Origin of the sequence: Streptomyces caniscabiei, from assembly GCF_014930365.1 — a bacterium.
GTDB lineage: Bacteria > Actinomycetota > Actinomycetes > Streptomycetales > Streptomycetaceae > Streptomyces > Streptomyces caniscabiei.
Window position 1 is genome coordinate 172575 of record NZ_JABXWI010000006.1, and the last position, 55328, is coordinate 227902.

Genomic DNA, 55328 nt, shown 5'->3' on the forward strand with positions numbered 1-55328 from the left:
CTGCACGCTAGGTAAAGGGCTAGTAATCGCGCTAGGTGGTGTCCTATGGGGAGAGCTAGCCGTCACGCCATGTAGCGCGCTAGCTACCCCGCTCCCCGCCCCCTGTTCGGACGTTTCCCCTCGGGTGTGCAACTCCGCCACGCCGGTGCGCGCGACGGGGGCCGGATCGGCGAGCGCGGCGGTGAACGCGGTGACCAGGCGTGTGGGAGCGTGCTCGCCGAAGCGGGCCTGTCACACGTTCTGATGCAGGCCGGCCGTGACGGTGACGAACCAGGCTCCCGGATCATCCAGCGTTCCCAGGCGCTCGACGTACGTCGCATTGTCGGGCGATATGAGGCCGCTCTCGCCGTACGGTGACCAACCGATCTGCCGCAGCGGTTCGTACGGGTCGCAGGGGGCGCTCGCTGTCGAGGCGGAGTCGGTGACGGCGGCGATGAGTTCGACGGGCGTGCGGGCGCCGAAGCTCGCGTACCAGGCGGGACGGTCCGGTTCCGCAGCGTGGCTCAACGTCCACCACTGTCCGTCGGGATCGGGTTCCAGGCGCAGGAGGGCCTTCTGGTCGGGGCTGGCGAGCAGGACGCGCGGCAGGAGGGGGTCGTTGCCATGACTTCAGCGGCAGGCACGGTAGAGAGGGATGGTGATCCAGGCCGGATCAGCGGCCGGCGAGGTGCCGCGGTGTGATGAAGTCGACCTCGACGGTCTCGGGAGCCGGGGGCATGCTCACTTCCGTGCCGCAGTCCGCCGGAGAGGTGCGGGGAGCGGTATGGGGGCCAGAGGCGAACGGGCCTTGCGGGCAGCGGAGTTGATCTCCCGGAGCGTCTTGCCGTGAGTGGCCCAGTCGTCGAGGTAGCTCCATGATTCGGCGTGATGCTCGGCGAGGGGGTCGTCGAAGTCGGCGGTGCCGGGCCTGGCGGTGGTGGGGAGGGCGTCTTGGGTGGCCAGCCACCGCTCGTGCAGTTCGTCGAGCCGGTCGAGGGCGTCGCGCAGGACGCCCAACTGGTAGACCCAGCGGCTCTGCACCGTGTTCTGCGGCAGTTGGGCCAGCTTTGTTTCGGCGGTGGCCAGCAGGTGACGGGCGCCGTAGCGGAGCGGCTCGAACGCTGTGAGGGTGTCGGCGTCGCGCTGGCTCGCGCGCATGCCGTAGGCGTGGTCGTCGTGGGGCCAGCCGTCGAGGTCGGTGTGCTCGTCGGTGTAGGCGTCCCAGGCGTCGAGGATCTTCTTGCTGTCGTTCAGATAGTCGTCGAGGTGCCGGAGGGAGTCGCGGTGTGCGTGGTGGTCGCTGGAGATGAGGTGGAGTCCTGTCGGTTCAGCGGCGAGCGGTCGGCTGGGCTGCGCCGACGTTCGCCGGGGCCGGGGCCGTCGCGGGTTTCGTCTACTGACGGCGGGTGGAGCGTGCCCGTGCGCGGAGGGAGTCGATACGGGTGGTGTGCGCGTCGACCACCTGCTGCGGGCGCAGCGCACTGGGCGTCTGCACGGCGCTGTAGTGGCCGGTGCGGTCATACATGCCGCGCTGGAGCGGGCTACGGTCGGTCAGTGCGGTGAGGAACGATCCGACCAGACGGGCGGGGGTGCGCTCGTCGAGGTAGGCGTGCCAGATGCTCGGGCCGCGGAACTTTCCGCGGTCGGGCTCACGGGTCTCGACGTGCCAGGACGGCCCGGCGCTGAATTCGCGCAACGAGCGCAGTTCGACGTGACACATGGAGTCCGGTGAATGCGCCGTGCCCTTCGAGGCGCGGTGCCAGCCCGCCACGGTCACCGGCTGCCACGGGTCCGCCTCCTGCGGCGGCGGAGCGATGAGGGCGTCCGTGAAGCCGGCGAGGACCTCGGCGGGCACGAGTTCGCCGAATTCGGCGTACCAGCCGGGCTCGGTGTCGGTGGGCTCCGCCCGCAGCCGCCACCATGCGGAGGTGGCGGACTGCGGGTCGAACTGGAGGCGGTGGCGCAGGTCGGGGCTGTGCAGGACGATCTCGGCACTCAGGGGGTCGGAGACGGCGCTCCATCCGGCGGCGGCCAGACCGTGGGTGACGTGGCGGGCGTCTCCGGGGCCGGCGAGGTGGCGGGGGCTGGTGTCGAACGGGATGCGCCCGGCGTGCTTGTTAGCGTACGCGGCGAGCTGCCGTTCGCTCAGCGGCACCGGCAGTACCCCGGCTCGCTCGTGCCGGCGCTGCCGTACAGGTCGCGGAGGTCGTCCAGGACGTAGTGGAGGGTGTGCTGGTCGGTCTGCTCCCACGCGGCCGTGCGCAACTCGGTGATCAGAAGGTCGATCTGCGCGGTGCGCGGGACGTCCGTGTGGTTGTGAAGGGCACGGGCGAGGGCGCGCAGCGTGTCGGCGAGTTGGACGGGCAGGCCCGTGTACTCGTCGAGGAGAGGCTCGACGAGGGCGAGGGCCTCCACGGGGTCGGGGTTCTCGCGCAGGTAGTCGGTGAGGTCCGACAGCGTTTCGGTCAGTGTGTGGATGGTGTCCGGGGTGAGTGCGGGCATCGGGCTCCTTGGGACGGGGCGTCGGGTCAGCGGCGGGTCCGGGCGCCGTCGGCCGGGGTGTAGGGACGGGCGGTAGTGCGTGGCCGGGTGCTTCGGGCGCTGCCCTGGGCCCAGGTGGCGGCGCGGGCGGCCGTGATCCGGGCCTGCTGCCACGCACCGAGCTGGGAGGGCTTGACGGAGACTGACCAGGTGCGGATCTGCGCGCTGTGCGGTACGCGTCCGCGCGGGCGCATCACGGGATCGGGGCTGGCGAGTTCGGTCGAGAAGGCTTGCATCAGGTGCATCGGGGTGTTGGGCGTGAAGTTGGCCGTCCACCCGTTGCCCTGCTTGTCCTTCGCTCCGGTCCACCACATCGCCGTGCCGTCGGGGCTGTGGTGGTATTGCATCCACGCGGTGCCGTCAGGGCTGGTCGCGGTGTAGTGCTCGCCCTCGAAACGCGTGTGCCAGTTCTGCTCCTCCAACGGTGCCCAGACGTTGGGCGCGTGGGCGGAGTGGGGGCGGGTGAGGGCGTCGGTCAGACCGGCGACGATCTCCACCGGGGTCTGCCGGCCCAGGTGCGCCGTCCACTCGCCCTTGGGGCCGTCCGCTCTGCCGTGAATGGTCCACCCGCCGGGAAGGACGTAGGGGTCGTAGGCGACACGGACGGTGCGGTCGGGGCTCCCCATGAGCAGGGGGCCGTTCGTCTTGGACTTGTCCCGCCATCCCGAGGCGCGCAGGAACGCCGCGACGTGGCGGACGTCGCCGCCGCCGGCGAGGGCCCGGGGCTGGACGAGGTAGTGCTGCTCGGCCTGTTCGCCCGGCCCCCAGCCCTGCCATTGCTTCTTCTTCACCGGTGCCGCCGGATGACGAGCGGTGCGGGTGCCGGGGGCTTCGCCGCACGGGTGGCGGGCTGGGTGCCGGCGTGCTTGAGGGTGTCCTTGTGCTCGTCCAGGTCGAGGGCGATGTCGTACAGCTCGTTCGAGGCGCGGCCCAGAGCGAGCCACACCTCTGCGGGGAGGAATCCCCGCTCGGCCTGGTCCTTGGCGAACACGCTGCCGGTGGCGACGAGTTGGGTGACACCGCCGAGGACTCCGGTCTCTGGGTCGAGAACGCGGGCGATGACCTGCGCGGCCTGGGCGGGGGGTAGTTGAGAGAGGTGATCGGAGAGCTGACCGAGCCGGCGGGTGATCTCGTCGGCCAGTTTCATCGGATGGGGGGCGGGGTGGGACATGCTCCTCCGGGTCAGGGGGACGGTCAGTGGTGGTGGCGGTGGCCGACGCGCAGTGTCTCGGCGAGGACGGTTTCCGGGCGGGTGCTGGCCAGCAGGGAGACGCGGTCCGGGCCGAGCGGTGTGCAGGCGCGCAGGTAGCGGCGGAACAGCGCGGTCGCGAGTCGGGGTTTGAGCCGGTGGCTGATCGGCGGGGGTGTGCGGGCTGCTACGGGTTTCTCCGGGATTGAGTGGTGCGGTGGGCGGCCCCGGAGTGCCGGGGCCGCCCGGGCGGTCTTACGGGGTGCGCCGGGCCGGTGCGGGGTGCGAGGGAGAGCTGCCCGGTGGCGGATGCTGCGTGGAGGGACGGGCGGCACGGGTGCGGGCCTTGTGCACGGCTTGCCGGTAGGCGGCTTCGTCGAAGACGCCGGGCGTGCAGTTGACCTCGTATCCGGCCAGGAGCAGGGCGGGGATGGCGCGGGTCGCCAGGCGCTTCTGCTCGGCGGCATCGAGGTGTTCGGGCACGGTGTGCCAGATGTAGAGCGGCACGCCTGTGGGGTATTCGTGGCGTTCGAGGCCGAGCTGTTCCAGCAGGTCGTGGAGCTGGGCGGGGGCGCCGGTGGGGGTGTCGGCGTGGATGGTGGTCGTCAGGGCCTTGATGTAGATCTCGACGTCCGTGCCGTATTCGTCGGCCAGGTTGGCCATGTCTGTCTCTCCGGGGTCACCGGTGGCGGGAGGCCGAGGGCTGGGCGGTGCTCGGCGGCGGTGTGGGGGCCGCCGGTTGCGAAACCCGGGCGGCGTGGTTGCGGGCGCGGAGGATCACGTGCGCGGCCTGGCTCAGGGAGCTGGCGGTGTCCCCGAGCCGTGCGAGGGGTTCGGGTTCCTCGCCGGGGGAAGTCCCCAGGAGGTCACTGGTGGCGATCCAGGCCCGGACGACCACTTCCCTGGTGAGGGGCAGCAGCCCGTTGACCGGGGCGGCGATCTCGGTCAGCACCTCGGCCGCCTCACTGCTGGTCTTGGCCGCAGAGGCCCGCTCCGCGAGATGGGCGAGGTAGCGCAGGGCCCCGTCACGTTCGCCGTCCGGTGTGGCCAGCATGTTCAGGGCGGGGTCGAGGTGGACGCTGTGACCGGCGGCGAGCAGGGCGTGCGAGGCGGTGGCCGCCTTCAGCCGCTGCTGCTCGACGGGTAGGCCGTGGGGAAGCCGGTGGTAATCACCGCGCGGTCCGGCAGCGGAGAGGAAGCCGCCGGTTCGCTGGAGGATGTCCGCCGCCTTCTCGGTGCCGCCGATGGCGACGACCAGGCTGCTGCGGGGATCCTTGGTGATGGTGATGTACTCCAGCACCCAGAACTCGGGCTCCGTCTGCTTCATCGAGCCCTGGTGGACGGCGCACGACTGCCGGCCGGAGAGGCTGGCATGGAGGCTGGGGCGGAGGTGGGCGCGGTCCGGCCTGCGGGGTGCTGGAGGGCGGTGCCGACGCCGAGCGCGTCCAGCTGCGGGCCGATCTCGCGCAGGGCGCGCGCCTGCGCCCTGGTGTCGTCACCGCTGAGGCGGTAGATGCCGCTCTGCGGGTCCTGGACGAAGCCGTGGGCGACGAGGATCACGCCGGCACGGTCGTCGACGGGTGCGGTGGCGACGCTGCCGTCGGGCTGCCAGGTCAGGACGACCCGGTCCGGCTGGGAGGGCTGGATGCCGCCCAGGGCGTTGTGCCGGACCTGGGCGAGCGCGCTGTCGTAGCGGGCGAGCAGGTCGCCGGCGACCTGCTCGGCGCCCAGGAACGGATCGTCGGCCAGGGCGATGCCGTTGGGCTCGGGGACGGCGCGGTACGCCTCGTCGGGCAGGGCGCGAGGGGCGATGGCGGCGATGAGGAAGCCGTCGCGTGCGTCGTGCCGGTCCAGCAGGACGAGCTGGGCGCCGTCGGGGCGGCTCAGGACGGCTGCCTGATGAAGCGGGCGCTCGGCGAGGGACGCGGCGACCAGGTCCAGGTCCCAGATGCGGTCGGCCAGTTCGGCGAGGTCGTCCTTGGCCTCCGGCGGGAGGTGAGTGCTGGTCCAGGTGTCGGGGAGTTCGCCGATGAGGACGTCGGCGTACGAGGCGAGGCGCTCGGAGGTGTCGTGGTTGTGCATGGTGTCCTTGGGCGAGGTGGGGGTCAGCGGCGCAGTCCGTCGGCTACCGGTGGCGGAGGGGCCGGGAGCGTGCGCGGCGGGGGGCGGGCAGGCGCACACGGCGGAGCGTTCGCGTTCGGTGGTGGGAACCTCCCCGGTGCAGGTGCTGCGGCCGGGGTGCGGGGTGCGCCGGTCGGCGAGGGCGGTGCGGGCGTGGGCGAGGTCGGTGCGGATGATGTGGAGGTGCTCGTGGGCGAGGTAGCGCAGTCGCCGGGCGGTGTAGGGGTCGGCAGCCTGGCCGACCGTCGTGGAAGTCGGCGGTGGCGGTGAGCACTTCCTCCGGTGCGGCGAGGATGCCGTCGTGGGCGGCGGTCAGCTCGGTCAGCGCGTCGGCCGCCTCGTCCGTGGTGGTGGCGTTACGAAGGCGCTCGGCGAGGTGGGCGACGGAGAAGCCCAGCGGCAGGTAACTGGTCGGCTGGGCGTCAGTGTCGAAGTCCGGGGCGCAGTCGACGTGGTATCCGGCTGTCCGGAGGCGGGCGACGGCGTCGGTGGCGAGACGGGACTCGTCGTCTTCGGTGAGGCCGGTGGGGGCGCGGTGGTAGGTCTCGTGGAGGCGGACGACGGCTATGAAACCCGCGCGCTGGAGGATGCTGTGTGCCTCGGAGTCCCGGCCGCGTGCGAGGAGTTCGTCGGAGTGCGGGTCGCGGCGGATGTCCAGGAATCGGTCGGTACGGGGCGAGGAGACGTTTCTTCTACGACGATCGGTGGGCGGTGTGCCGGGCGGCGGGCGGTACGGCGGCGGCCCGAGGCTGGACCAGACGCGCGGCGGCGCTGTCCAGGTCCTGCTGGATGGCATGGAGGCGGCGGGCGATCAGCTCCAGGCGGTGCGCCGTGTCGGTGCCGACCGCGCCGGGCTGGCGGGTGATCCGGTGCGCGGTGTGCTCGACGAGTCCGCGGACCGTGGCCAGCGGACCGACCTGCTCGTCGGCGAGCTGGGTGAGGACGCTCGCGAGCTGGGCCGACGCTGTGGGCGCCGTGCGGATTGCGGGCCGCGCCGTGGGGCCGGAGCGGAGGGGGATCAGGTGGAAGTCCTGCTCGATGCGGCGTGCCTCGTCCGCAAGGCGCCGCAGGATGTCGGCGGGCGGAGCGTGCCATGCCCCGTCGAGGTGGATCAGGTTGGCGATCACATCGATGCGTCCGGACCGGGCCTGAACGGCAATCCACCGGCAGCCGTCCTCCTTGCCGGGAATCTCGATGCCGGCAACGCGGGCGAGCCGGTGGGCGATTTCAGCCCACTCGGGTCCGGTCAGCTCCCGGTCGTCCGAATGAAGCCGGACGTCGATGCGGAGGATCGGCCTTCGGTCGTCGTCCGGGCTGACCGCGAACGGATGCTCCAGGTACGGATCTTCGAGGTGCTCGGCCCACTGGACGGAAGTCCAGGTCCTCTGCTCGTCGTCCGGGGCGAAGTAATCCAGTCCCGGCCAGTGAGCGACGACCGTGTACTCCGGCAGGCCCTCATTCGGCGAGATGGGCCGCCCCAGCGCCTCGGCGAGCGGGTCGTGCGGCGTGTGGGTGCGCTCGTTGAGGTGGGGGATCATCGGCCGCTCCGGATGTCGGCGATGTGCACGAGTTGGTTGAGGGCGGTGGTGGTGTACCAGCCGCAGTCGATCTGCTCGTCACGGCCCGCACACCGCGGCAGGAGCGCGTCTTCCATGGCCCGCAGGTAGATCAGGCAGTCCGGGCAGCGGCGCGAGAGGTGCACGAGGTAGCGGGGGTGGCCGGTGACGTAGGTCTGGGCTCCGCCGGTCGCATCACGCAGCCGCCAGCCGTCCTCGTCGGTCGGGGTGTGCCAGGACGGGGCGACGACGCGCATCGCGTCGCCCCACAGTTCCCCGCTGGCCACCCCTTTCAGGACGACGACGGTGTCGCCAGCTTGGAAGTGCTGGTGCGTGATGTCCCGGGCGGGGGTGAGCGGGTCGGGCGTCGGCGCGAACGCCGAAGTGGGCGGGGGCTGGGACATGAGTTCCTTCCACGCAATCGGTGGCGGCGGTGGGAGGAACAATGGTCCGGAGGAACGCCGGTTTGGCTAACCGGCGTTTCCCGGCTATGTTCCCCTGCCGTCAGCGGAACGGGTTCTCCGTACCGCGGTCGTTCTCGCTTGCAGCGTTGAGGAGTTCGAGCAGGTCAGTGCCTTCGGCGTCGCGCTGGTCGATCCACCATCCGGCGGCGGTGATGGAGCGTGCCTTCTCCTCCAACTCCGCCCAGTCCGCCTCGTCCCAGGTCCCTTCCACGACCAGCTCGGTGTGTGCGGCCGTCATCAGCTGGTGGCGGGAGCGCTCGCCCCACTCCAGGGCCTTGGCCCAGCCTTCCAGCGGCGGCATGTCGAACTGCTTCGCCCACGCGACGGCAGCCTCCTGCTCGGCGGCGCGCTTGGCCGCGAGCCACTCTTCCTTGGATTCGGTGTCGGCGTCGCGGGCGGCCTTCCAGCAGTCGGTGCAGTCACGCTCGGCGAGCCAGCGGGCGAATCCGGCGCGCCGGTCGGCAGGTCGGTCGGACAGGTTGTGTGCCACTTCGTGTCCACAGCTGTGGACAATTTTCCAGGTCGTGCGGACAGCCATATTCGGGGTGATCTCCTTGCGGTGGCGGGCAGTTCAGGGGCTAAGGGCGGGTCTGTGCGGTCGAGCAGACAGATGGTGGTGGCCTGCGTCGTCGCGGAGGGTCGTGCATCAGATGCACGGTTCATGCGGCGGACGGAGGTGGTCTGGAGTGCTTGGCGGTGGTCTCGGGGACGCTTCCGCCTTCTGCGTCGTCTCAGCGTGTCCTGCGGATGGCGTCTGTGGCCGCTGTGGCGATGGCGGCGGGAGCGCTGGAGGGCTGTGGCAGGTGCAGCAAGGTGGTCCCCGGCAAGTGGTGGGACTTCGCGGTGAGGGTGAGCTGGAGTACGGCGCAGCCGGCGGTCGTGAGCTGCTTGACGCGGGTGACGGCAGAAGCGGTTTCGTCGCTGCGGTAGCGGGCGTCGGTGACGATCACGAGGAGGCGGCCGGCGCCGGGGCGGCTGAGTTCGAGGCCGTGGTCGAGTGCGTCGATGGCGTCGCCGAGGTTGTGGTGGCCGCCGGTGGCGTCGAACGTCGTCACGCGCTCTGGTGCTCGGTGGGTGGGCCGGATCAGTGCGGTCAGGTGCCTGTCGTAGGCGATGGTGGCGGTGAGGGAGTCGGGGTCGGTCAGGGCTGCTGCGCGTGCCACGATCCAGGCAGCGGACGCGACGGGCGCGCAGGCGGCACGCATGGAGCCGGAGACGTCGACGGCGATACCCACACGCAGCGGTGGGGTGGGGGTGTTCCGGCGGCGGGTGTGGGTGAACGGTTGTGCGGTGGGGACCGACCCGGCCGCGCGCTGAGCGTCGCGGGCGAGGGCCGCGCGCATGTTGAGGCGGCCGGGCGGGGTGGGGCTGGTGGCCTGTTCCTCGGTCCGCTCGCGGTAGGCGGCGGCACGCAGGGCGCGGCTCAGGCGCGCGGCGGCACGCTGCTCGGCGGCGCTGGGCCTGCGGGTGCCGGTGACCGGGTTGCCGGAGGGCGCCGGTGTGCCGTCGGGGGTGACGGTGGTGCCACGGGCGTTGAAGACCGACTTGGCGGTGGCGGCGGCTTTGCGTCGCCGGCCGGCCCGCTGGGCGCGGTCCTGAGCCTGCGCCTTGGACTGCGCGGCCATGGCGTTGGCCGCTGCGGCCTGTGCCGCGAGGTCGGCGGCGTCGGTGGCTGCCGCGTGGTCCATGACGACCCCCACGGCGCCGGACAGCAGATCGGTGAGGTTCTCCGGCACGGGCAGCGCGGGGGCCGCGGTGTCCAGAGCGTCGCACCATTCTTGACCGTGCGCGAGCATGGTCGTGGCGTCGTGGTCGGCGCACCGGTGGGCTGCGGTCCAGATGCGGGTGAGGGTGGCCAGAAGATTTGCGCCCAGCACCTTTTCGCACAGATCGGCGACGGCCCGGGTCTCGCCGGCGTCCAGGATGCCGACGTCACGGCGGCCCAGGACCAGGGCCGCCACACCGGCGGCGTGCTCGATGCCCTGGAGGGTGGGGTGGGCGATGTCGGGCATGACCAGGGTTCGGGCACTGGTGCGCAGGTACGTGCGGTCCGTGGGCCGCGTGATCAGGTGTGCGCCTTCGACGCGGCTCTCCTCCAGCAGGAGCGCGGCCTCGACGACACGGGGGCTCGCTCCGGCAGGCGCCGTCCAGACGGAGTGGGCCGCGTGCGCGGCCTCGTGGACGAACACTCCCCAGGCGGCGGGATACCGCTCCTCGTCGCCCACGATCCGCGGATGGATCTCGTGGGGCTTGAGCGGGGCGAACAGGCCGGCGTCGAACTCGACCTCGCCCAGAGTGGGGAAGAACGCGGCCGGTGCGCCGCTGCGCGTGCCGGGGCGGCAGGTGACGAGGAGGTCCTGGCGGCCGGAGAGGTCGACCAGCCGGTCGCCGAGTTCGGCTCCCACCCGCAGCCACGCGGCCGGGGAGGAACGGGGCTTTGCGGGCGGGGCGCCGTCGTCGTCCCAGCGCGCGAGGGCGGCGTCGTCGTCCCGGGTGGTGGCGGGGGACTGGACGTGGTGGTGGGCGCTCATCGCGAGCGGCCCCGGTGTGCGGAGCCGGTGCTGACCGGGGGCTGCCGGGCGGCCGAGGCGGGGAGCTGCTTGCCGAGGGTGAGGGGCGCGATCTTCTTGACGCCGACAGCCTTCATGACGGCGTCGGCGACGGCGTCGCGATCCTCCACAGGAGCGATGCCGACCAGGTTCGCGAGCGCGGCCTTGGTGCCGAGGACGGCCTCGGTCTTCTGGTAGCTGAGCAGTTCCCGCAGTTGCGGGGCCCAGCCCAGCTCGCCGAGTTCGACCTGACGGGCGAGGTTCCGGGCGACCCGGACCACCCGGGCATCGATCCTCAAGGCCAGGGCGAGGTCATAGTCCGTGCCGATCTGGATCTGCACGCTGAACCGGGACGCGAGCGCCTCCGTCAGCACCGCGCCGTGTACGCCCGGATTGTGGCCCGCCACCACGTAGAAGCCCGGCTCGGCCTTGATGGTCTCGCCCTTGTGGGCCTTGACCTGGATCTGCCTGCGCCCGTCCATCGCGGGATACAGCGCCGCCAGGACTTTCGGCGAGATCAGGGTGGCATCGTCGATCAGCAGGGCACGGCCCTCGGTCATCGCGGTGACCAGCGGACCGTACTGGAAAACGTAACCCCCGCCGTCGGCCTGCGTGTACTCGCCGATCAAGTCGCCGACCGTGGTGTCGCCGTCGCCGGCGACGGTGAGCAGGTCCGGGAACGCCGCCTCCACCAGCGATGTCTTGCCGGTGCCCGGAGGGCCGTAGAGCAGCACCGGCACGTCGGCGTCGCGCAAGCGATTCAACGCCTCGACGTCGGGCAGATCGGCCAGCTCACGGGGGTGGTAGAGCTGACCCCCCGCGCGGCGGATCGGGCCGGTCTGCTTCGGAGTGGCTGCTGCGGTAATGGTCGTGCGGGCGGTGGTCGTCTGGGTGCGGGGAGCGTGGGTGCCCGGTGGGCTGATCACAGCGGTCTGCGCGGCTGCGGCGGTCTTCGCGTTCGCGCGGAACTCCGGTTGTCCGGTTCCGCCTTGGTCGGCCTCGCCGCGTCGCACCAGAGTGAGGGCGGCGTTGCGGACGGCGCCGTGGGAATGGCCCAGCTGCCTGGCCATGTCCCCGATGGTGAGTGCGTCCGCCGGACGGTCGGCCAGCAGCCGGGCCACCTTGGCCCGCAGTTCGCCACCCTTGGTGCGCGCTGGACTGGTAGGCGTTCCGGGTGTGGTCAAAAATGAGGCCCCTTCAACAGGTGCGGGTGCGGGCGGGGTTGGCGATGCGCTGGAGAGGCCGGCCGTTCTCGGAGCGGATCACGGACTGTGCTGACATCGGCGACCGGGCCGACCGGGGGCGTAGCGTCGGCGCTCACCGGCCGACCGAGGGCTCGGTCCAGGTGCAGGAGATGGCTGGCGACGAGCAGCTCGCCGGCTGCCGAGCAGGCCCGTGCGTCCGCTCCGTACCGGGTTCCGTCGCTCGGCAGGCGCAGCCTGGCGTCTCTTCGAAGCCGTCCTGGAGCAGGATCCGCCGGGCGGCGGCGTTGTAGCCGGTGGTGGTGATCTCGCCGGTGATGGTGTGCCGGATCGGCGTGAACGGCTCTGCTGGTGCTTCGGGCAAGGCGGATCTCCTATCGGTGGCGGGCTGGCGGGCTGGCGTGCTGGTGCGGGGCGGCGGAGTGGGGGGGTGTGGTGTCCATGGCGGGGCGCGGGCGGATGCGCAGCACGGGGGTGCGGTGCGGAGGCAGGACGGCGACGGTCGCGCCGAGGTCCTCGGCAGCCTCTTCGACTTCGCGGGTGAGGAACTCGATCTGCCGGCCCAGCGCCGCAAGGCGGGCGGCGATCTGGCGGCCTTGCACGCTCTCCAGCGCGCCGGCGAACTGGCCACTCGTTTCGAGGAGTTCCCGGAGACGGACCATCGGCCCCGAGATGTAGCCGCGCTGGACGGCGCCGAGGAGAGCTTCGGAGGCGTCCCCCGCGGCCTGGCCTTCGACCACGTCGCGGATGAGTTCCTGCAGCGACACCTCCGGGGCGGGCGCCGGGCGGTTGAACCGGGAGACGTCCGCGCGCAGCACACCGGGCGGGACCGGGGCAGGCAGTGCTTTCCCTGCCTCGCATTCGTGGGCGTAGTGCCCGATCACCTGCCAGCCCGGTGCGTCCGGGTCACCTCGTAGCGCGACCAGCGTCGAGTCGTCGTTCTCGACGAGGTGGGCGAGGGGGATCGGCTGCCCGTCGGCGGCGTACCACGACTCGGTCCGCTCTAGCTCGCCTCGCTGCTGAGCGGCCTGGGCCATCTCCGTCCACATCTGCTGTTCCTCGTCGGTCAGCGGGGCCTTGTGGCGGTGGTGCTTGTGCTGGTCGGCAAGGTTGCTGGCGATGGAGCTGTGTTCGGCCCAGGCGGTGAGGTGTGGCCACAGGGCCGAATGCCGCGCGAGTTCGGCCGGGGAGCCGGGGATATCCGGCTGGTCGAGGGCCCGGCGGATCTCGGCGGCGGAGGCGGCCAGGGCGTCCAGCACGGCCCGCCACCCGGCCAGGTGCCGGGCCGGTGGCAGTTCGTCGAGCGCACGCCGGGCGGCATCGAGCAGAGCATCGGCGTGCGGGGCGAGATGGGTGGTGTACGCCTCCACCGCAGCCCTGTTGCGTCGGACTCGCGCGGCTGCCGCAGCGTCTGCGTGGACGGTGCGACCGTAGCGGTCGCATGTCATGTCGAGCGCGGCCTCGCTTTCGCGGTCGATGACCGCCATCCGCAGCCGGAAGTTGCGTGCACTGTCCGTGAGTTCCGGTGTCACCGGGACGGAGCCCTCTGGGGTCGGATTGCTCGCGGGCGTCATCGGGACCGTCCGCTGCCCGAGGCCGTCAGGTGGACGGTCGGTGCGTAGGTGGGCTTCGGTGGGATCGGTCGGGCCGAGGGCGGGGAAGTGGTGGGCGGTGTGGCGCGCTGCGTCGTTCGGCCGGCTGCTGCTTGGGCGAGACGGCTGCGGCGCTCCTGGAGCCCGTTCGGCCGGTCCGGGCGTGGTGGGTCGGCGGAGAGGGACGGGTCGGGGTGAATGTCGGCCTGCACGCTGTAGCCGAGGCTGCGCAGGTCGTGGACGGCTTGGCGGGTACGGCGCAGCCCATCGCGTTCCGGCTCGGTGAGCCGGTACAGGCCCGGCGAAAAGGGGACGGGCTCGAACTGCTCGCGGACGAGGAACCACTCGGCCAGGTGAGGGGTGAAGCTCGGTGCGGCGGTGGCGACGAAACCGTGTTCGGGATGGGCACGGAAGCGGAAGTGGTCGGACAGAGAAGGATTCCTTCTTTCTGCTGGTCAGCGGCGAGGGGACGGCGGACGGGTCGTGGTACGCCGGGCTGGTCTCAAGGGGGCGGTCCGCCGGGGGAGGGCTGGGCGAACGTCGGGGCTGGGCATGCTGTCGCTTCCGTCGTCCCGTTTGGTGAAGGCCGGCCTAGTCCAAGGCGGTGTTGGCCCACTGGTGCTGCTCGCCGTGGGCGATGGCGGCCAGGGCGGCGGCGCGGCTGTAGGCGAGCTGGATCTCGGCAAGAGGGTTCGGCAGCGTCCCGTGGTCTGCGGGTGTCGTTCAGCGGCGGTTCGGCTGCCGTGACTGGGCGGCGGGAGCTGGCTGGGTCCGTGGGCTGGTCGTGCGCGGTGTGGACGGCCCAGGCGGTGCCGGGGTGGAGGTCGGGCGCAGGGCAGCGGCGGTGTGGTGCAGGCGTGCGCGGGCCGCGACGTACTTCTCGGCCGTCATGATCCGCAGGACGTCGGGGTCGTTGCGCAGAGGCGAGTGGGTGAGATCCTCCACGGCCTCGCGCTGGAAGCCGGTCGTGGCGTAGGTCAGGGCTCCGGCGACGGCCCGGGCGAGCTGGACCAGGGTGACGCGTTCGGGCGGGTAGACCGTCTGCGGTGTGGTGAACCGTTCCTGCGCGTGTTCGATGGTGTGCTGCAGATGGTGGGCCAGCACGCCGATGTCGTCGGTGAGCGTGACCAGGTCGACGGCGTCGGGGCTGGTGGGGAATGAGGCGGCCAGTTCCTCCAGGCGCCTGGCTAGATGGTCGAATGTGGCCGGAGTGACGGAGGAAGACATCAGATCACCCCGGCCGCAGCGCTCGTCTTGTAGGTTCCGCTTTTCCGTGAGCATCCGCCGTCCAGCCACCTGGGGCGTTGACTGTGGTGAGCATTCTTGGCCGTGGGGCTGGTCGCCCGATCATGAGCACTCGCCTCTGCGATCGATGCTTGGGTGGCGGCGGTGGATAACGGGCATTGCCCTTTGCGGGCAGGCTCGTGGCCGTGGGTGGGGAGGGATTGGGCTGCTCCTTCGAGGGTCGGCTTCGCTGGCCGTGCGCGTGCCGGGGCCGCTGAGACTTGCGGCTGGAGGGGAGCTTCAAGTGTCGTGACGATCGCCGGTTGGGGTAACCGGCGATCGTCGGCTATGTTGCGCCGTGATCGAGGCCCAGGCTTCTCGTAGGCGGATGGTTCAATCCCGCCTGGCGGTCATGAATGGGAGAATCGTTCCATGCCGGATCTCTTGCCTTCAGACGACTCGGACGCCGGGACCTCCGCTCTCGACACCAGCGTCATCCCGCTCGGTGAGCGCGCCCTACGGGGCGTTCTTGAGCACGTAGTCGCTGTCGGCGACGAGGCCGAGGCGACCTACCTCGAGGTCAAGAGCTCACTCGACATGAACAGCAAGGCGACCGCGGCCAAGATCGCAAAGTTCCTCCTGGGCGCAGCGAACCGGCGTCCGGGGGAGGCGGCCCGACACTTCCACGGCTACGCGGTCCTGGTCATCGGCGTACAGAAGAACAGCGCTCCCGGAGTACCGCGCGGAACCGAGGCCCACGAGCTCGAGGACCGGCTCCGCCCCTACCTCGGGCCCCTGTTCCCGGCGTTCGAGTTCGGTCGGATTGGCATCGACTCCGACCACGAGGTCCTGTTCGTCATCGCCCAGCCGCCGGAGGATGGCCAGACGATCTTCCCGTGTCACAAGAGCTATCAGGGTGAGGACCGCCGCGACAACATCGAGGACGGCGCGATCTACGTGCGAGGCGCCAGCAACACGCGGCCCGCACGCTCCGGAGAGGTCCTCGCCCTCGTCGAGCGCGTCCGCCGGGGCGGGAAGCCACCGATTGACCTCGAGGTGCAACTGCTCGGCCCCATCTGCAGGGTCGACCGCGTGGACGAGATCCTGGAGAGCCTGCGCCGCTACGAAGAAGAGCAGTTCACCAAGCAGCCGACACCGGCTGAAGACATTATCGCCTCGACGCCGTTCAAATTGCCGTCGAGCGTCTTCGGCAGCCCGAAGCCGCTGTCGACGGAGGACCGGGAACAGGCGCTCGCCGCATGGCAGAGCAAGAAGGCCGAGCACATCGCCAAGGGTCGGGAGCACCTCCTAGGCGTCGGGATGCCGGGTGCCGGTGTCCAGGTGGTCAGTCGCGATCGTTTCGTGGCCAAGCCGCACCTGATGCTGACGTTCCATAACTGCGAGGTGCTGGATTACCTAGACCCGGACGACGCAGACTTCGAGAAAGCCGTCGAACCAGTGCTGGGGCCGCACGAGCCGTTCCTGCCGAGCTTCGACCACTCGGCTATCCAACCCCTCCCACGGGGCTATCCCGTGACCTGGAGCACCCATGGCGAGGACGCCGTAGTTGTGCTCACTCCGGAGTCGTTCCGTCCGAACGTGCCTTGGACGAGCGACCAAGACGACTACGTCATCATCGCGAAGGATCGTCATGCCAGTTCGGTGGAGGTCTCGTGGGAACTTACCGAGGACGGCAACGACGCGGTGACCAGCGGTGAGTTCCGGGTGCCCACCGAGCCCCTCGTCGACGCGGCCGACCTGTTCAAGTCGGTCTTCCTCAGTACGGACGAAGACCTCTGATAATGATCTTGAGGTGGGGCGTGGTGACCTGACTGATGTGGCGTGGGAACGCGTAACGCCCCTGCTGCCAGGTGTTGATGGTCATAGGCGGCCGTGGTGTGATCATCAGCATGTGATCAACGGGGTGTCGTGGCGTTAGGCCCTGAGGCGTCCCTGTGCGGCTGCCGGGTGGATAGGGTTCCGGGTCCGAGTGCTGCCGCGAGCCTGGAGGACCCTGTGCGGTTCATCGTTCAATCCGACCGACGTTTCCCCTCCGACGCCGGCCCCCGCGCCGCCATCCTCCTCCCTGACAACTGGGACGACTTTGGCTTCAGAACCAGCTACGACCTGTGGTTCCGCCGTACCGATGACACCAAGCCGATCGAGATTGGCCGTGTCAAGATCGCTCTGGTCGAGCAGGAACCCGGCCCGAGCCCTCTGCCACTTGGCGACTTCGCCGACGGGCTGCCGGCCGGCCTTGGCGAATGGATTTCGCTCGGCCAGGACGTCCAGTACTACGAAAGGATCGCCGAGCTCAAACAGCAGGGGCGAGAGATCCTCCGAGGCTTGGGCGACATCACCGCGCTGGAGAGCCCCGAACTCGCAGAAGAGAAACTGAACGCGCTGGCAACGTCGAGTCCGGTCGTCGGCAACTCCTTTATGCGAAACCTCTCCACAAAAACAGTTCTCCGCCAGTACCGTCGCATCACCGCCGGAGGGCCCAGGCTCGCCCGCTATAAGTTCAACTACCACTCTCCCCAAGCGGACACCGAGATCTCGGCACGCCCCCCGCTGGAGTTCGAAGTCCGGCCCAACTCCGTTCCCTACAGCAACATCCACGTGCTCATCGGGCGCAACGGGGTCGGGAAGACCACACTCCTGCGCTCCTTGGCCACAGCCGCAGTGCGCCCCTTCGACCTTCCCGAAACCGCCGGCAAAATCACTTACATCGAGGAAACCGGCTTCGCGAACGTTCTGCTCGTCACCTTCAGCGCGTTCGACCCCTTTGCCAGCATCACCCCGTCCCATACCAGGACCAGCTACACGCACGTCGGCCTCACCACGCATGTACCTGACGGTGAAACCAGCGACAGCCACCCCACCCGTTTGAAGGGACGGGAGGAACTGGCCGAGGAATTCCTCGATAGCATCAGGTCAATCGCGACCTCCGGACACCAGGACCGGTGGATTAAATCCCTGCTCACCCTTGCCAGCGATCCCCAGTTTGACGCCGCCGTCCTCATCGGCGGCGACTTCATCGGTGATCGCATCAGCCCTAGGCTGATCGAAGGCATCACACATGGAGACGAGCCTGCGAACGGCGCAGGACGCTCGTGGCGCGACATCTTCATGAGTCTTAGTTCCGGACACGCCATCGTGCTGCTCACCCTCACTCGGCTTGTGGACCTCGTTGGGGAGCAGACGCTCGTGCTGTTCGATGAGCCCGAGGCGCATCTCCATCCCCCGCTGCTGTCTTCTTTCGTCCGCGCGCTGTCCGAGCTTCTGGCGGAGCGCAACGGTGTCGCCATCATTGCGACGCACTCGCCTGTCGTGCTCCAGGAAGTCCCGAGGTCCTGCGTCTACAAGATCAGTCGCTCTCGCGGGCGCGCGCGGCGTCCCAGGATCGAAACCTATGGGGAGAACGTCGGAGTACTCACCCACGAGATCTTCGGTCTCGAAGTGATGAAGTCCGGATTCTACGCCGAGATCGAGAAGGCGGTCGCCCGGTTCGACACCTATGAGGGCGTTCTCGGTCACTTTGGGAATCAGCTGGGCGACGAGGCCAAGGGCTTGGTGCACATCCTGTTCGCGGACAAGAGGGCGGAGGAGCGCTGATGTGGCCCTCGGATCCGGTGACACTCAGCGCCAGAGTCAGCTGGGAGATCTGCACTGGCGGGTCCCGCGACACGCAGAAGAATGACGGCCTGGGGACCAAGCTCCGCGCGGCCGCGAAAATCGCGGAGAAAGCCGCCGACATCTATAGGGCCGCCGCCCTGTCACGTACCCTGCACACCCTCAAGTCACAGGACTTCCAAGTCGCAGGCATACCCGGCACTACGGTGTCCGACATCGTCTACGACAGCGGCATGGTCAGTGGCGCCGGCCGCGAAATCTACGACGAGGTTATGGACGGCCGCGACGAAGACCTGTGCCCGATGTGCCGACACACCGAAGTATCCGAGCTCGATCACGTCCTGCCCAAGAAGGCATTCCCTGCCCTGTGTGTCGCCCCCGACAACCTCGTAGGGACCTGTGACTACTGCAACTCCAAGAAGAGCGACATCACCACGGAAGTCGCCAGAAAAGTACTGCTGCACCCAAACTTTGAGAACGTTTCCATGGAGCGCTGGCTGAAGGCCGAGGTTACCCCCGGGAGCCCGGGAGTCCTCAGGTACTTCGTGGCCGCACCGCCCCACTGGGATGCCATGCTCGCCGACCGCGTCCGCCATCAGTTCGGCTTCCTGGACCTGGCCACGCGCTACAGCAGCAAGGCCAACCACACCCTCGGCGGGATGCGCCAGCACTTCGCGAAGCAGCTAGAGAAGAACCGTGCATCTGGCCTGCGGATCTATCTGGAGGACCTGGCCTCAAGCCACCGCGCCGATGACCTCAACGGGTGGGCGGGCGTGGCGTACAGCGCGTGGGCCGCCGACGACGCCTTCTGCCAGGGATCCTTTAAAGCCGAACCGGCCCCCCGGGCCGAAGTCAGCGAGCACGGCATGGAGAATTTCAAGATCACATGGATGCAGGATGGTCTCCGCCGCGAGTCCGTAGTCCGCTACAGCGCGAAGGCCGCTGGAGACTACGCCAGCTACAAGCGGGCCGAAGAGGGCGTCAGCGACGTCCGGATCATCCGGTCCAGGTAGCTTCCCCGCCTTGGCCTGCAACTCGTGTCGAGGTGATGCCGAGCGTGGCGCGAGCTGGGACGCAGCTGGTGAGGACGCCACGAATGGGTGACACAGAGGGATGTTGTGTACGTTAGGCGAGGCTGGTCGAGGCCAACCAGAATGAGCTTCATGGCCCAGTGCGTGTATGCGACAACGTCCGTTTCCTCAAAAGGTAGTTAAGCGACATGACCTGCGAGGGACACGGAAAGTGCCGGGATAAGCGATGTAGTCCTCGCCCTGGACCGGGCCGCCCATCGGTGCCGCGCGCACGATGTCGGTGCGGGCAAGAAGGGTGGTCGGCCCGATGGAGATGGCGTCGGACGGGGATTTCCAGTACGTCCACACATCGTCGGCCTCGTGCCGCCCGGGCGGCGGCGGGCAGCACCACAGTGTTGTCGTTCCGTCCGGGTGCAGGTCCTCGCTCCATCCCGCACACCAGCCGACCCCCGTCGATTCCAGGATGTTCAGCCGTACGGACATGGCGTAGTCGGTGAACTCGTCATCGTCGTCTGCCCAGTTGGTGTACCGGGTGCGGACATGGGCGAGGGCCAGGTTCCGGGCGCAGGCGGCGCCGACCGGGCGGGGCAGAGCGAGCGTGCGGACGCGAGAGTCCTGCGCGAGCGGGTCGGGCAGGCGGTCCGGCGAGGCGCCGTCGAGCGCGATCACGGCCTCCCACGGCACGGACTGCCGGGTGAGGCTGGCGTGCATGGCGGTCAGGTAGTCGAGCCGGTCTTCGCGCAGGCGGCTGGCGATGACGACGGTGATCAGGGGCGGGGTGTGCGAGGGCAGGGGGAGGCTCCGGGAAGACGGCAGTGAACTAGCGGCGCGTGGCGGGACGCGGGGCGTGGGCCTTCACCGGGGACGCAGCGGGAGCGCCCGGGGACGGCGTGCTGCGCGATGCCCGGATAACCGGTGCGGGGTCGAGGGAGGACCAGGCCGCCGGGTGGTCGTTGAAGGCGGTACGCGGGTCGACGGCCCAGTCCACGACCGGGCCGATGTCCTCGTGGAGGAGGCTGATCACCTCGATGCCCTCCTTGTGCAGGATGTACCCCCACTGCATGTCCTGCTCGTCGGCGATCTCGTCGGTGACCGACATGCGCACCGGCGGGGAGCCGTCCGGGGTGATCAGGTGGTCGAGGTGACGGCTGGGCCACTGCTCGCCGCCGGTCAGCGCGGCCACGAGCGAGGGCGGGGCGCCGTCGAGGAGGTCGGTGCCGAGCTCGTCCCAGCCGACGGCGACGTCGTCGATGAGGTGACGCGACATGGCTTCCACGTCGCGTCCGAACTTGTACTGGTAGGCCGCCAGGAGCAGCGGGAGGTGGTGGCTGGGTACGCCGTCGAGCTGGACGTAAATGCCGCTGTACCCCGTTCCGGTGGTGGGGCGGGCGATGAAGGAGCGCGTGGCCAGAGGGTTCTCCAAGGACGTGCAGGCGGGTGGTGGTTGACCCCTGCGGGGTTAGGGGTGGCGGCGCACGGGGTGGGTGCCGCCGTTGCCGGTGGCCCGGCGGTGCTGCTCGCTGACCCCTGGCAACGGGGTGTACGCCGGGGTGGGCTGAGCGTCGGTGAGCGGGGTGGTGACGGCCGCGAGCGCGCGTTGGAGGCTCCGGTGCGCGGCGGTGTGGCCGAGGGCGATGTTCAGTCGGCTCTCGGCTGGTGTGGCGGTGCCGGGCCGGGGAGTATGGCGGTGGAGGTCGGCGAGGCCGGCCACGGTCGTGCTCAGATGGGTGGCCGCCCGGTTGGTGTGAGCGAGGGCCGCAGACAGTTGAGTCAGATACTCGCGTCCCACATTGGTTTGTGCGAGGGGACTGTCTGCGGACTGCCGCAGGTCCGCGACGAGGCCGGTGGACAGGTTGTACACGGTGACCAGCTGATCGAGTACCGGGGCGAGGGCCGTCGGTGCGCTGCCGCTCTGCAGCGGGGCCAGGCCGACGGTGGTCTCCGTGATACGGCGCTGCCAGATGGCCAGGCGGGCGCGGACGAAGGCATCGTGGTGGCTCTGGCTCACCGGCCCATCCCCTTGCGCGGGTTGACCCGGGGAAGGGGCGGGTGGGAGCGCGGTCCTTCGGCGTAGTCCATGACGATGTGGAAGTCGCGATGGCGCAGGTGCTGCACGGCCCTGACCAGCTGATGCCGGGTCTGCGTGGGTGTGAGGGTGTCAGGGAGGTGGCATTCGCCGGTGGCCGGGTCGAGCAGGAAACCACCGCGGAGCAGAGCGCTGTTGGCGCCGATGTAGCCGGAGCGGATGCGCGGACGCCGGTCGGCGTCGAAGGCGACGTGGACCTGGAAGTGGCCGGGGCTGCTGCGCCGGATCGCGGTGGGGGAGGTGAAGAGGTAGTCGTGCAGCAGCCGGCGCTTCAGCAGGGCCGTGGCCCGGACGGGGTCGGCGGGTACGGCGATGCCGCGCGGGGCCCTCAGGCCCTGGACGTGCTGGTGGCCGGTGTTGGCGGGCAGCATCGGCAGCACCAGATACTCGCCCGGCCGGTGAGGGCGGGGCATGACGTACAGCTGCAGCCCCCAGTGGTGGGTGAGCACGCCACGGTAGGCATCGGTGGTCTCGAAGGAGGTGTACGGCAGGGGGCCGCTGTCCCAGATCCGGTTGGCTGCCGGGTCGTCGGCGATGGCTACCGCAGGGCTAGAGGGGCGCCAGCCGGGGAGCCGTTCGGCGAGTGTGTTGGTGAACTCGGTTATGTGCAAGGGCGGTTCCTCGGGCGGTGCGTCGTTGAGGTGGAAGGTGCAGGCGGCGGAGTGGTGAGGATCGGCGCCGTCCAGGTGTCGGCTGCGGTGCGCAGCTGTTTCGACGCACGGGCCAGGTGCGTACGGGCACCGACCATGCGGTCCGCGAGTGCGTCATGCGCGGCGGCGGTCGCCCGGGCCCTAGCGGGGCTCGGCGCCTGGTGGGCGAGGTCGGCCAAGCGGCCGAGGTGGTGGACGGCGGAGCCGAGCGCCGCGAGCGCAGCTGCGGTGGGTTCGGCGGCGCTGGCGATCGTGAGGGCGGTGCGGCGGCTGATGGTCGTGACCCGGTTCGGGTAGCGGGTGGCGGCCCGGTGTCGGAAGGCGTGCTCGCCGGCCAGGTAGCCGAGCAGGCGGGCGAGGTGGCGGACCTCGTCGTCGAGGATCTCGCTCAGCCCCGGATCGGGGGGCGGCGTGAACTGGTCAGGGAGCGGGAGATGGTCGGCGACGGTGTTGAGCCGGTCGGCCACGGAGTGCAGCAGCAATCGCTGGTCGAGGTCGGACAGTGGCATCTCCGAGAGGGGGATCGGCCGGGCTACCGCCGGACTGTGGCCGGCGGGTTCGGCGGCGTCGGCGGCAGATCGGGCGTGGTCGTCGGTGGAAAGGTCGGCTGGGCGGAGCACGGCGTGGTGGCGTGACGGAAGCTGACGCTGATGCCCTAACTGGTGAGCAGCCGCACGGCGGTCTGGATGAGCACGGCGCGGTCGCTGGTGCTGTAGGAGGCGGGCAGGACGAACGCCGACTCGTGCGGGCTGTACTGGAAACGGCAGCCGAACACCATGCGGGCGTCTTCGGGCACCGACCGATACGGTGCGCCCACGACCCCGTCGGGGTACCAGCTCAGCGTGAGGGTGTGGGCGACCTCCGGTGCGGGCAACCGGTGCAGGGGCTCGGGCTGGGTTCGCTCAACCGGTGGTTCTTGGGAGGAGGGAAGCCTTCGTGCTTTCGGAACCACTGCCCAGGCAGGTGCTGGGCGAGGGCGGTGGTGAAGGCGGACAGGTCGGTGAGGGATGCGGGCATGGGTTCCTGAGGCGTTGGGCGGCCTGGTGGTAGCGGGCAGGAGCCGCCGGGAGACCGTGTGTGCGGCGCGGACGGCCTCGGAGGGGACCGCGATCGCGTGCGGGGCGTTGTCGTCGCCGAAGTAGTCGTGGGTGATGCCGTGCAGGGATAGCGCGCCGACGAGGACCTGCCCGCGGTGCAGCGGGCGGTCGATCACGACGAGCTCAAGGCGATCGGGGCGGGTCAGGATCGCGGCGCGGGGAACGCGGAATTGCATCCAGGCGCTGGCCAGAGACGCGTTGTCCCACAGGTCGTCGAAGAAGTCGAGCTGGCTGTCCGGATCGGCGAAGCCGGTTACGTGGGAAGCCCATTCGCCGGGCAGACGGTGACACAGGCCATGGGCGAGGGACTCCAGATCGCTGCCAAAGGTGGCGATGCGGACGGCCTCACGCTGGCAACGGCGGTACTCCCGTTGCTGGTTGTCGCGCCACAGTTCTTCGACGCGCTTGCCCGCAGCGGGAGAACCGGCGTCCGCGAGGATGCGGGGCAGGTGGTATTCCACGCCGATGCCTTGCCGGTCGGCGTCGGCGAGGAACCGCGTGAGGCGGGCCGGAACGTCGTGGTCGTACCTGTCGTGGATCAGGATGGAGCCGAAGACACCGCGTGGGCGCCAGAAGCCGTGCTCGGCCAGGAGCGTGTGGGCTGCCGGGGGAGCGTCGGTGCTGGTGACGGCGATGACACCGACCTGTTCGTGATCGCCGAGGCTGATGGGGGGCATGCGCTCGCCTGCAGGCCCGTCGGCGCCGGGCAACGCGACGCTCGTGCGGGTGGAGTTGGTACCGGACGTTGATGAGAAGGTCAGCTCCTGCGGCCGGTACGGTGTCGGCTGTTCAGCGGGTTCTGGCACGTGGACCTCGTGTTGTCGGGAGGGCGGGGGCTGGATCGGTTCTCGCCGTGAGCGGGTGCTTCTTCAACCTCGTGGCAGCCTCGTGATCAGGCATGCTGCGTCGACCGAGGTCTGCTCGCGCAGGCGGAGCCGATGACGGTGCGCGTGGGGCGGGGAGGGGGTGTGTACCGCCGATGAGGGAGGGGCAGCCATCGAGTTCGTCGAGCCAGCTCAGGAGCTTGGGCAGGTTCTTGTCGGGCCCGAAAGCGAGGTAGGTGCCGTCGGCGCTGTCGCAGCCGAACCACTCGGCTATCCCCAGCCGGATCCGGGAGTTGACGCGGCCCATGTGCACGCCTTTGCTGCGGGCCTTCGCCTCGCGGGCGAGCTGTTCCGCTACGGGGCCGAGTTTCCACTCGGTCGATCCGGCCAGGAACAGGACGTCGAAGTCGTCCCACGGCAGCAGCCCGGGGGCATCGCAGCCGTCCTGGGCCGCGTAGGCCGCGGGCACGCCCAGGTCGCGGATGCGGGCCAGCCACGGCAGGGACTCGGTGAGGGTGCCGGCGGCGTTGAACGGCTGGTCCGGGGCGAGCGCCCACAGGCAGCGATCAGGCCCGTACCGTTCAACGGTCCGGTGCAGCCAGGCGAACCACGCCTGGGCCCCGGGCCAGTAGCGGCCACGTCCGTCGCTGCCGAACTTGGAGTTGTCACAGGCATACAGCGCACCCTCGGGGATCCGGCTGCCTTGCGCGGGGGTGGTCATGCAGCCGATGCGTCCGGCGCTCATCGCAGCCCGTATCTCAGGCCCCGAGGGAGTGCCGAGGTAGCGCACCGTGTATCTCCCTGGAGGCGACGCCGACCGCCGTCCGGGCCACCTGCCGGCCGGGCGGAAGTCCGCGAAGTGGAGCCTGCGGCTGGTGGACCTCGCCATTTCGGGAAGGCGGCACGTTCCTGGTCTTTGAGCCGGGCGAGGGCGCGGTGAGCGTCGGGTGTGCCTGGTTCACCGTGTGCGACCGGGCATGGGGGTGGTCGCCGTCGGTGGCCCCGGGCTCGGGCCCGGCGGGAGACCGGTCCGGGTGGTCCGACGCGCGGGGGCCAGGGCACGCATGCGGTCGACAGCAGTGTGCAGGTCCTCGCCGAGACTGCGCAGGGTGGCCGCGGCGTCCTGAAGGTCGTAGTGGAGATCGAATCCGTCGTCCTGCTCGAATTCCTTGGCCTTTTCCGCGGCTGCTTCGAAGAACTCGCCGAGCCGTTCCAGCAGGCCGCTGGTGGGGTCCAGGATCTGGTGCAGCATGGCGGCGGCATCCGTAGGCGACTCGGTTGCGTTGAGCCGGTCGGTGAGCACGAGGAGCACGTCGCCGTAGACGAAGGTGCGGTCCGCGTTGCCGGAGACGTCCCGGGGTTTGGGGGTGCGGAGCGTCGGCTCAGTCGCGGACACGGTTGTGCGGGCGGTGGGCGAGGAGGGAGTTGGCAGCAGCCCGAGCTGGTCGAGGCGGTGTTCGATCGCCTCGACCAGGGGCTGGGCGCTGCCGCCATGCCGGGTTTCGGGCCGGTCAGGTGCACCGGGTTCGTCGGAGGGCACCGAGTCGTAGAGGACCTCGAACAACGAGGGGTCGTCGGGGTGCTCGCGGGTCGCGATCCAGCCCTCCGGGCTTCCGGGCGGGCGGTCGGAGGGGGGCTCCTGCGGCGGACCGATGATCAGGTAACTGTCGTCGGGGAGCGATACGCGCACGATGTAGGCGCTGAGCCCGAAATCGATGTCGCACTCCAGCCCGCGCTCTCGCAGCGGCGTGGTGATGTGCGCGTGGCGGTGCCACAGCTCCTGCCACCACGGGGTGTCCACGTTGTGATGGTCGGGAAGCGGTGCGAGCGGAGCCGCGCGGTGGGCGTCTGGAGTGCTCTCCTGGTCAGCGGCCACGGTTCCTCCTGGGGGAGGCCGGCGTGCGGTGGGGCGGAGGTATCTGGCGAGCGGGGTCGGCTTCCGGCTTCGGCACCGGACTGAAATCGAGTTCGTACTCGCCGTAGGCGGTGATCAGGCCGTGCTCCATCTGGGCTTCGCGTTCGGCGATCTGTGTCATGAGGTCCTCGTGCTCGGCCTGGCACTGCTGGTAGTCGGCCCAGTCGGCGTCGCTGAAGTGGGCGGGGCGGTTCAGAGGTCTCCTTGAAGGGGTGGGGTCGGCCCGGGGCAGCGGTGGCGGCCGCCCGGTTCGGGCGGCGGCGCCGGGCTCTGGCGGTGGGAAGGCGTGAGGAAGAAGCGGTGGAAGTCGAGGTGGTCGGTGAGTTCCTGGACTGCGTCACCGAGCGCCTGCGACGCGCGCCGCAGACAGGCACGCGCCGTCGCGTGTTCGACGACCATGCGGTTGTCCCGGACGTAGCTGTCGTTCTCTCCGCGCGGCCGGGGCAGTGAGAGCGCGGTCTGCGCGGTCTCGGCGAAGTGCGGTACGGCCTGGCTCGACAGGGTGACCCCGAGGGCGACTCCGCACCGTAGCCGACAGGAACTCAGGACCTCACCTAGACTCATCACTGCACCTCACGCAGCCGGAGAGGCAGCAAAGGCGCTTCAGTTTTCGTGAACTCGGCGTTTTTTCAGTGCATGCGGGCGTCGGTGTCGAAGAGCGCCAGTTCGTGGGGGTGCAGGAGGTGCTGCACGATGAAGCTGCGCCCGGCCACTTTCCACAAGCCTCGGCCCCGGTTGAGGTGGGCGATCGCGTCGGTTTCCACCGAGGTCAGGCCCAGCAGCGCTGCTGCGGCGTGGAGTTGGTCGGTCTCCTGTCGGTAGATGATGCGGGTGGAGCAGTCGGCGAGGAGTCCTTCGGCCAGGGCGCGTCCGCGGGATCCGGCGTCGCCAGCGGTGAGCAGGTCGGACAGTCGGTGGATCACCATCAGGTTGGCGATGCCCAGGCCGCGGCTCAGCTTCCACTGGGACTGCATGCGCTGTAGGAGGCCGGGGTGGCGCATGAGGCGCCATGCTTCGTCGTAGACGATCCAGCGCCGGCCGCCGTTCGGGTCGGACAGCGCGGACTCCATCCATGCCGAGGCGCAGGTCATGGCGAGGACGAGGGCAGTGTCGTCGCCGGATCCGCCTAGGCGGGACAGGTCGATGGTCAGCATCGGCGAGCTGGGGTCGAACGTGACGGTGCTCGGGGCGTCGAACATGCCGACGAGGTCGCCGTGGACGAGGCGGCGCATGGCGTGGGCCAGGTCGCGGGAGGCGTCGCCGAGGCGGCCGGACATGATGCCGCCGGCCGTGTCGAGTTCGGCGGGGTTGTTGAGGGTGGCGGCGATGTCGCCGAGCAGCGGGGTGCGTCCGCTCTCGGCGGCGCGGGTGACGACGGCGTCCAGGGCGACGTCGAGGCCGGTGTGCTCCATCGGCAGCAGGTCCCGCCCGAGCACGGTGCGGGCCAGCGAGCCGAGCAGCAGCAGACGGCGCTTGCGGATCTCACCCGCCCAGTCCGTCTCGGAGACCGACGGTGGTCGCGGCGCCGCGTCCAGGGGATTCAGCTTGCCTGGCAGTCCGGGACCGAGTGCGATCGAGGTGCCGCCCAGCGCCTGTGCCACAGGAGTCCATTCACCCTTGGGGTCGCAGGGGACGTAGACCCGGTATCCGAAGGCGATCGATCGCAGTGCGAAGCTCTTGGCCAACGCGCTCTTGCCCTGCCCGATCACGCCGGCCAACAGCACGTTGGGGTTGGTGAAGCCCTCGACCCTGCCGTACAGCGCGAACGGGTCGAAGACGAAGGACGCTTCAGCGTGGACGTCGCGGCCGATGTAGATGCCCTCGGCGCCGAGGCCGCCTTCGGCGAGAAATGGATAGGCCCCGCTTGCGGTGGCGGTGGTCATGCGGTGGGCGGGCAGCTTGAGCTTGTTGTTGCGGGAGGACGCGGGGCCGGGCCGCCCGGCGGGCGGGAAGAGAGGCGGCGGCATCTGCCGCTCCTCCACGCTGGCGCCGCTGGTATGGGCGGCGGCATTGACGCGGGCTTTCGCGGCGGCCTCGGCGAGCTGCCGTCGGGCGGCCCTGCGGGAGGCGCGGTCGGTGCCGTGCGGGGTGAACAAGGGAGAGGCCGAGGCGCGACGGGCTCGGCGCGCGGGCCGGTGGCTCATAGCAGGGCGGCTTTCACGTGACGGCGGTCTGGACGCGGTGCTGGGGTCAGACGACCGGTGAGGCAGTGAACAGAACCGGGCTGCGGTAGTCCTTGCCGTCACCGCTCCAGTCCAGCTGGATGTAGCCGTCGGCGAGGTAACGGCCGGATCCAGCCGGGTACTTGAGGGTTCCGGTCGAGTAGTAGCCGTTGCCGTAGCTGCTGCTGTGTTCGAGCGCGTACTCAAGCCCGCTGTAGGCGGCGGACTTCACGACCGGGTCCGTACCGCTGACGCTGCGCTTGGTCTGGAGCTGGAACTTGGCCTTGTTGAAGGTGTAGGTGTTGCGGTTCTTGGCCGTGTACGGGCCGTCCCAGTACACGGTGGCGGTGGTGTAGATGGTGCTGCCGGAGCGCATGGCGCAGAGCGTCACCTCGAAGTCCCAGTTGTCGGAGTCGGGGCCGGTGTACGACGGGTCGTCGACGGAGTGGCTGCTGGTCTTGCAGTGGTAGCTGGCGGCGGATGCCGGGGTGGCGGTGGCCAGGGTGGCGGTGCTGGCGAGTGCGGCGAGTATGACGGCAGCGGAGGTGGAGCGCTTCAGGGCGCGCATTGAGGGCCTTTCGGTGGTGGGGGTTACTGGCTGCAGGTGGTGGTGTGGCCGTGCAGCGGGGTGTTGAGGTCGCTCGGGGTGGTCTTGCGGCGGACGACGTGGCCTGCGGCCAGGTGTCGCTGGCAGATGGTCAGGACGGGCGGTCCCTCGGACAGCCGCTCGGGGTGGCAGCCCGTGTTTGTCGGGGTCTCGTCCGCGACGGGCAGGAGATGGAAGGCGTCGTGCACGCCGGCGGCGGCCTGGAACAGCCGGGTGCGCGCGGTGGCGAGGTGTCGTCCGGCGGCGGGGTGCGGGGGCCGGGCGAGGTCGGCGAGGTGGTCGAGCAGGTGATGCAGCGCGGTCAGATGGGCGTGCACGACGTCGAGGTGCACGCGATCCACCGGCGCTGGGGAGGGGGGCGCTGACCGGGCCAGGGCCCGGGTGTGATGGCGGACTCCGGTGCTGGCGGCGCGGAGGTAGGGGTGCGCGTCGAGTTCAGTGGTGCGGGGTTGGGGCAATGAGGGGTCCTAGCCGCCGGGGAGGCGGGGTCAGCGGCCGGTCGTGGACCGGTAGCAGCGGGGCGGGACGGGCGGCGGACGGCGCTGTGGCGGGCGGCCAGTTCCTGGCAGGAGGTGAGCAGGGCGCGCAGTTCGCGTCTCAGCTCGTCGTCGTTGAGGGATGTCAGCGCATGTCCCGGAGTCTGGAAAGGGCGTTACAGAGCGGTGCGGGCGAGGGGCAGGGCGGCGAGGGTGAAGGCCGTCGGCTGCTGGTAGTTGAGGCGGCGCAGGTCGACGCCGGCGGTGACGGCGGCGGTCTCGATCTGCGCGCAGGCCGCGTCGAGGAGGGCATCGGTGTCGGCGGTGACGGTGACCAGGCCGGTCAGGGCGACGTCGGCGTGCCCGGCGATGAGCTGGCGCTCGCGCTGTTTGACGTCGGCGTACTCGACGGAGTCTTCCTCACTGTCGACCTGGCCGCGGCGGGCGCGCTCGTTGGCATCGGCGATGATCGCCGCCTTCTTCCGCTGGACGTCCCGCAGCGCGGACTCGAGCTGCTGCGGCACATATATGAGGGAGAGGCTGCGGCGGACCCCGGCGGTGAACATGATCTGGTGCAGAAACCCGGCTCCCATCTCGGTCCGCGGCCAGTTCTCCACCCAGTACGTGGCGTGGCGGGCGGTGTCGGTGGCGAGCCGGTCGTACTCCTCGACCTGGACGACGGGCCCGGCGGCTGCCGGGTCCGCCTCGGCGCGCCCGGTGTCGGACCACTGCTGGAGCGCGGCAAGGGCCTGCGGGTCGTAGGCGGTGCGGATCACGGCGGCGATCTCCCGGGCGCTCAGCCACCCGGTGACCAGCAGTCCGGCGTTGCGGGCGGCCTGGGCGACGGAGGCGGTGGTCTGCTCCATGACGGTGAACGCGCCCGGCAGCCCTCCACCGGCCTGCGAGATCAGGCGTCTGGCGGCCTTGAGATCGAGGGAGATGGCGAGGTAGGTCTCGTGCGGGGCGGCGGCCGGGCCTGCGGAGGCGACCAGCTCGGAGTAGATCTGCCCGGCGACCGGGGTCTGGGGCTGGCCGTGCTGAGTCCAGTGGCGGACGAGGGTGTCGCCGGAGTCGGGGACCGTGCGCTCCAGGACCTGCACGGTGGCGACGTGCCCGGTGCGGGCGATACCCGCCAGCGCACGCCCCCAGCCGTTCACGTTGTGGTTCTGCGTCGCGGCGTCCAGCAGGGCGAATGCGCGGGATGTGACGCGGGCGACGGCGGTCAGGGTCTGGCGGTGCGGATCGTAAACGGCGGCAGCCCCGTTGGCGGAGTCGCCGGGGGTGACGACCTTGAGCGAGGCGGCGGTGCCGGGCAGGTGAAGGATGCCGTCCTGCCGGGGCCGAGTGAGGGGCCGGGCGAGCCAGAGCATCTGGCCGGTGCGGCGGCGCTGCGCGTAGCGGGCGACGATCGGCGCCCAGTCGATCAGGGAGCGGCCGTGCCGGCGGATCGCGACGAGCGCCCCCGACGCAGCCCACAGCGGGGCCAGGGCGACGGCGCCGAGCAGTCCGGTGGAGATTACCGTCATCAGCAGCAGCGCCAACGTGCATGACACGAGGACGAGTTGGGGCAAGGAGAGGCCGAGGAGGATGCCGCGGCGGGACCGGTGCGGGAACTTCACCGTGACCGGGGCGACGGAGAGATCAGTCAAGGGGCGGCTCCTGGAGGCGCGGGTGGAACCCGGGGGCGGGAGGGAGCGTGCACATCCCACCCCCGGGAGTCGGTCAGGGGATCAGAGGCCGGTCGGTGGCGGCGGTGATGCCGACCCGCTGGACGTGGCGTTCTGTGAGTCGGAGGAGGGGGGTGCGCCCTGCGGCGGCGTCGTGGTCGGCGGAGCGGACTGCCATCCGCCGCCCTGGCCGGACGCGGCGCTCGCGCCGGATCCGCCCGGCCAGGGGCTGCCGCCCACCTGGCCGGTGGTGTCGTCCGACACGCTCGTCGGCCCGGGCTGGACGGCCTTCTCCAGACCGGACTTGACGGCATCGCCGCCGGGCGAGACGCCCGTTCCCCCGCCGCCCTGCGGACCTTCCCTGCCGTCTCCGCCTCCACCGGTCGGGTTGGCGGCGACATCGCCGGGGAAACCGCCCCCGCCAGCGGCGTCGGGCCCCTGCGGTGCGGCGCCTGCTCCGGCTGCAGCGCCACCGGTTCCGGCGGTGGCCGCAGCTGCGGCGGCCTTGCGGGCGGCCTTCTCGGCGTGGGCCTTGGCGATCTGGGCTCCAGCGCCACCGGCCCGGTGGATGGATTCGCCGTCGGTGCCGTCGGCCGCCCAGTGCACGAACTTGAAGACGGCGTACGGGCACAGCAGGACCAGGGTCATGATCACGATGCCGGACATGACGTCGGCCAGAGCGGCGATGCCGTCCTTGGCCTCGGTTTTGCCCATGGCAGCGATACCGAGTACGAAGATCACGGTCATCAGGAGCTTGGAGACCACGAGGGTGGCGGTGGCTTCGATCCAGCCCTTGCGCCAGCGGCGTGCGACCTCCCACCCGCCACCGGCGGAAGCGAAGATGGCCAGGGTGACCATGACGAGGATGCCGACCTTGCGGACCATCATCACGCACCAGTAGAGGAAGGCGCCGAGGGCGGCGCCGAGACCGGTGACGACCGTAACGAGCCAGCCCAGTCCGGACAGGCTGGCGATCTGGTTCACCTTCACGATGCGGCGCACCGCCGATTCGATGTCCAGCTTCGCGGCTTTGAACAGGCCGTCGGAGACGGCGTCGACCACCTCGACGGCAACCGTGGTCAGGGCGATGGCGCAGAAGGCGAACAGAACGCCCGACATGGTGCCGGTGAATGCCTGTGTGAGGGCTTGTCCATCGCGTCTGACGGCGGCCCGGACCAGCTGCGCGCAGAACGTCGCCACCAGCAGAACCAGGCCCAGCGGCAAGAGCATCTCGTAGTTGTCGCGGAACCAGCCGGCGTTCAGATCGACCTTCGTGGTGGTGTTGACCGCCTCGGCCGCCAGATCGGCTGCGGCAGCTGCCAGTTCACCTGCCGACTTCGCCATCCAGTCACCGATGGCCTTGCCGGGGTCCGAGGCGAAATCCACCGCGTCGCCGACGGCGCACAGCTTGTCTGCCAGGGGAAAATCACAGAAACCCACGGGGAGTTACTCCTCCATTCTTGTGTCAGGCGCGGGTCACTGCGTGACGCTCGGAGCGATGGCGGCCAAGGTGCAGTCGTGATTCGGGCGGCACTGCACGGCGAGGGTCACGGCGCGTTCCTCGGCTCCACCACCGCCCTTCTTCCAGGCGATCTGCTGCTTGCCGTTGACGGTGACGACGTAGATGTACGCCTCGGTGATCGCGGACGGGTCGTCGGCCAGCGCCTGCTTGAACGCGGAGGGGTAGTGGCCCTCGGTGACGTGGGCGGTGGCGTGCTGGTCCTGGTCGGCCATCCGCGACCACAGCACCGGATCGGGAACCTGGCCGGAGACCGAGGCCCAGTCGGCGTACCTGGTCTCCGTGGTCATCCAGGCGCGCATACCGGCGAGTTGCTGGTCGCGGCTGGTGTCGCGGGTGTCGTAGGACCACAGCATCTGGGCCGCCGCCTTGGCGTAGGCGACCGGCTCGGCGATCTGCGGAGGCGTGGGCACCGACCCGGATCCGGAGGACGGCTTCGGGGCGGGCTCGGAGGAGGACGGGCTGTGAGCCGGGGCGGGCGCGGCGGCGTCCGGGGCCGGGTGGCCGTCCCTGCCGCCGGTCAGCAGGGCGATGATCCCGGCGATGGCGAGCAGAACGGCGAGGATGGAGGCAACGATCGCGATGCGCCGGTTGGCGGACCAGCCTGCGCCGTACGAGGACAGCGAAAAGGAGGGGAATCGTTTCCGCATCAGCGGACCTGCGACCCGAGGGCTGAGAAGAAGGCGACGATGCCGTTCGCAGCGCCAAGACCGAGGGCGGCGCCCGCGGCCACGACCGCACCCTTCTTGCCGTTGGCCTCGGCCTGGTGACCACCGGTGTGGTGACCCCAGGCCCAAACGCCGAGCGAGACGGCGAGGGCGCCGACGACGGCGATGATCCCGAACAGGTTGATCGAGTTGACGACGTTCTTCAGCACGCTCAGCCCGGGCAACCCGCCGCCCTTGGGCGAGATTCCTGGGTCGTAGGCGAGCTGGATGACGCGGTCTGAGAGAGAGACGGACATAGGGGTGGCGGGGCTCCTTGCATACGCGGGCCAGGCGAGGGCCCGCGGGAAAGAGGGGAAGCGGAGGGGGAGGTGCGCTCGGGGCGCGGAAGTGGCCGCGGCGGCGGCCCGTCCGGAGCGGTGCCGGGGCGGGGCGGCGTCAGATGACGCGGCGGGCGGCGAGAATCGTCCAGTCCTTGATCGGGGTGATCCGGACCGGCTTCGATGTGCGCGGCGCCTCGATCACGAGGCCCTCGCCCATGTACATGCCGACGTGCTCGGGCCGGGCGGCGGTGCCACGGCTGAAGATCAGGTCACCGGGCTCAAGTTGGGCGGTCGGGACCGCCTTACCCTCGTTGACCTGCGTGTAGGTGGTGCGAGTGAGCGTGACGCCGGCATGCGCGTACGCCTGCTGCATCAGGCTGGAGCAGTCGCAGCGGCCCATGGGGTCGGGGCCGTGCGCGTTGGTGCAGGAGCCGCCCCATTGGTAGAGCGTGCCGAGCTGGTGCATCGCCCACTCGATGGCCTTGCGTGCCTTCGGATCGGCGTTTGTGGGGATCGCGTATCCCTTCGGGACGCTCCCTTCGGGGATGCGGCCGAAGCCGGATCCGTCCTGGCCCGGCGCGCAGCCGGTCGTGCCGGTCGACGGTTGCTTGCCCTGGTCCGCGCCCTTGCCGTCCGCGTCATGGCCGCCGGGGAAGGTCTTGGCGATGGCTTCCTGCAGTGCGGTGGCCAGGTTCTCCCACTGCGCGTACGCGTTCGGCAGGCCGGACTTCTGCACGGCTTGGGCGGCCTGGGTGATGGTCATCTGCTGCCAGCCGTTCACCTTGAGCAAGTGCTTGTAGAACTGCTCGCTCGCATAGACCGGGTCGCGGATCTGCTGGGCGCTGCCCCAGCCCTGCGAGGGACGCTGCTGGAACAGGCCGAGGGAATCCCTGTCGCCGTAGCCGAGGTTGCGCAGTCGGCTCTCCTGCATCGCCGTGGCTAGCGCGACGATCCGTCCCTTTTTGGGGACGTCGAGCGAGAGGCCGGTGGCCACGATCGTCGCCGCGTTGGGGACCTGCTCGGCGGGCAGGTCCAGGCCCTTGATGTGGACGTTCTTGCCGGACGCGCCGTCGAGGATCTTGGTGACTTGTTCGGCGACCTTGTCGCTGTCGATGTCGCTCAGGCAGTTGCTGAAGGAGCCGCTGCTCTGCACGGCGTCGGCGGAGGAGGCCAGCATCATGCCGGTGCCGGCGATCAGGATCGGGGAGAGGAAGACGACGCCGATGCCGGCGGCGAGCGCCTTCAACCGGAGCGGACCGCTCGCCGCTCAGCGTTTTCGGGCAGGGGTGGGTAGCGAGACGTCATGAGCGTGTCCTTCGGGGTGCGGTGTCCGGCGTGCCGCGTGCGCGAGGCGTGGTGGAAGGGCGCGGCGGCCGGGGTGGGCGATCGGGACGGGCCGGCGCGGGCGAGTTGCCGCTCGCTCCGCGTGGCCGGGCCGTGAGCTAGGTGTGCCGAGGCAAGGGGGTGCCTCCGTGAGGTGTGGCGGGAAGTAGCCAGCGGCGGTGTGCGCCGGGCGGTTCAAAAACAGTAAGCGCGAATCGGCGGTTGACCAAAAAGTCGGCGTGAAGTATCGGGATCCGGCACCTCGGCAACGCACTTCTTGGTCGTCGGCGCTTTCGCCTCTACAGTTTTTGGACTCCCCCCTCGCCCTCCTCGGTCTGCGGCCCTGGGCTTCTGCATGCCCAATTCCGGCCCGCGAGGACTCCTGCGCGAGGCGGTTGGTTACCTCCGCGACTCCGCACCCGAATAGGGGTTCCTCTTTGCCTTTTTCTCTGCACCAGGGCGACGCCCTCAGCGTTCTCGCCGGCCTTCCGGACGGCTGCGTCGACTCCGTCATCACCGATCCGCCGTACAACTCGGGCGGTAGGACTGCGAAGGAGCGCACGACCCGCTCCGCGAAGCAGAAGTACACCTCTGCCGATTCCAAGAACGACCTCGCCGACTTCACCGGCGAGAACATGGACCAGAGGTCTTACTCGTTCTGGCTGACGCAGATCATGACCGAGGCCCACCGCCTCACCAAGAGCGGCGGGACCGCGCTGCTGTTCACCGACTGGCGCCAACTGCCGACCACGACGGACGCGATCCAGGCGGCCGGCTGGCTGTGGCGTGGGGTGCTGGCCTGGCACAAGCCGCAGGCCAGGCCCCAGCGCGGGAGGTTCACGCAAAACTGCGAGTTCATCGTCTGGGCCAGCAAGGGGCCGATCGACGGCTCCCGGAACCCGGTCTATCTACCGGGTATGTACTCCGCGTCGCAGCCCTCGGGGGCGAAGCGCCAGCACATCACGCAGAAGCCCGTCGAGGTGATGCGCGAGCTGGTCAAGATCAGCCCTGAGGGCGGCACGGTGCTCGACTTCTGTGCCGGCTCCGGCTCCACGGGCGTCGCCGCCCTGCTGGAAGGCCGGGACTTCATCGGCGTGGAGAAGACCGAGCACTACGCGTCGATCGCGGAAGCTCGGCTCACCGAAACGATCCGCGAGACCCTCACTCAGGACGACGTGATTCTCGCCGTCTGAGCCGCGAGCGCGCTTCCCGTCAGGGCGGCCGGCACCCAAGTCGGCAATCCGGCGAAGCGGACTTATAGCTCGCTGGCCGCTCCGCCTCGCCGATTTCGCCCTTCTCTCATTCCGCGTCTCGTAGGAGGCCAACCTTTTCATGCCCGAGCCCATAAAACCTTCTGACGATGGGGAGTTGGAGCCGGTTCGCATTCCCGATCCGCAGTTGGAGGGAATCGAGGCGAGCGTCCGACGGCTCATAGAGCAGTCGGCGCAACAGGCGCAGCAACTCGACCACCTCGCGTCCGCCCCGGAGCCGAGCGGATCGCCGTTCGCCGCGTTCGGCATGCCGGGGCTCGGCGGGCCGCTTGCCGCCGCTTTGCCGGAGCCCCGCCCGATCCTGGAACTCGACGGGGAGGAAAGGGAAGACGAACTCGACGCCTTGTCGGACTGGGTCGACGACTTCTTCCTCCCGGTCTACGGGGCGGAGGTCACCACCGCGGCGCCCTGGTGTCTGCAGTGGCAGGAGCACGACGATGTCGTGGCCTGGCTCCACGCCCTGTGGCTTGCGTACGAGCAGCACAAGGACCCCGAAGCGGGATTGAGCGGCCTGTTCGTGTGGCACCGGGACTTCCTCACCCACGCCGTTGCGGCGATCCGCGCACCGGGCGGGCCGCTGTCGGCGTGCATGACCTCTCCTCACCGGCCCGCGCACCGTCTTCTGCCCGGCCCGCCGCCGTCCGTGCGTATGGAGACGGCGGCGGACCGGGCGGAGGCCGCCGGGCCCGCCGAGCCGGACGAGCCGACGTCATGACCGCGGGAGCGGGACAGCCCGCCTTCGGACTGAGCTTCGACCCCCGCGCGCTGACCGATCTCCTCCAGGCCCCCAGCGATATCCGCGACCTGACCCTCGCCTACCTGCAGGAAGTCGTGAACGCGCAGCGTTTCGGGCTACGCCTCGACGGTGACCTGGTGGGTTATCGAAAGCTGTTCGTGGACTCGCGCAAGGACTGGCGCGTCGTCTACGGCGTCCGCGCGGCGCCCGCGGAGTCCGCGCACCCGAAGGAGATCCATGTCGTCGCGGTCCGGCCGCGTGCGGGCAACGACGTCTACGACGAGGTCGGCCGCCGCCTGGGGATGACCCGTCGGCCGCTGAGCGCCCGCACCCACGCGGCACGCTCCCGCTCCCCGCAGCTGACCAGCCGCACTCCCGTGCCCCGGCCCGGTCCGCCGCCCAGCGCACTGCCGGGTCTGCCCCGTCCCGCACACAACCCCGCGCACCATCACAGCCGCTGAACGCACGGAGCCTCGCCTATGCCCCCTGTGCCCGCGTCGACGCCAGCCCGGCGTGCGGTCTCCCCGCTCGACCATCGCATCGAAGCCGTCACCGGCCACGAGATCGACACCCTGTGGGCCTACCGCGACCGCGGCGTCCTCGACGAGCCGCACGCCCACCTGGTCGACCGGCACCGGGAGTTGGCCAAGGCCCAGACCGGTGTCACCTTCTACCTCCGCCTGCTCAACCGCCTTTCCAGCGGCGAGTTCGATGTCGATGACGCCCTGTTCGCGCGCATCGACCGCACCGTGGACCGGCTGGAGGAGGCCACCGACGCGCGGGACGCCGCTGCCCGGAAGGTGCTCGCCGCCCTGGAGCCCATCGAGGCCGCCGCAGCGGCCTTGGCGCCCGACGCGAAGCCACTCTCGACGGACGACCAGGCGGCGCTGCTCGCCATCGCCGGCGGCGCCAAGCTCTACGAACACCTGCTGACCGGCCGGATGTCCGTCACCGCCGCCTCCGGTACCCGCATCCCTCACGCCAAGGTGCAGCGGCTGGAGGACGCCGGCCTGGTCGTGAGGGATACCGGCCACCCCGTGCACGCCGGCCAGCCGGTCTCACTCACCGACGCCGGACGCGCCGCGCTGTTCGCCGCCCGCCGGACGCCCACGACCCAGGCGCCGAAGGTCCCGGCTCGACCCGGCACATCGCCGTCCACCCCGGCGCAGCGCCGCTGAACTCCATCGAAAGGCCCTTGTTGTCTCCCACCGAACCGGCGCCGGCTCGGAAGTCCATCCCCCAAGTCGACTTCGCATTGGACGACTTCGATGCCGACGAGGAGTTGTACCTCGACTTCTACCGCCAGGTCGCCGTCCGCGAGGACATGCTCGTCCCCCTCGCCGAACACCACACCCCCAACGGCGCGCACAGCTACTACGTCCTCTTCGACCGCACCGCCACTCTCGGGCATCCAGGCATGCCGCAATACGTCGCCGTGCACCTGAAGCGGGACCGGGAGAAGGAGACGTTCGACTTCGAGCAGGCCCTGCTGCCGCTGCCCGCGATGGCGCAGTCCTGGCTCATCCACCGCGGGTGCCCGCAGGACGCCATCGGCCTCGACCCGGAGCTGGGCCCACCGCCAGCGGACGAGGCGACTCGTGCGCTGGAGCGACGCCTCGCGGGCGACGGCGACCACTACGCCATGGGCTACTCCTACACCTGCGACGACCCGAACGACATGGTCACCGTCGTGGCACTGCGCGCCCTGGACGAGCGAGCCCCCAGCCCGTTCCGCGTCGTGGTCGAGGAGGTCGACACCGACGCGTGGACGCACACCTTGCGCGAAGGCGGCTTCGACACGGTGGGCGAGGCCCTGCAGTGGTGCGACGACCGGCTTATCGGCGAGGCCGGTCCTCTCCCACCGGTCCGCCCGGCAGCCGCAGCCAGCCGCCCGGCCGGTGTGGCGAAGGCCCCTGTTCCGCGCCCGCCCGGCCGCTCGCGCTGATCGGCATGGCCGACGCGGGCGGCGAAACATAGCCGACGATCGCCGGTTAGCCAAACCGGCGATTCTCCGGACTCTTATACAGCCGCCGGGACAACTCCCGCGGCGCCATTCCACGCAGCCCCTATGCCTTCACGGAGGTTTCTTCCGCATGCGCTCCACCCGAATTGCCATATCCGCGGCGATGCTCGGAGCAATCGCTCTGCCGATGCTGTCCACTACGCCCGCGAGTGCGGCCCCCGCCGCTGCCTCGACGGCCACGAGCATCACGCCCTGCCCGGACCTCCCGCCGCTGCCGTACAAGGTCCACGCGTCGGCTGTGACCATCCGTTCCAAGGCCACCACGCAGTCCACCGCGGTCGGAGTGCTCTACAAGAGCCACAAGTTCACCGTCCACAAGAAGAGCGGCAACTGGCTCTACACCACGGACAAGTCGACCGGCGTCAAGGGCTGGGTCTCCGGCACGTACGTCTACCGCGACACCCGCATGTGCCTGGACTGACAGGCATTCAGCACATGCCCGTAAGCGACTGAGCCGCCGGGTACGGCCGCCCCTCACATTCCCCCCAGGCACCGGTCTTTCCAGAACAGGAGTTTCCCTTTTGTCCGACGGCATATCCGATGACGCCGAGGACGTCGTGGGCGTGCTCACCGAACGGATCGAAGCGCGCTTCGCCATGGACATGAACCAGTTGAAGGCTGCGGTCGCCGCCGCGCCGACCGCGAACCCTGACGCCACCGACGTCGTCAAGTGGCACGGCCTTCTCGTCCAGGCTCAGTCCGCGCTCGACCGCGCGGAGGACGACCTCCTCGCCGCGCTGGAAGCCCAGCCTAGCGAGGTCGACGACCCGACGATGGGCCTCGCCCACCGCGTGAACGCGGCCGTCGCCGCACGCGACGGCCGGGCCATGGTCGTGCGGTGGCTCCTCGACCCGGACGCTCCGGGCAAGAAGGACCTCGCCGCCGAACGGCTCGCCCGCCTTCGCCCCCGAACCGGGCCTGTGGTGCAGACCAGCGCTCCCCACCGACCCACGGGTACACCCGCGCCGACGTCGGCGTGGCGGGCGGGAAGGCCCGTCCGTTGAGCCGGGTCAAGGCCAGCACCATGGACGGCGACCTGCAGAAGGTCTTCGGGAACCCGGTTCCCGAGCTGTACGAGACGGCTGTCGGCCACGATGCCTCGCCCGCCCTCGCCCGTGCCCTGGAACTGCGCTCCTTCCTGGCTCTGACCGAGGAGCAGGTCGCCCGCGTCCGCGATCGCGTGCACGCGGACATGGATCCGGACCGCGACATGGGCGAGCTGTCGGCGGACAAGCTCCACTTCGACGCGCAGTGGCTGGAGGCGGCGCTGGATGCCCGCGACGGCTACCGCGCCGCCCTCGGCGAGTTGCTGCGCACCATGCCTCCGCCCGACCAGCGGGCCCGGCCTGTCCGCACGACGCAGCTAAGGGCCACCGCAACCCTGCCCCCGTCCGCCACCCCGGCACCCCCGTGTGTCGGGGCGGCTCCAGCAAGCCGACCCTGAAAGCCGCCGCTTGGCCCACCTCACGTCCACCGAGATAGCCGGACGGATCGAGGACCTGTACGGCGCGCCGCTCGCCGACCTCGAAGCCCACGCCCAAGACCAGCCGCCCGGCATGCTCTCCGCCCTGCTCGGCATGCACGACGACCTCGCTCTCGCCGAGCGCAGCATCGACGTCCACCGCGACCACCTCGCCCGGCTCATCCATCCCGAGCGGCAGATCGGCCGGCACGAGGTCTCCCACCTTCTCGACGGCTCCCGCCGGCTCGCCGAAGCCGTCGCAGTCCGCGAGGTCCAGGCCAAGTCGGTCTTGGCCGTTTTGCAGAGCCTGGCCCGCGTCCCGGTGCCAGCGCCGTCTCCGCCGACTCCCTCGCTGCCCGTTCCGGCTCCGCCTCTTCCGGCTCAGAGCACGGCGCACAGCCGCTGACTGCAGGCGATCCCCCTTCATTCACCCAGGAGTTCCTCCCTTGGCCATCACCGCTTTGCCGCCTGACACCGACGCCGATATCACGCGGGTCACCGAGGCCCTCGCCATGATCACCCCGCGCTGGAACGTGAGGATCCTGCTGGCACTCTCCGGCCCGCCCGTCCGTTACAGCGAGCTGGCCGCCAAGGTGTCCTGGCTGCAGAACGGGCAGCTCCATCCCAAGCTCAAGGCGCTGTGCGACGCCGGTCTTGTCGAGCGCACCGAACACACCGCACGGCACGTGACTTACGGCCACACCGAGCGTGGCGTGGCCCTGCTGCCGGTCCTGCCGATGATCGTCACCTGGGCCGAGGAGCATCTGGAGAAGGCGGACCACCTGCTGCCCGCGATCGCGCAGATCGAGGACAGCCTCACCCTGCTTACCCGGCGGCACGCTGCCGCCATCCTGTGGGTACTCAAGACCCGCGAGGAGGTCAGCGGGCGGGCCCTGGCCAGGATCGTGATGCCCCGCAGCGACTGGACCAACGTCTACCCGCCGCTGCGGCAGCTCGTCGCCGACGGCCTGGTTGACACCGAGGGCATCGGCCAGCCCTACCGGCTGTCTGCGGCGGGCGACGGCCTGAGCCCCGTTCTCGGCGCCCTGTCCGCGTGGTCCGCCGGACAACCCCTCAACCAGGCGGCCCACCACCCGGTCTGGGGGCACCCGCAGGCGAAGCCCGCGCCGAGGCCGTGGGTCAGCAGCCAGTCCCGGCCGGCCCCCGCACCCCTCCCGCAGGCCCGGACAGGCGAGTCCTCTCCCGCGTGGCGCAACCGCGACCTCTTCTCCCATCCCACGACCGCCCGCCCGAAGGCGGCCGTCCCGGCCGGAGGTCCGCGCCGATGACCACCCTCTTCACCCCTGCCGAAGTACGCAACGCCGTCGAGCTGCTCGCCTCGCGCTCCTTGATCCGCCTGATCACCGAGATCGACGACAACGGGGCAATACCGCACAGGCGGCTGGCCGGTACCCTCCCCGACCTTTCCGCCCACCAACTGCGCCGCGCTGCCGAAGCGGCCCGCGCCCACGGCCTCGTCCGGACCGCACCCGGCACCGGCTTGGAACTCACCGAGTCGGGCTCGGAGTTGGCCGACCTGTACGACACGGCTGCGCGCTGGGCCCGACGCCACGCCTTCCCGACACCGGTTTGCGAGTTCAGCAGTCGCGTTCGCCACGTCCTCGACCTCCTGGCGCCTTCGCTCGCGACCGAGCGCGCCGACGGCCTCCCGCGGCCGTCCGCCGCGCGCCTGCTCAGCGACGAGGCCGAAGCGGCCCTCGTCCGTCCCCGCACCCTCCTAATTCAGTGGCTGGCCGGCAACCCTCAGATCACCCGGGTGTCCGAGCCCGAGCCGGCCGCGTGAGCGCAGCGGCTGCACCCCGGCATGCACGTCACAGCGCCGGGCTGATGCGCAGCATCTACCTGCCGCGCACGGCGGACGCTCTCGCGTTCGCGATGTGCACCTACGGCATCCCGCTGTTGGTCATGGCCACCACGCGCTCCGCCGTTCTGACGGGTGCCGCGTTCGCCCTGGAGTGGATCCCGCGGCTGGCGGCGTTCGGGTGGGCAGGGTCCGTCGTCGACCGGCGCGGGGCGGCAGTCGTCTTCCATCTTGCCTCCCTAGGGCGCGCGCTGGCCCTCGTCGCCGGCGCGGTCCTGCTCCACTTCCACCCGTCCGGCACCGTGGCGAGCGCAACGGTGATGGTGCTGGCGGCGACGACCGGCGTGCTCACCGAATTCAGTTACATCGCGGCCGAGACCGCAGGCGCTGCCGCCGGCCGACGTGCAGGAAAGCGGGCCCACCGCGTCCAGGCTGCCCTGCTCGGCATCGATCAGACCGCGACCCTGGCCGGCCCCGCCCTCGCCGGAGTGCTCCTGCTCGCCGGGCCGCCGACGATGCTCGCGGTGATCACGGTGCTCTCCCTTCTCGCCGCGATGTTCGCCCTGCGTACACCTCCCTCACCCGTTGCCCCGGCCCGCGCGCCGAAGAGACAACCCGGCGCCGGACTCCTCACCGGGTGGCGCACCATCCGCTCTCTTCCGGCACTCGGCTGGCTGGTGACCGGGCTGACTCTGTCCAACCTGGCCACCGGACTCCTGCAAGCGGCCGGTCCGGTAATCGTTGTCAAGCACTTCGGGCAGTCCACCACGGCCGTCGGCCTGGTCTGGTCCGCAGCCGCCGCAGCGACGCTCCTTAGCGTCACGCTCTGCCGCTTCGCGCTCGACCGCCTGGGTTTGTGGCCGGTCGGCGCCGCCTGCGCCGCCCTCGCCTCGCTCGCCTGCTTCGCCGCCGCCCAGGCCCCCGACTACTGGTCCTACCTAGTCCTGGTCGCGGTCCTCATGGCGGCCGACGGCGGCATGACGGTGGTCCTGCGCACTCTGCGCTCCCGTCTGATCCCCGCGGAGAAGTTCGGCAGCACCCTGTCGGCGACGATCCTCGTCCTCCAGCTGCCCTTCCCCGTCGCCGGCGTATTCACCGCGCTCACCCCGCCCGACGCGCTGGGCCACGTCATCACCGTCTGCGCCGGCCTGCAGGCCCTCGGCCTGCTGTACGCGTTCGCCCGCCTGCGCACCGATCCCACCCTGCGCACCTAACCCTGCCGCGCTTTCCCCAGCCTGTGGAGAACCTCATGCCCACCACGATCCTCGGGACGAACCGCGCGAGCGGTCGCACCATCACCGAACAGTTCCACGCCTTCGACGCACACAATCCGCACGTCTACCGCGCTCTGGAACGCATGGCCGCCCGCCGCCTGGCCGCCGGCGCCACACGGGTCAGTTTGAAGGACCTCTTCGAAGACCTGCGCCGCCAACTCCCGTACGGCGTCGCCGGGCTGAACAACAACTTCACCGCCCTCTACGCCCGCCGCCTGATCGACGACCACCCCCACTGGGCCGGCGTGTTCGAGCTGCGCCGCCGCCGCGCAGCCTGAGACACCCCGTTCCCTTCCCTCGCCCTGCCGCCTACCGACTCGGAGAACCCCTTCTTGTCCGCTCGCCCCCTCGTACTCGTCGTCTCTCCGGGCGATGAGGCGGATCGCGGCTACTGCCTTGAGCAGGTGGCCGCCGCGTACGACATCGTCCTGCTGACGGGCGCCGAGCCATCGTGGGAGAAGCCGCACATCGTCGACCACGCCGTCGCCGATCTGCACGACACCACCGCACTGCTCTCCGCCGGCCGGGCTCTGGCGGAACGACACGACCTTGACGGCGTCGTCACCTGGGACGAATGGAACCTCGTCCCCACCGCCCGCCTCGCCCGCGCGCTCGGTCTGACCGCGAACTCCGTCGAGGTGATGCGGGCCTGCCGCAACAAGGCCACCGCCCGCACGTTGTTCGCCCGCCACGGAGTGCCGTCGGCAGCCTCGATGACCGCCCGGACCCTGCGGGAGGCTGAACGGGCGACGAGGACCCTCGGCTTCCCCGCGGTGATCAAGCCCGCCGCAGCGGCCGGCAGCATCGGCGTGATTCGCATCGACCGGCCCGAAGAGCTGCCCGCAGCCTTCGAGTTCGCCTCGGCTGGCGCACACCGCAGCCGCGAGGACAGCGGCGTCCTGGTCGAGGAGTACCTCGACGGACCGGAGGTCTCCGTCGAATGCGTCACCCACCGCGGCACCACCACCGCCGTCGCAGTGACCCGCAAGCGCCTGGGCCCCGCACCCTACTTCGACGAGACCGGCCACACTGTCGACGCCGCCGATCCGCTCCTCGCAACAGTGGCGCCGACCGCCGGCGCTGCCATCGCGGCCCTGGGAATTACGGACGGCGTGCAGCACGTCGAGATGCGCCTGGTCGGCGGCCGGCCCCGGCTCATCGAGGTCAACGCACGCCTGGGCGGCGACATGATCGGCCACCTCGTCCACCTGGCCACCGGCGTCGACCTCGCCCGGGCCGCCGCCGACATCACCTGCGGACAAAGCCCCGACCTGACGCCCACCCGCCACCAGGGGGCGGCGATCCGCTTCATCTACCCCGCCTACTCCGGCACCCTCGCCGCCCGCCGCCTGACGGCACACGTCGGGGGAGTGGAGCGCGTGCGCTTTCAGCGACAGGCTGGCGACCCGCTCGTACTGCCACAGGACGGCGGCGATCTGTACACCGCCCGTATCGGCTTCCTGATCACCACCGGGCCGACCGCCGCCGTCGCCGAAGTCCGCGCCCAGGAGGCGTATCGCAGCCTCGACGTTCAGGTTGCCCCGGTCCCGCCGACGGCCCTGACTACCGGGCAGGGCGCCGCGTGAGGCAGATCGCAGCGCCCGAGCTGGTGCACAGCCGCCGCCTGCTGACCGGGTACTTCGCCGGACTGGGTGTGGTGATGGCCGTCTGGGGCGCGCGCATGCCGGCCGTTCAGAACGCCGCCGAGGTGACTACCGCCGGGCTTGCCCTAGTCCTGCTGGCCGCCGCCCTCGGCATGGTCGCCGGACTCCAGGCCGGCGGACGCCTCGCCCGCCCGGCCCGCCTGCCCGTGCTGCTGACCGGCGGTGCCATAGCCCTCGCGGCCTGTCTTGCCGTCCTCGGGCTCTGCTCCAGTCTAGACAGCCTCCTGGCAGCGGCGTTCACCTTCGGCATCGCGCACGGCGTCCTTGACGTCGCAGCCAATGCCGCAGCGGTCCGATGCCAGGACGCCCACGGCCGCCCCATCATGAGCCGGCTGCACGCCAGTTACAGCCTCGGCGCCCTCCTCGGCGCCGCACTCGCCGCCACCACCGCCCACACCTCACACACCGTTTTGTTCGCCGCAGTGGCAGCCGGAGCCGCTGCGGCGGCAAGCGCGACCACGCGACTCACCCGCACCGTCGCCAGCTCCGCACTCGAGGCCGTCCACCACGATGCTGCACCAGGCTCACCCGAGCAGAGGAGGCTGTCCCGGCGCCGATTGTGGCTGCTGGGCGCACTCGCCGCCGCCACGCTGCTGGGCGAAGGAGCCGCTGCCGACTGGGCCTCCGTCCACCTGCATGACCTCGGCGCGATAGCCGCGACCAGCGCCGCGGCGTACGGCTGCTACAGCGCAGCCATGGCCGCAGGCCGTCTCGCCGGAGACCGGCTCACCGCCCGCTTCGGCGCGGACACCGTCGTGCGCACCGGCGCCGCTTTGGCCGCCCTCGGCCTCGCCACCGGACTGACCGGCTCCACCACCGCCTCTGCCCTGCTCGGCTGGACGGCCTTCGGCCTGGGCCTGTCCGTCACCATCCCCAGCCTGATCACCGCCGCCGGCACCGGCGGACCCCGCGCGGTCGCCACCGTCGCGGTCACCGGCTATGTCGGCCTTCTTGCCGGTCCCGCCCTCATCGGCGCCCTCACCACCGTCACCACACTGCCGCACGCGCTGCTGCTGCCCGCCCTCCTCGCCGCAAGCATCGCAGTGCTCGCACCCAAAGCCCTGGAGAAAACGACCCCTTGACCCGCACCTCCGCCTCCCCGAGCGGCGTGGACGCCCTGATCCTCGACTACAACGGCGTCCTCGGCCTCCAGCCCAGCACCGCCATGTGGACCCGTCTCGCCGACCTCGCCGAGTGGCCCGACCAGCATCTCCCCTCGTTTCAGGACGCCTTCTGGGCTCCCCGCAACGCCTACGACGCAGGGGAACTGAGCGATCTCGCCTACTGGGCCAAGGTCCTCGGACACCACCCCGGCCCACGGTGGCTGCGCACCCTGCGAGCCGCCGACACCGCCATGTGGACCCGCACCGACCCGCGCGTCCTCGATGTCCTGCACCGCGCCCGGGCTGCGGAGCTGCCGATGGTCCTGCTCTCCAACGCCCCGGCCCACCTCAGCGACGTCCTGGACGCCACCGTCTGGCGGCGCGAGCTGATGGACCACGCCTTGTACTCCGCCCGCCTGGGCCGGTGCAAGCCCGACCCGGCCGTGTACGAACACGCCCTGGCCGCCACCGGCGTCGCCGAGCCAGCACGCGTGCTGTTCGTCGACGACCGCGAGGACAACTGCCGGGCCGCCGCCCAGCTGGGCCTGCGCACCCTCCACTACACCGGCCAACCCGCCCATCTGGAACGACAGTTGCTGCCCACCCTCGAAGGCAGCACCGCTTCCTGACCGCGCACCGCGCCGCTCAACCCCCCGGCCCAACCCTCAGGACTTTCGTGCCCGACACCGAAGAGATCGACGGCGACGTCTACGTCTCCCCCCGCTACCTCGCCGCCAGCACCTCCACCGGAGACCCGGCTCTGGAACCGCTGCTCGCGCTCGGCTTCGACCTGCGTCACGACGACCTCGGCAACGCATACGTCACCGCGCCCGACCACCGCGTCCGACTCGGCTATCTGCCCGAGGGAGACGACGACGGGCTGTGGCGCATCAACGCCTACAAGGACTCGTTCGGCCCGCCGGAGTGGGGCGTCTGTTTCAACGACCGCGTCCCCACCGAGTTCGTCCGCGCCTTCACCACCGCACTCGCCGAGGCGTACGAGCGTGGCCGGGACGCCTACCTCGCCCGGCCGGTCGCCGGGGGCGACGAGCACGATCCCTTTCTGGCTGTCGTGCCCGTGCTGAAACAGGGCTGGGAGATCGACCGCCCGCGCTGGGGCGTCTTCGCGGTCCAGTCCCCCGACGGGCTCGCCGGCCTGGAGTTCACCACCGGCGACCTCGATCCGGAAACCGAGCTGACCACACGCGACACCCGGTGGCAGCTGTGGGCGGGCAAGTCCATCGACCGGCCCGCCTGGTACGCCACGGCCAGCACCGACACGCCCGTCGCCCTGCTCACCGCCGTCACCGAGTGCGTCGCCGATCCGGCTCCCCTGCCCCGGTGGCGGGAGGAGACCTTCAGCTACATCGAGGGCATGGCCCAGCTCACCCCGATCCTTCCGCCCGGCCCGCTGGCCCCCACCCCGCTCGACGTGCGGCGGGCCGCCGCATCCCGCCGCCCGGCCGTGCTCCCCGCGGCCAGCGTCCCGCGCTGGAGCACCACCAGCCGACCGGCCCTGCCCGGTCCACGCCGATAGGACCAGCCCGACCCGACCGGAGACCCCTCTTGTCCCTGCAGGCCCCCGAGTTCTTCGCCGAACTGTGCCTCCCCTTCCACAACAGCACGGTCGTGGACAACACCTACTTCGCCGCTCCCATCCCCGGCGCACCGCTGCGGCTGCGGATCGACTTCACGCGCACCATCCACGCGGACACCTACGGCGGCCTACGCCTGGCGGTCGTCCACCCGGACCGCGGCGAGATCGACGCCGTCGCCCTCAGCTTCCTCGACCACGGCACCTTCCACCGCCGCGACGAAGCGACCAACACCCGCCCGAACACCAAGCAGCACGGCACCTTCGACACGTACCACCGCCCCGGCCGGCCCCCGTGGGAGGGAGCCGTCACCACCGGACTGCGCGACGCCATCGAGCAGTACACCGCCGTCTGGTTCCCCGGCGCCTGGACCGCGTCCGCGCCGAGCCGCGCCGCAGCCCGGACCGAGCCCACGTCTCCCGCCGTGCCGGTCACCCGCAGCGGCACCCGCGCCCGCTGAGCCGCGCCCCCACCGCCAGCCCGGTGTCCCACACCCTTCCAGCAGGAGCCCTGCCCGTGAAGAGCCACCCCTTTGAAAACCTCGACCCCGCCCAGACCGTGCAGGTCCTTCCCGCCACCTCGCCGGGCCGGGCGCCGTCGACCCGCGTACCGCATGGGCCTTCCCCTACGAGGGCTGGCCGTTCGCCCAGACCGACGACGGCACGGCCGCCGCGTTCAGCCCGTGCCTGCGACTGCAGACCACCTACGACCCCCAGCCCGACCAGCGCGGCCAGGGCACGTGGACCGTCAGCGCGCACCGGGCCCCGTTCACCCCGCCGGCCTGGCGGATCACCTTCGATGCCACCACCCCCGTCGAGCTGCTGCACGACGTCCACACCGAACTCCTCGACCTCTACCTCGAAGACCGGCACAGCGACCACGACCGGCTGTTCCAGGACGAGACGGCACCGCACGAGGCGTACGTGCCGCTGCTCACCCGCGGGTGGAGCCACGACGTCAAGACCGACGGCACACAAACGTTCCTCACCCCGGAAGGACTCGGCGGCCTACGCCACCGCTACGCCATCAGAAGCTCCAGCGAGCCGGCCTGGCGGGCCTGGGGCGGGCACCCCAGCGAGCCGCACTGGACGGCACGGTTCTCGTTCGGCACGCCCACCACGCTCGTCGCAGCCTTCACCGCATCGCTGATCTCCACCGAGCCACTGCACCGCACCGTCCAGGACGTCCCCGTCCACACCCGCAGCGCCCTCTACATCGCCACCACGACACCCAAGCAGCCTCACGGTGACACACCTGTCGCCCCGCCACCCCCCGCCCCAGTCGCTGGCCGAACCCGCTGACCTCCCCTCTTCTGATCCAAGGAGCCCTCCTCCCCGTGCACGCACGCTTCGTCCGATCCGCCGCCGTCGCGATCGCGGTGACCGGCACCCTCACCTGGGCGCCGACCGCGAGCGCCCAGCCCTCCGAACCGAGCCCCTCGGCCTCCGCCGAGACACCGGCCCCGGACGCGGGCAGCGTCGAGATCACCACCAAGGACACGGCCGGGGACGCGCTCCCCGACGCCACGTTCCTCCTGCTCGACTCCGCCGGCCAAGAAGCCGGACACGACAAGACCGATGCACAGGGGAAGCTGACCTGCTCCGACCTCGCGCCGGGCGTCTACCGCCTCAAAGAAATCTCCAGCGGCAGCCCCCTGCACGACACCGCGGCCGACCAGGACGTCATCGTCACCCCCGGCGCCATCGCCCGGGTGACGGTCGTCGACCCATTCAAGCCCGCCCACGTCACCCTCAAGGCCAGGGACAACAAGACCGGCAAGCTGCTGCCCGGTTCCACGGTGAACATCGGCAGCGGCGACACGACCCTGCTCACCCTGACCACCGGCCCCAAGGGCACCACCACCGGCGACCTCCCCGTGCCCAGCCGCAGGGCCGAATTCTGGGTCAGACAGGTCACGGCTCCTGCGGGCTACGACCTCCACACACAGGCGAAGACCTTCACCGCCGGGCCCGGGTCTCCGGTCACTGTCACGGTCACCAATGCCAAGACCGCCCCCAAGCCCCAGCCCACCGCGACCACGCCGCCCTCGGGGAAGCCGACCGACACGCCGTCGGAGAGCACCTCCGGCGGGTCGAAGCCGAAGCCGAAGGAGATAGCCACCGGCACTCGGGCCGCCGAATCCTCGCTCACCCCTGCCAGGGACGGGGCGGAGTCGGCGTCGCCGTCCGCCCCGGCAGGCTCCCTCGCCCGCACGGGAGCCGACGCCACCCCATGGCTGATCGGTGGCGCCGGCGTCCTGCTCGTCGGCGGCATCGCCGCAGTCGTCGCCACACGCCGCCGCACGACCCCCGAGCCCCAGCAGGACGAGAACACCGACACCAACTGACCGACCCTTCCCCCTGCACCCAGGCCCCCGAGACGCGCACTCTCGGGGGCCTCGCGCGTATCCGGTCCACGGCTCCTGCTCACGACAAGGACTGGCGCACGCCGCCTTCGCAGCGTGGGGCATGTGCAGGGCATTTGGAGGCCCGCAGGGCGGGGGTGGCGCTGTCGCGCTCAGCCCGCCCAGCCCAGGTCGTACACGTCGATCCCGTCCCCGTACGCGGTGAACGCCACCCACGACCGGGCTGCGAACCGCACGTCCCATCCGCCGACCACGGGCCAGGTCTCCCTCCGGACCAGGATCGCGGCGATCATCTCCAACACCTCACGCCGCCCTTCCTCTGGAAGCTCGGCCAGCGCATCCTCCACCCGGACCGCCAGATCCACCCTGTACATCATCGGCTGCCCCGTCCTCATGATCGGCTGGAGCAACACGGTAGAGACAGCCGCCGGTCCCCGCTCGCACCTGTGGATAACTCCTGACCGGGCCGGCTCAAGTCGCGCCTCCGGCAGCCGGACCGTAGACCGGACGTATGGTGCTGCGACCGCCGGTGGAACCGATGCTGGCCCGCGCCCACGCCCGCGACCAGCTGCCCACGCCAGGAACTCTGCCCGGTGACCCGGTCATTCAGCCGAAGTTCGACGGCTACCGGGCGCTGGTCTTCACCCCGTTCCCGGGGCCCGGACCCGTGCTGATCCAGTCCCGCCGAGGCAGCGTCATCCAGTTTCGCTTCCCTGACCTGGCCCGTGCCGCCGCCCAACTGCCGGACGGACTGGTTCTTGATGGCGAGCTGGTCGTCTGGGACGGCGACCAGCTGTCGTTCGAGGCGCTGCAGCGCCGGGCGGCCTCCAGCGGACGGACAGCCCAGCGGCTGGCCGAGGAGCTCCCTGCACACTTCATCGCCTTCGACGTGCTCCAGATCGACGGCACCGAGCTGCTCCGCGAACCGTACGCCGCCCGGCGCGCGGCTCTGGAGGAGCTCTTCACCAGACACCGGCTGACCGCGCCGTGGACGCTCCGCCCCCAGACCAGCGAGGTGAAGACCGCCCAGGAGTGGCTGACATCATGGACCGAGGTGTCCGGTCTGGAAGGGATCGTGATCAAGGGCGGCGCGCAACGCTACCTGCCGGGGGTGCGCGGCTGGTTCAAGATCCGCCGCAGGGACACGACCGAGGCTATCGTCGGCGGCATCACCGGATCCCCGGACCGTCCCCGGACCGCATTCCTCGGCCGCTACGACCAAGGCGGGACGCTACGGCTCGTCGCCCGCACCACCCCGTTGCATCCCGAAGTCGCCCGCGGCCTCAGCGAGCGGCTGACCGCGGCCGGGCCCGCTCACCCCTGGGCGGGCGCGCGCTTCACGACGTCGTGGGGATCGCGGACCCCGCTCGACGTGATACTCGTCGAGCCGGACACGGTCACCGAGATCGACGTGGACACCGCCCGGGACCGAGGAGCGTGGAGACATCCAGTAGGGGTTCTCCGGATCCGCTACGACATGAGGCCCGGCGACGTAGCAGCATTCGACGAGGACACGACCCAGACTGACGACTGACCGACACCGGCGGCTGGACACGTTTCCTTCGGACCCCTCTCCGTAGACGCCCACGTCCAGGGTGACGGCGCTCCGATCCGTCATGGAAGCGATGCGCTGACATATCTCATCCATGCGCCCAAGAGCACGCCCACCCCTCGTACAGGCCGGATAGTCGTCAGGCCGGTCACGCCACGTCAACGCCCAGTTCGGTGTCCGGCCGACAGAGCTGGCACGGTTCGATACTTGGATCAGTCAGTGCAGCGCGTGCCTCGTCCGCTCTGATCCGATGCGGAGTGCCCTCGGCCATGGTGCAGTCGTCCAAGTGGATCACGGCGGGCGCGGGCCCCGTCGGGGTGCGTTTCTGCTGTACGACGAAGTCCACTTCCCTCGCCGACGGCGGGGCTAGGGCGGGGAGGTGGCCCCCGCCCTTCGGCCGGCGTGCTGGCCGCTGCGCACGACGGCCCTCGGAGTCCGCGAGCGCGGCCAGCACAGCGTCCCGCTGGAGCCGCAGATAGACGGCCACAGTTTGGTGTTCCGCGATCTGGCGGTCGATGTGGGCAAGGATCGCCCGGAGCCGGAGCGGATCAGGTGGCAGCTGGGACATGAAGTGCACCATCCCTGTACGGGGGCGATTCGCACAGTCAGTTTCCTGTGCCCTTCCCCGCGTACATCGCCGACCGTGCGGCGGTCGTCTGGCGGCCCTGCCAGTACGGGTGGAACAGCCCCGTCGTCGAGAGCCGGATGAGCTTGCGTCGCAGCGACGTGCACGGCCGGGCGGCGAGCTGGCGGTAGGCGCTCTGCCGCGCTTCAAGGCAATGGGCGAGGTCGGCTGGCATGGATCGCATGCCCAAATTCAATCATGTGTTCGAATTCTGATGCCAGTGCGAACGCTGCTGACCCGACTGTCCGAAGGGGTTGTCCTCCTGTGCCATCGGACCTTGAGAGCCTGCGATCGAACTTTGGCGGACGCGAGGGCGCGTCATCGAAGATAGATCGCGCTGGTCAGCGCCAAGGGAAACGGATCCGGCGCCGGGCCAGGCGCCCTTGGAGGTATGGAAGCGATGGGGGGCCAGGTACGGGCGGGCGAACCTGGCCGTACCGCCCCTGGCGGCCTGCCTGGCGGGCATCATGTGGTCATGAGTTGGGGGAGCACGCCACAGGACGCCACGGCCGGCAGGAGAGTGATCGCAGACAGGTATGAACTGCGCGAGAAGCTGGGCGCAGGCGGCATGGGTGCAGTCTGGGCCGCGCGCGATGTCCGGTTCGGGCGAGTAGTTGCTGTGAAGGAAGCCCACGTCCGGTACCGCACGGGACCGGATCGTGTTGTCCGGGAAGCCACGGCAGCGATGCGGGTCAAACATCCGTCTGTCGTCACCGTGCATGATGTCGTGGAGGAAGGCGGGAACCTCTGGATCGTCATGGAGCACATCCAAGGCGAGTCGCTGAAGGCCCGGCTTGCGCGCGAAGGCTCTATCCGGGAGGTAGAGGCTGCCCGCATCGGGCTCGCCGTTGTTGAAGGGCTGAGGGCCGCTCACGCGAAGGGCGTGCTCCACCGTGACATCAAGCCTGCCAACGTCTTGATCGAGTTTGACGGCCGAGTCGTTCTGACCGACTTCGGAATTGCCGATATCGCAGATGACGTAACTCTGACTGAAACCGGAGACATTGTAGGTTCACGTGGATACATTGCGCCGGAGCGATGGCGTGGCGAACGGGCTGAAGCGGCTTCAGACCTGTGGGCCGTAGGTGTACTGCTCTTCGAAATGGTAGAAGGTTGGTCGCCCTATAAGCGAGAAACGATGGTGGAGTCCATCGCTGCCCTCATTGAAGGGGTGCCCGACCTGCAGAAAGCCGCACGACTCGGCCCGATAATCACCAGCCTCCTCGACGATCAGCCGACCCGCCGCCCAGCGGTAGAGGAAATCGTGGCGGCTCTCCGGAAGGTCATCGGCGACAAAGACGCTCGGCCTGGAAACGGGAGTGCCAACGAACAGCGGCAGGTTGGGGCGGACCGTGGGCTACGCATCCCAAAGCCGGGGCTAACTGCCTGGATTGGAATTTCACTTGCCGTAGGGCTGGTGGTTTCCACGCTCGTCTACGGCATGGTGACCGATCGAGATGCGTATCCGAGACACCCGAAAACGTCTGGGTCTCCGAAGACGTCTGTTCCCTCTCCGACGGCGACAAATAGATTAATTCACGTCCGCGAGAAGGCATTTACGCTGGACATCCCGTCGGGCTACGCGGCCAAGCCTAAAAACACGAACGGGCAGTATGTTTACGTGAAGGGGAAGTTGAAGATCATCGTCACAGGCGGTCGGGATGGGGCGTCCCAATTTAGCAACGATCCGGTCACCTACCAGAAGGACGAAGAATTCGAACTCCAACCTTGGCGTGATTCGACGTGGGGATCAGTTACGGATTTGCGACAGATTGAAAACAAAAACTACCCGATCGCGACAGGCGCCTTCACTTGGACGACCGCAGACGGCGAAGAGGTCTACGCCCGCAACAACGCGATACTTGCACACGACCGATACCACGTAATCCTCGTTATGGGACCAGAGCAGCAGCGTGAGCAGATCGATCACTTGCACGACCAGGTGGTGAAGACGTATAAGCCGAGAGGGTGAACCCCAGCCCTGCGGCGTGACGCTGCCCTGGCCCATCGCTCTACGTACCCGCCTTGGGCTCACCAGGGGCCGTGGACCGGCAACCGCCTCTGTTCCGGGGGCGGGCGCGTAGGCAAAGCCGGAAGTGGCGCCGAGCCTGGGGCCCTGGGAGGCGCGAAAGCGCGGGCACCCCGCCAGCGCGCTCGTGATCAGAGTTCTTCGGATCAGACTTCGACGGCACACGCTCAAGGTTCGCTGTCACAGGACAGGGGTTTTCCGTGCTCACCGTCCTACTGTGGGAGGGCAACGATCTCTCCTGGGAGCTTGAGCTTGCGGCTCAGTGGCGATGACTCGGTTGGCCTTGGCCTTGGCTTTCGTGTGCAGGGGGAGGTGGCGGGTGCTGATGGCCACGTGTCTCGTAGCGGTGGACGAAGTGGTTTTGGAGTCGGGCGTGGCGGAACTGGTAAACCGCTCCGGCCTGGCGCAGTATCCCTCGCCGATGGGCGTCGTCGATGAATGCGATCAGTGCCCAGGGTAGCCGTCCGGTCACTGGCAACCAGACTCGTGAAAGGATCAACCATCGCCCCCAGGCATCCATGCTGAGCCTGACTACGACCCCCCACACGAATCCGCCCGCGAACGCGTTGGCGAGCCCGCCCAGGTATCCGAACGCCAGTCCGAACGCCAGCCATCCCGCGAAGGACTGGAAGCCCGCGGTTTTGCGGTTGGCCGTCAACAGCTCGGAGGGGCTGACTGCGATTTTGATGTCGGTGGGGGTTTGGAGCGCGAACGCGATCCCGAACACGAGCCCGGCGATGAGGCCGGCCGGGAACCAGGTCCATAGGAGGGCCCACATCACGTCCACGGGCCCGAGCACGCGCCAGTCTATGAGCTGGCTCGCCAGCACGCCCGCGAGTCCGCTCGCGAGCCCGATGACGAGCCAGGCCCCCCATCCGAAGAACACCCCGTCCGCGAGCTGCTCCAGGGCTTGCCTTGCCCGGCCGCGGATGTGCAGCTGGATGCGTGAGGGCTCGCCTCCGTCGGACCTGAGCCCGAATCGGAGCCCCAAGGCGAGTCCGGCCACCAGCCCTCCTGCGAGTCCGCTCACGAGCCCATAGACGAGCCAGGCACGCCCGCCGCCCCTGAACGGAAACGCGAGTCCGACCGCCCCGTCCCAGCCCAGGTGCGTGCGTGCGAGGACGAATCCGATCAGGAGCCCGTTCGCCAGTGCGTTCGCCAGCGCGGCGGCGAGCCCGAACACGAGCCCGCCCACGAGCATCCGTGTCGTGCGGCTGATGGTGTTGCCCAGTTGCCACCAGGCGAGGTCTTTGGTGCCAAGCCGGTTCAGGTGCCAGGCGAGGTAGCCGAGCCAGTGTTGGACGAGGTCGGGGTCCCAGCTCCGGTAGCCGCGGTGGCTGGAGCGCTGGTCGAGGGGCGGGTGCTGGTAGACGGCGGAGGCGAACCCGCGCAGGAGATGATCTTCCAGGTCC

The 55328-nt window shown here is 70.1% G+C and carries 66 protein-coding genes and 3 pseudogenes (2 of these 69 cut by a window edge); 27 read left to right on the forward strand and 42 right to left on the reverse strand.

Annotated elements, in window-relative coordinates; all coding sequences use genetic code 11:
- The 20 genes from HW837_RS50055 to HW837_RS18305 all read right to left on the reverse strand — a co-directional run.
- On the reverse strand, positions 1-198 hold the 5' end (the start) of the coding sequence (locus tag HW837_RS50055) for a hypothetical protein (protein ID WP_308057809.1). 261 nt of this gene lie to the left of the window's left edge; the window shows 198 of its 459 coding nt (coding positions 1-198); it begins with the start codon at positions 196-198; its stop codon lies beyond the left edge, outside the window.
- A gap of 33 nt (positions 199-231) precedes the next feature.
- Positions 232-507 (reverse strand): SPDY domain-containing protein, encoded by a 276-nt coding sequence (locus HW837_RS50060; RefSeq protein ID WP_013001066.1) that lies wholly within the window; start codon positions 505-507, stop codon positions 232-234.
- A 213-nt stretch (positions 508-720) separates the two neighbouring features.
- Positions 721-1461, reverse strand: a complete 741-nt coding sequence (locus HW837_RS18225) for a hypothetical protein (RefSeq protein ID WP_225615457.1) — start codon at positions 1459-1461, stop codon at positions 721-723.
- Positions 1373-2134: an SPDY domain-containing protein gene (locus HW837_RS18230; protein ID WP_060878361.1), complete on the reverse strand. Its 762-nt coding sequence runs from the start codon at positions 2132-2134 to the stop codon at positions 1373-1375. The genes HW837_RS18225 and HW837_RS18230 overlap by 89 nt, the downstream gene beginning before the upstream one ends.
- Positions 2125-2481 (reverse strand): hypothetical protein, encoded by a 357-nt coding sequence (locus HW837_RS18235; RefSeq protein ID WP_013001063.1) that lies wholly within the window; start codon positions 2479-2481, stop codon positions 2125-2127. Before HW837_RS18235 ends, HW837_RS18230 begins: the two co-directional genes overlap by 10 nt.
- A gap of 26 nt (positions 2482-2507) precedes the next feature.
- Positions 2508-3311: an SPDY domain-containing protein gene (locus HW837_RS18240; RefSeq protein WP_060883441.1), complete on the reverse strand. Its 804-nt coding sequence runs from the start codon at positions 3309-3311 to the stop codon at positions 2508-2510.
- On the reverse strand, positions 3308-3691 hold the full coding sequence (locus tag HW837_RS18245) for a hypothetical protein (RefSeq protein ID WP_037729850.1): 384 nt from the start codon (positions 3689-3691) through the stop codon (positions 3308-3310). The genes HW837_RS18240 and HW837_RS18245 overlap by 4 nt, the downstream gene beginning before the upstream one ends.
- Before the next feature lie 273 nt (positions 3692-3964).
- Positions 3965-4372 (reverse strand): hypothetical protein, encoded by a 408-nt coding sequence (locus tag HW837_RS18250; RefSeq protein WP_013001060.1) that lies wholly within the window; start codon positions 4370-4372, stop codon positions 3965-3967.
- Between the two features lie 16 nt (positions 4373-4388).
- The gene (locus HW837_RS18255) at positions 4389-5036 is read right to left on the reverse strand and encodes a hypothetical protein (protein WP_013001059.1); all 648 of its coding nucleotides are present in this window, start codon (positions 5034-5036) and stop codon (positions 4389-4391) included.
- Positions 5033-5791 (reverse strand): hypothetical protein, encoded by a 759-nt coding sequence (locus tag HW837_RS18260; protein WP_037729849.1) that lies wholly within the window; start codon positions 5789-5791, stop codon positions 5033-5035. Before HW837_RS18260 ends, HW837_RS18255 begins: the two co-directional genes overlap by 4 nt.
- Before the next feature lie 43 nt (positions 5792-5834).
- Entirely contained in the window at positions 5835-6626 is a 792-nt protein-coding gene (locus HW837_RS49615; RefSeq protein WP_234370162.1) for a hypothetical protein, read from the reverse strand.
- Positions 6523-7368: a hypothetical protein gene (locus HW837_RS18270; protein WP_013001057.1), complete on the reverse strand. Its 846-nt coding sequence runs from the start codon at positions 7366-7368 to the stop codon at positions 6523-6525. The genes HW837_RS49615 and HW837_RS18270 overlap by 104 nt, the downstream gene beginning before the upstream one ends.
- The gene (locus HW837_RS18275) at positions 7365-7790 is read right to left on the reverse strand and encodes a hypothetical protein (RefSeq protein WP_060878359.1); all 426 of its coding nucleotides are present in this window, start codon (positions 7788-7790) and stop codon (positions 7365-7367) included. Before HW837_RS18275 ends, HW837_RS18270 begins: the two co-directional genes overlap by 4 nt.
- A 100-nt stretch (positions 7791-7890) precedes the next feature.
- A complete protein-coding gene (locus tag HW837_RS18280) occupies positions 7891-8388 on the reverse strand; it encodes a hypothetical protein (RefSeq protein ID WP_173402879.1) in 498 nt (165 codons plus the stop codon).
- Between the two features lie 193 nt (positions 8389-8581).
- Positions 8582-10381, reverse strand: coding sequence for a hypothetical protein (locus tag HW837_RS18285; protein WP_013001054.1), 1800 nt, complete (start codon positions 10379-10381; stop codon positions 8582-8584).
- Entirely contained in the window at positions 10378-11520 is a 1143-nt protein-coding gene (locus tag HW837_RS18290; RefSeq protein ID WP_060878357.1) for an AAA family ATPase, read from the reverse strand. The genes HW837_RS18285 and HW837_RS18290 overlap by 4 nt, the downstream gene beginning before the upstream one ends.
- 196 nt (positions 11521-11716) lie before the next feature.
- Positions 11717-11965, reverse strand: a complete 249-nt coding sequence (locus HW837_RS18295) for a hypothetical protein (protein ID WP_060878356.1) — start codon at positions 11963-11965, stop codon at positions 11717-11719.
- Between the two features lie 10 nt (positions 11966-11975).
- The gene (locus HW837_RS18300) at positions 11976-13175 is read right to left on the reverse strand and encodes a hypothetical protein (protein ID WP_107307675.1); all 1200 of its coding nucleotides are present in this window, start codon (positions 13173-13175) and stop codon (positions 11976-11978) included.
- Positions 13172-13624, reverse strand: a complete 453-nt coding sequence (locus HW837_RS48685) for a hypothetical protein (protein ID WP_079088732.1) — start codon at positions 13622-13624, stop codon at positions 13172-13174. The genes HW837_RS18300 and HW837_RS48685 overlap by 4 nt, the downstream gene beginning before the upstream one ends.
- A gap of 292 nt (positions 13625-13916) precedes the next feature.
- Positions 13917-14420 (reverse strand): hypothetical protein, encoded by a 504-nt coding sequence (locus tag HW837_RS18305; RefSeq protein ID WP_013001051.1) that lies wholly within the window; start codon positions 14418-14420, stop codon positions 13917-13919.
- A 429-nt stretch (positions 14421-14849) separates the two neighbouring features.
- On the opposite strand from HW837_RS18305, the gene HW837_RS18310 reads away from it, so the two are divergent.
- From HW837_RS18310 to HW837_RS18325, 4 genes and pseudogenes are all read left to right on the forward strand, one after another.
- Entirely contained in the window at positions 14850-16217 is a 1368-nt protein-coding gene (locus tag HW837_RS18310) for a hypothetical protein (RefSeq protein WP_060878355.1), read from the forward strand.
- A gap of 13 nt (positions 16218-16230) precedes the next feature.
- Positions 16231-16353 (forward strand): annotated as a pseudogene (locus HW837_RS18315) (transposase); the annotation flags it as partial.
- A gap of 80 nt (positions 16354-16433) precedes the next feature.
- Complete coding sequence (locus HW837_RS18320) at positions 16434-18032, forward strand: AAA family ATPase (RefSeq protein ID WP_013001049.1); 1599 nt, start codon at positions 16434-16436, stop codon at positions 18030-18032.
- Positions 18032-19063 carry an HNH endonuclease gene (locus HW837_RS18325; RefSeq protein WP_013001048.1) on the forward strand — a complete coding sequence of 344 codons (1032 nt, stop codon included), beginning with the start codon at positions 18032-18034 and terminating at the stop codon, positions 19061-19063. Before HW837_RS18320 ends, HW837_RS18325 begins: the two co-directional genes overlap by 1 nt.
- A gap of 231 nt (positions 19064-19294) precedes the next feature.
- Here HW837_RS18325 and HW837_RS18330 read toward each other — a convergent pair.
- The 18 genes and pseudogenes from HW837_RS18330 to HW837_RS18415 form a co-directional block, all read right to left on the reverse strand.
- Positions 19295-19852 (reverse strand): annotated as a pseudogene (locus tag HW837_RS18330) (glycosyltransferase family 2 protein); the annotation flags it as partial.
- A 49-nt stretch (positions 19853-19901) separates the two neighbouring features.
- A complete protein-coding gene (locus HW837_RS18335) occupies positions 19902-20474 on the reverse strand; it encodes a hypothetical protein (protein ID WP_046773761.1) in 573 nt (190 codons plus the stop codon).
- Between the two features lie 66 nt (positions 20475-20540).
- On the reverse strand, positions 20541-21089 hold the full coding sequence (locus HW837_RS18340) for a hypothetical protein (RefSeq protein ID WP_013001045.1): 549 nt from the start codon (positions 21087-21089) through the stop codon (positions 20541-20543).
- Positions 21086-21778: a hypothetical protein gene (locus HW837_RS18345; protein WP_013001044.1), complete on the reverse strand. Its 693-nt coding sequence runs from the start codon at positions 21776-21778 to the stop codon at positions 21086-21088. The genes HW837_RS18340 and HW837_RS18345 overlap by 4 nt, the downstream gene beginning before the upstream one ends.
- Entirely contained in the window at positions 21769-22326 is a 558-nt protein-coding gene (locus HW837_RS18350) for a hypothetical protein (protein WP_013001043.1), read from the reverse strand. Before HW837_RS18350 ends, HW837_RS18345 begins: the two co-directional genes overlap by 10 nt.
- 146 nt (positions 22327-22472) lie before the next feature.
- The gene (locus tag HW837_RS18355) at positions 22473-23624 is read right to left on the reverse strand and encodes a hypothetical protein (RefSeq protein ID WP_193382522.1); all 1152 of its coding nucleotides are present in this window, start codon (positions 23622-23624) and stop codon (positions 22473-22475) included.
- Positions 23625-23703: 79 nt separating this feature from the next.
- A complete protein-coding gene (locus tag HW837_RS18360) occupies positions 23704-24483 on the reverse strand; it encodes a hypothetical protein (RefSeq protein ID WP_013001041.1) in 780 nt (259 codons plus the stop codon).
- 213 nt (positions 24484-24696) lie between these two features.
- Positions 24697-25614: a hypothetical protein gene (locus HW837_RS18365; protein ID WP_013001040.1), complete on the reverse strand. Its 918-nt coding sequence runs from the start codon at positions 25612-25614 to the stop codon at positions 24697-24699.
- Positions 25604-25774, reverse strand: a complete 171-nt coding sequence (locus HW837_RS18370; RefSeq protein ID WP_013001039.1) for a hypothetical protein — start codon at positions 25772-25774, stop codon at positions 25604-25606. The genes HW837_RS18365 and HW837_RS18370 overlap by 11 nt, the downstream gene beginning before the upstream one ends.
- Positions 25775-25845: 71 nt before the next feature.
- Complete coding sequence (locus HW837_RS18375; RefSeq protein ID WP_049875718.1) at positions 25846-26217, reverse strand: hypothetical protein; 372 nt, start codon at positions 26215-26217, stop codon at positions 25846-25848.
- A 65-nt stretch (positions 26218-26282) separates the two neighbouring features.
- A complete protein-coding gene (locus tag HW837_RS18380) occupies positions 26283-27797 on the reverse strand; it encodes an ATP-binding protein (RefSeq protein WP_037729840.1) in 1515 nt (504 codons plus the stop codon).
- Between the two features lie 46 nt (positions 27798-27843).
- On the reverse strand, positions 27844-28383 hold the full coding sequence (locus tag HW837_RS18385) for a hypothetical protein (protein ID WP_013001036.1): 540 nt from the start codon (positions 28381-28383) through the stop codon (positions 27844-27846).
- Positions 28384-28406: 23 nt separating this feature from the next.
- Complete coding sequence (locus HW837_RS18390) at positions 28407-28880, reverse strand: DUF6238 family protein (RefSeq protein WP_013001035.1); 474 nt, start codon at positions 28878-28880, stop codon at positions 28407-28409.
- Positions 28881-29074: 194 nt separating this feature from the next.
- Positions 29075-30547 (reverse strand): SCO6880 family protein, encoded by a 1473-nt coding sequence (locus HW837_RS18395; protein WP_013001034.1) that lies wholly within the window; start codon positions 30545-30547, stop codon positions 29075-29077.
- 81 nt (positions 30548-30628) lie between these two features.
- Positions 30629-32005 (reverse strand): SCO6881 family protein, encoded by a 1377-nt coding sequence (locus HW837_RS18400; protein WP_013001033.1) that lies wholly within the window; start codon positions 32003-32005, stop codon positions 30629-30631.
- A 36-nt stretch (positions 32006-32041) separates the two neighbouring features.
- Entirely contained in the window at positions 32042-32734 is a 693-nt protein-coding gene (locus HW837_RS18405; protein WP_013001032.1) for a hypothetical protein, read from the reverse strand.
- On the reverse strand, positions 32734-33048 hold the full coding sequence (locus tag HW837_RS18410; RefSeq protein WP_013001031.1) for a DUF6112 family protein: 315 nt from the start codon (positions 33046-33048) through the stop codon (positions 32734-32736). Before HW837_RS18410 ends, HW837_RS18405 begins: the two co-directional genes overlap by 1 nt.
- A gap of 139 nt (positions 33049-33187) precedes the next feature.
- The gene (locus HW837_RS18415) at positions 33188-34318 is read right to left on the reverse strand and encodes a C40 family peptidase (RefSeq protein WP_013001030.1); all 1131 of its coding nucleotides are present in this window, start codon (positions 34316-34318) and stop codon (positions 33188-33190) included.
- A gap of 514 nt (positions 34319-34832) precedes the next feature.
- Between HW837_RS18415 and HW837_RS18420 the strand changes: the two genes are divergently transcribed.
- From HW837_RS18420 to HW837_RS18515, 21 genes and pseudogenes are all read left to right on the forward strand, one after another.
- Positions 34833-35588 carry a DNA-methyltransferase gene (locus HW837_RS18420; protein WP_013001029.1) on the forward strand — a complete coding sequence of 252 codons (756 nt, stop codon included), beginning with the start codon at positions 34833-34835 and terminating at the stop codon, positions 35586-35588.
- Positions 35589-35826: 238 nt separating this feature from the next.
- Positions 35827-36381, forward strand: a complete 555-nt coding sequence (locus HW837_RS18425) for a DUF4913 domain-containing protein (protein ID WP_037729910.1) — start codon at positions 35827-35829, stop codon at positions 36379-36381.
- Complete coding sequence (locus HW837_RS18430; protein WP_013001027.1) at positions 36378-36863, forward strand: hypothetical protein; 486 nt, start codon at positions 36378-36380, stop codon at positions 36861-36863. Before HW837_RS18425 ends, HW837_RS18430 begins: the two co-directional genes overlap by 4 nt.
- 18 nt (positions 36864-36881) lie before the next feature.
- On the forward strand, positions 36882-37580 hold the full coding sequence (locus tag HW837_RS18435; RefSeq protein WP_037729838.1) for a helix-turn-helix domain-containing protein: 699 nt from the start codon (positions 36882-36884) through the stop codon (positions 37578-37580).
- A gap of 17 nt (positions 37581-37597) precedes the next feature.
- Positions 37598-38347 carry a hypothetical protein gene (locus HW837_RS18440; protein WP_060878353.1) on the forward strand — a complete coding sequence of 250 codons (750 nt, stop codon included), beginning with the start codon at positions 37598-37600 and terminating at the stop codon, positions 38345-38347.
- 181 nt (positions 38348-38528) lie between these two features.
- Positions 38529-38846: an SH3 domain-containing protein gene (locus HW837_RS18445; RefSeq protein WP_013001024.1), complete on the forward strand. Its 318-nt coding sequence runs from the start codon at positions 38529-38531 to the stop codon at positions 38844-38846.
- A gap of 100 nt (positions 38847-38946) precedes the next feature.
- Positions 38947-39429, forward strand: coding sequence for a hypothetical protein (locus HW837_RS18450; RefSeq protein WP_013001023.1), 483 nt, complete (start codon positions 38947-38949; stop codon positions 39427-39429).
- Positions 39426-39869, forward strand: coding sequence for a hypothetical protein (locus HW837_RS18455; RefSeq protein ID WP_060878352.1), 444 nt, complete (start codon positions 39426-39428; stop codon positions 39867-39869). The genes HW837_RS18450 and HW837_RS18455 overlap by 4 nt, the downstream gene beginning before the upstream one ends.
- 10 nt (positions 39870-39879) lie before the next feature.
- Entirely contained in the window at positions 39880-40293 is a 414-nt protein-coding gene (locus tag HW837_RS18460) for a hypothetical protein (RefSeq protein ID WP_013001021.1), read from the forward strand.
- 40 nt (positions 40294-40333) lie between these two features.
- Complete coding sequence (locus HW837_RS18465; protein ID WP_013001020.1) at positions 40334-41176, forward strand: winged helix-turn-helix transcriptional regulator; 843 nt, start codon at positions 40334-40336, stop codon at positions 41174-41176.
- Positions 41173-41691: a hypothetical protein gene (locus HW837_RS18470; protein ID WP_013001019.1), complete on the forward strand. Its 519-nt coding sequence runs from the start codon at positions 41173-41175 to the stop codon at positions 41689-41691. The genes HW837_RS18465 and HW837_RS18470 overlap by 4 nt, the downstream gene beginning before the upstream one ends.
- 44 nt (positions 41692-41735) lie before the next feature.
- Entirely contained in the window at positions 41736-42923 is a 1188-nt protein-coding gene (locus HW837_RS18475) for an MFS transporter (protein ID WP_196789503.1), read from the forward strand.
- Between the two features lie 35 nt (positions 42924-42958).
- A complete protein-coding gene (locus HW837_RS18480) occupies positions 42959-43261 on the forward strand; it encodes a hypothetical protein (protein ID WP_037729836.1) in 303 nt (100 codons plus the stop codon).
- Between the two features lie 54 nt (positions 43262-43315).
- Entirely contained in the window at positions 43316-44569 is a 1254-nt protein-coding gene (locus HW837_RS18485) for an ATP-grasp domain-containing protein (protein ID WP_060878350.1), read from the forward strand.
- The gene (locus HW837_RS18490) at positions 44566-45729 is read left to right on the forward strand and encodes an MFS transporter (RefSeq protein WP_013001015.1); all 1164 of its coding nucleotides are present in this window, start codon (positions 44566-44568) and stop codon (positions 45727-45729) included. Before HW837_RS18485 ends, HW837_RS18490 begins: the two co-directional genes overlap by 4 nt.
- A complete protein-coding gene (locus HW837_RS18495; protein ID WP_013001014.1) occupies positions 45726-46379 on the forward strand; it encodes an HAD family hydrolase in 654 nt (217 codons plus the stop codon). The genes HW837_RS18490 and HW837_RS18495 overlap by 4 nt, the downstream gene beginning before the upstream one ends.
- Positions 46380-46426: 47 nt before the next feature.
- A complete protein-coding gene (locus tag HW837_RS18500; RefSeq protein WP_013001013.1) occupies positions 46427-47287 on the forward strand; it encodes an SPDY domain-containing protein in 861 nt (286 codons plus the stop codon).
- 29 nt (positions 47288-47316) lie between these two features.
- Positions 47317-47805, forward strand: a complete 489-nt coding sequence (locus HW837_RS18505) for a hypothetical protein (protein WP_013001012.1) — start codon at positions 47317-47319, stop codon at positions 47803-47805.
- 232 nt (positions 47806-48037) lie between these two features.
- Positions 48038-48139, forward strand: a pseudogene (locus HW837_RS48690) (SPDY domain-containing protein); the annotation flags it as partial.
- A 129-nt stretch (positions 48140-48268) separates the two neighbouring features.
- On the forward strand, positions 48269-48646 hold the full coding sequence (locus HW837_RS48695; protein WP_231885021.1) for an SPDY domain-containing protein: 378 nt from the start codon (positions 48269-48271) through the stop codon (positions 48644-48646).
- 35 nt (positions 48647-48681) lie between these two features.
- Positions 48682-49692 carry an MSCRAMM family protein gene (locus HW837_RS18515; RefSeq protein ID WP_013001011.1) on the forward strand — a complete coding sequence of 337 codons (1011 nt, stop codon included), beginning with the start codon at positions 48682-48684 and terminating at the stop codon, positions 49690-49692.
- A 170-nt stretch (positions 49693-49862) separates the two neighbouring features.
- Here HW837_RS18515 and HW837_RS18520 read toward each other — a convergent pair whose 3' ends face one another.
- The gene (locus HW837_RS18520; protein ID WP_037729908.1) at positions 49863-50087 is read right to left on the reverse strand and encodes a hypothetical protein; all 225 of its coding nucleotides are present in this window, start codon (positions 50085-50087) and stop codon (positions 49863-49865) included.
- A gap of 134 nt (positions 50088-50221) precedes the next feature.
- On the opposite strand from HW837_RS18520, the gene HW837_RS18525 reads away from it, so the two are divergent.
- Complete coding sequence (locus tag HW837_RS18525; RefSeq protein ID WP_060878349.1) at positions 50222-51244, forward strand: ATP-dependent DNA ligase; 1023 nt, start codon at positions 50222-50224, stop codon at positions 51242-51244.
- Positions 51245-51410: 166 nt separating this feature from the next.
- Here the strand turns inward: HW837_RS18525 and HW837_RS18530 are convergent, their stop codons facing one another.
- Both HW837_RS18530 and HW837_RS18535 read right to left on the reverse strand, forming a co-directional pair.
- Positions 51411-51830, reverse strand: coding sequence for a DUF6233 domain-containing protein (locus HW837_RS18530; RefSeq protein WP_037729907.1), 420 nt, complete (start codon positions 51828-51830; stop codon positions 51411-51413).
- A gap of 37 nt (positions 51831-51867) precedes the next feature.
- Positions 51868-52071, reverse strand: a complete 204-nt coding sequence (locus HW837_RS18535) for a hypothetical protein (RefSeq protein ID WP_037729833.1) — start codon at positions 52069-52071, stop codon at positions 51868-51870.
- 291 nt (positions 52072-52362) lie between these two features.
- Here HW837_RS18535 and HW837_RS18540 point away from each other — a divergent pair, with 291 nt between their 5' ends.
- Positions 52363-53859 carry a serine/threonine-protein kinase gene (locus tag HW837_RS18540; RefSeq protein WP_158512236.1) on the forward strand — a complete coding sequence of 499 codons (1497 nt, stop codon included), beginning with the start codon at positions 52363-52365 and terminating at the stop codon, positions 53857-53859.
- Between the two features lie 316 nt (positions 53860-54175).
- Here HW837_RS18540 and HW837_RS18545 read toward each other — a convergent pair whose 3' ends face one another.
- Positions 54176-55328, reverse strand: the 3' portion of a protein-coding gene (locus HW837_RS18545) for an NACHT domain-containing protein (protein WP_049875716.1). It continues 1082 nt past the right edge of the window; 1153 of the gene's 2235 nt are visible here — the last part of the coding sequence; the start codon falls outside the window, past its right edge — the gene reads right to left on this strand; the stop codon is at positions 54176-54178.

What these genes read in the sequence shown, in the direction of transcription:
- HW837_RS18260 (WP_037729849.1), bottom strand. Translation starts at nt 5,791, where the DNA reads ATGCACAACCACGACACCTCCGAGCGCCTCGCCTCGTACGCCGACGTC.
- HW837_RS18430 (WP_013001027.1), top strand. Translation starts at nt 36,378, where the DNA reads ATGACCGCGGGAGCGGGACAGCCCGCCTTCGGACTGAGCTTCGACCCC.
- HW837_RS18535 (WP_037729833.1), bottom strand. Translation starts at nt 52,071, where the DNA reads ATGCGATCCATGCCAGCCGACCTCGCCCATTGCCTTGAAGCGCGGCAG.
- HW837_RS18285 (WP_013001054.1), bottom strand. Translation starts at nt 10,381, where the DNA reads ATGAGCGCCCACCACCACGTCCAGTCCCCCGCCACCACCCGGGACGAC.
- HW837_RS18375 (WP_049875718.1), bottom strand. Translation starts at nt 26,217, where the DNA reads ATGAGTCTAGGTGAGGTCCTGAGTTCCTGTCGGCTACGGTGCGGAGTC.
- HW837_RS18325 (WP_013001048.1), top strand. Translation starts at nt 18,032, where the DNA reads ATGTGGCCCTCGGATCCGGTGACACTCAGCGCCAGAGTCAGCTGGGAG.
- HW837_RS18270 (WP_013001057.1), bottom strand. Translation starts at nt 7,368, where the DNA reads ATGATCCCCCACCTCAACGAGCGCACCCACACGCCGCACGACCCGCTC.
- HW837_RS18250 (WP_013001060.1), bottom strand. Translation starts at nt 4,372, where the DNA reads ATGGCCAACCTGGCCGACGAATACGGCACGGACGTCGAGATCTACATC.
- HW837_RS18435 (WP_037729838.1), top strand. Translation starts at nt 36,882, where the DNA reads ATGCCCCCTGTGCCCGCGTCGACGCCAGCCCGGCGTGCGGTCTCCCCG.
- HW837_RS18385 (WP_013001036.1), bottom strand. Translation starts at nt 28,383, where the DNA reads ATGCGCGCCCTGAAGCGCTCCACCTCCGCTGCCGTCATACTCGCCGCA.
- HW837_RS18380 (WP_037729840.1), bottom strand. Translation starts at nt 27,797, where the DNA reads ATGAGCCACCGGCCCGCGCGCCGAGCCCGTCGCGCCTCGGCCTCTCCC.
- HW837_RS18275 (WP_060878359.1), bottom strand. Translation starts at nt 7,790, where the DNA reads ATGTCCCAGCCCCCGCCCACTTCGGCGTTCGCGCCGACGCCCGACCCG.
- HW837_RS49615 (WP_234370162.1), bottom strand. Translation starts at nt 6,626, where the DNA reads ATGCCATCCAGCAGGACCTGGACAGCGCCGCCGCGCGTCTGGTCCAGC.
- HW837_RS18480 (WP_037729836.1), top strand. Translation starts at nt 42,959, where the DNA reads ATGCCCACCACGATCCTCGGGACGAACCGCGCGAGCGGTCGCACCATC.
- HW837_RS18520 (WP_037729908.1), bottom strand. Translation starts at nt 50,087, where the DNA reads ATGATGTACAGGGTGGATCTGGCGGTCCGGGTGGAGGATGCGCTGGCC.
- HW837_RS18445 (WP_013001024.1), top strand. Translation starts at nt 38,529, where the DNA reads ATGCTCGGAGCAATCGCTCTGCCGATGCTGTCCACTACGCCCGCGAGT.
- HW837_RS18370 (WP_013001039.1), bottom strand. Translation starts at nt 25,774, where the DNA reads ATGACACAGATCGCCGAACGCGAAGCCCAGATGGAGCACGGCCTGATC.
- HW837_RS18540 (WP_158512236.1), top strand. Translation starts at nt 52,363, where the DNA reads ATGAGTTGGGGGAGCACGCCACAGGACGCCACGGCCGGCAGGAGAGTG.
- HW837_RS18280 (WP_173402879.1), bottom strand. Translation starts at nt 8,388, where the DNA reads ATGGCTGTCCGCACGACCTGGAAAATTGTCCACAGCTGTGGACACGAA.
- HW837_RS18255 (WP_013001059.1), bottom strand. Translation starts at nt 5,036, where the DNA reads ATGAAGCAGACGGAGCCCGAGTTCTGGGTGCTGGAGTACATCACCATC.
- HW837_RS18405 (WP_013001032.1), bottom strand. Translation starts at nt 32,734, where the DNA reads ATGCGGAAACGATTCCCCTCCTTTTCGCTGTCCTCGTACGGCGCAGGC.
- HW837_RS18360 (WP_013001041.1), bottom strand. Translation starts at nt 24,483, where the DNA reads ATGAGCGCCGGACGCATCGGCTGCATGACCACCCCCGCGCAAGGCAGC.
- HW837_RS18245 (WP_037729850.1), bottom strand. Translation starts at nt 3,691, where the DNA reads ATGTCCCACCCCGCCCCCCATCCGATGAAACTGGCCGACGAGATCACC.
- HW837_RS18470 (WP_013001019.1), top strand. Translation starts at nt 41,173, where the DNA reads ATGACCACCCTCTTCACCCCTGCCGAAGTACGCAACGCCGTCGAGCTG.
- HW837_RS18305 (WP_013001051.1), bottom strand. Translation starts at nt 14,420, where the DNA reads ATGTCTTCCTCCGTCACTCCGGCCACATTCGACCATCTAGCCAGGCGC.
- HW837_RS18300 (WP_107307675.1), bottom strand. Translation starts at nt 13,175, where the DNA reads ATGACGCCCGCGAGCAATCCGACCCCAGAGGGCTCCGTCCCGGTGACA.
- HW837_RS18350 (WP_013001043.1), bottom strand. Translation starts at nt 22,326, where the DNA reads ATGCCACTGTCCGACCTCGACCAGCGATTGCTGCTGCACTCCGTGGCC.
- HW837_RS18310 (WP_060878355.1), top strand. Translation starts at nt 14,850, where the DNA reads ATGCCGGATCTCTTGCCTTCAGACGACTCGGACGCCGGGACCTCCGCT.
- HW837_RS18475 (WP_196789503.1), top strand. Translation starts at nt 41,736, where the DNA reads ATGCGCAGCATCTACCTGCCGCGCACGGCGGACGCTCTCGCGTTCGCG.
- HW837_RS18525 (WP_060878349.1), top strand. Translation starts at nt 50,222, where the DNA reads ATGGTGCTGCGACCGCCGGTGGAACCGATGCTGGCCCGCGCCCACGCC.
- HW837_RS18410 (WP_013001031.1), bottom strand. Translation starts at nt 33,048, where the DNA reads ATGTCCGTCTCTCTCTCAGACCGCGTCATCCAGCTCGCCTACGACCCA.
- HW837_RS18530 (WP_037729907.1), bottom strand. Translation starts at nt 51,830, where the DNA reads ATGTCCCAGCTGCCACCTGATCCGCTCCGGCTCCGGGCGATCCTTGCC.
- HW837_RS18235 (WP_013001063.1), bottom strand. Translation starts at nt 2,481, where the DNA reads ATGCCCGCACTCACCCCGGACACCATCCACACACTGACCGAAACGCTG.